55 protein-coding genes, 1 tRNA gene and 1 riboswitch (2 of these 57 cut by a window edge) are annotated in these 56,325 nt (G+C 70.7%); of the genes, 25 read left to right on the top strand and 31 right to left on the bottom strand.

Annotated features, from left to right (window positions below; all coding sequences use genetic code 11):
• On the bottom strand, positions 1–762 hold the 5' portion of the coding sequence (locus tag CFN78_RS08450) for a Ppx/GppA phosphatase family protein (RefSeq protein ID WP_094862074.1). Its footprint begins 195 nt before the window's first position; only the first 762 of its 957 coding nucleotides appear in the window; its start codon is at positions 760–762; its stop codon lies off the left edge, out of view.
• Positions 763–787: 25 nt separating this feature from the next.
• Entirely contained in the window at positions 788–1,978 is a 1,191-nt protein-coding gene (locus tag CFN78_RS08445) for a lytic transglycosylase domain-containing protein (RefSeq protein ID WP_420807863.1), read from the bottom strand.
• 231 nt (positions 1,979–2,209) lie between these two features.
• On the opposite strand from CFN78_RS08445, the gene CFN78_RS08440 reads away from it, so the two are divergent.
• The gene (locus CFN78_RS08440) at positions 2,210–3,877 is read left to right on the top strand and encodes an acyl-CoA dehydrogenase family protein (RefSeq protein ID WP_094862072.1); all 1,668 of its coding nucleotides are present in this window, start codon (positions 2,210–2,212) and stop codon (positions 3,875–3,877) included.
• A gap of 6 nt (positions 3,878–3,883) precedes the next feature.
• Here the strand turns inward: CFN78_RS08440 and CFN78_RS08435 are convergent, their stop codons facing one another.
• The 5 genes from CFN78_RS08435 to CFN78_RS08415 form a co-directional block, all read right to left on the bottom strand.
• A complete protein-coding gene (locus tag CFN78_RS08435; protein ID WP_094862071.1) occupies positions 3,884–4,399 on the bottom strand; it encodes a DUF501 domain-containing protein in 516 nt (171 codons plus the stop codon).
• Between the two features lie 29 nt (positions 4,400–4,428).
• Positions 4,429–5,019 (bottom strand): FtsB family cell division protein, encoded by a 591-nt coding sequence (locus tag CFN78_RS08430; protein WP_094862070.1) that lies wholly within the window; start codon positions 5,017–5,019, stop codon positions 4,429–4,431.
• A gap of 8 nt (positions 5,020–5,027) precedes the next feature.
• Positions 5,028–6,314, bottom strand: a complete 1,287-nt coding sequence (eno, locus tag CFN78_RS08425) for a phosphopyruvate hydratase (RefSeq protein WP_094862302.1) — start codon at positions 6,312–6,314, stop codon at positions 5,028–5,030.
• Positions 6,315–6,437: 123 nt separating this feature from the next.
• Positions 6,438–6,899, bottom strand: coding sequence for a VOC family protein (locus CFN78_RS08420; protein WP_094862069.1), 462 nt, complete (start codon positions 6,897–6,899; stop codon positions 6,438–6,440).
• A 60-nt stretch (positions 6,900–6,959) separates the two neighbouring features.
• On the bottom strand, positions 6,960–7,778 hold the full coding sequence (locus tag CFN78_RS08415) for a hypothetical protein (RefSeq protein WP_094862068.1): 819 nt from the start codon (positions 7,776–7,778) through the stop codon (positions 6,960–6,962).
• A 266-nt stretch (positions 7,779–8,044) separates the two neighbouring features.
• On the opposite strand from CFN78_RS08415, the gene CFN78_RS08410 reads away from it, so the two are divergent.
• Positions 8,045–8,437, top strand: a complete 393-nt coding sequence (locus CFN78_RS08410; protein ID WP_094862067.1) for a tetratricopeptide repeat protein — start codon at positions 8,045–8,047, stop codon at positions 8,435–8,437.
• Between the two features lie 35 nt (positions 8,438–8,472).
• On the opposite strand, the gene CFN78_RS08405 is transcribed toward CFN78_RS08410, so the two are convergent.
• Positions 8,473–9,057 (bottom strand): helix-turn-helix domain-containing protein, encoded by a 585-nt coding sequence (locus CFN78_RS08405; RefSeq protein WP_094862066.1) that lies wholly within the window; start codon positions 9,055–9,057, stop codon positions 8,473–8,475.
• Positions 9,058–9,136: 79 nt separating this feature from the next.
• Between CFN78_RS08405 and CFN78_RS08400 the strand changes: the two genes are divergently transcribed.
• The gene (locus tag CFN78_RS08400) at positions 9,137–10,060 is read left to right on the top strand and encodes an NAD(P)/FAD-dependent oxidoreductase (protein ID WP_094862301.1); all 924 of its coding nucleotides are present in this window, start codon (positions 9,137–9,139) and stop codon (positions 10,058–10,060) included.
• A 37-nt stretch (positions 10,061–10,097) separates the two neighbouring features.
• On the opposite strand, the gene CFN78_RS08395 is transcribed toward CFN78_RS08400, so the two are convergent.
• The 4 genes from CFN78_RS08395 to CFN78_RS08380 form a co-directional block, all read right to left on the bottom strand.
• Positions 10,098–10,952 (bottom strand): lysozyme family protein, encoded by an 855-nt coding sequence (locus CFN78_RS08395; protein ID WP_338065514.1) that lies wholly within the window; start codon positions 10,950–10,952, stop codon positions 10,098–10,100.
• Between the two features lie 235 nt (positions 10,953–11,187).
• Positions 11,188–12,144: a nucleoside triphosphate pyrophosphohydrolase gene (locus CFN78_RS08390; protein WP_094862065.1), complete on the bottom strand. Its 957-nt coding sequence runs from the start codon at positions 12,142–12,144 to the stop codon at positions 11,188–11,190.
• Positions 12,141–13,100, bottom strand: a complete 960-nt coding sequence (locus CFN78_RS08385) for a hypothetical protein (protein ID WP_094862064.1) — start codon at positions 13,098–13,100, stop codon at positions 12,141–12,143. The genes CFN78_RS08390 and CFN78_RS08385 overlap by 4 nt, the downstream gene beginning before the upstream one ends.
• Positions 13,101–13,204: 104 nt before the next feature.
• Positions 13,205–14,023 (bottom strand): helix-turn-helix domain-containing protein, encoded by an 819-nt coding sequence (locus CFN78_RS08380; RefSeq protein ID WP_094862063.1) that lies wholly within the window; start codon positions 14,021–14,023, stop codon positions 13,205–13,207.
• A gap of 127 nt (positions 14,024–14,150) precedes the next feature.
• Here CFN78_RS08380 and CFN78_RS08375 point away from each other — a divergent pair, with 127 nt between their 5' ends.
• Positions 14,151–14,558 (top strand): hypothetical protein, encoded by a 408-nt coding sequence (locus tag CFN78_RS08375; protein WP_094862062.1) that lies wholly within the window; start codon positions 14,151–14,153, stop codon positions 14,556–14,558.
• 63 nt (positions 14,559–14,621) lie between these two features.
• Here the strand turns inward: CFN78_RS08375 and CFN78_RS08370 are convergent, their stop codons facing one another.
• The 3 genes from CFN78_RS08370 to mfd form a co-directional block, all read right to left on the bottom strand.
• Positions 14,622–14,810: a DUF397 domain-containing protein gene (locus CFN78_RS08370; protein ID WP_094862061.1), complete on the bottom strand. Its 189-nt coding sequence runs from the start codon at positions 14,808–14,810 to the stop codon at positions 14,622–14,624.
• On the bottom strand, positions 14,773–15,681 hold the full coding sequence (locus CFN78_RS08365) for a helix-turn-helix domain-containing protein (protein WP_094862060.1): 909 nt from the start codon (positions 15,679–15,681) through the stop codon (positions 14,773–14,775). The genes CFN78_RS08370 and CFN78_RS08365 overlap by 38 nt, the downstream gene beginning before the upstream one ends.
• Positions 15,682–15,871: 190 nt before the next feature.
• Positions 15,872–19,540: a transcription-repair coupling factor gene (mfd, locus tag CFN78_RS08360; RefSeq protein ID WP_165777487.1), complete on the bottom strand. Its 3,669-nt coding sequence runs from the start codon at positions 19,538–19,540 to the stop codon at positions 15,872–15,874.
• A gap of 160 nt (positions 19,541–19,700) precedes the next feature.
• On the opposite strand from mfd, the gene CFN78_RS29090 reads away from it, so the two are divergent.
• The 5 genes from CFN78_RS29090 (at position 19,701) to CFN78_RS08335 (ending at position 23,086) form a co-directional block, all read left to right on the top strand.
• Positions 19,701–19,973 (top strand): YbaB/EbfC family nucleoid-associated protein, encoded by a 273-nt coding sequence (locus tag CFN78_RS29090; RefSeq protein WP_165777486.1) that lies wholly within the window; start codon positions 19,701–19,703, stop codon positions 19,971–19,973.
• A 21-nt stretch (positions 19,974–19,994) separates the two neighbouring features.
• Positions 19,995–21,113, top strand: a complete 1,119-nt coding sequence (locus CFN78_RS08350; RefSeq protein ID WP_094862058.1) for a WXG100-like domain-containing protein — start codon at positions 19,995–19,997, stop codon at positions 21,111–21,113.
• Complete coding sequence (locus CFN78_RS08345; RefSeq protein WP_094862057.1) at positions 21,110–21,448, top strand: hypothetical protein; 339 nt, start codon at positions 21,110–21,112, stop codon at positions 21,446–21,448. The genes CFN78_RS08350 and CFN78_RS08345 overlap by 4 nt, the downstream gene beginning before the upstream one ends.
• Positions 21,449–21,465: 17 nt before the next feature.
• Positions 21,466–21,810, top strand: coding sequence for a hypothetical protein (locus CFN78_RS08340; RefSeq protein ID WP_094862056.1), 345 nt, complete (start codon positions 21,466–21,468; stop codon positions 21,808–21,810).
• A 76-nt stretch (positions 21,811–21,886) separates the two neighbouring features.
• On the top strand, positions 21,887–23,086 hold the full coding sequence (locus tag CFN78_RS08335; protein WP_094862055.1) for a PQQ-dependent sugar dehydrogenase: 1,200 nt from the start codon (positions 21,887–21,889) through the stop codon (positions 23,084–23,086).
• Positions 23,087–23,089: 3 nt separating this feature from the next.
• Here CFN78_RS08335 and CFN78_RS08330 read toward each other — a convergent pair whose 3' ends face one another.
• Complete coding sequence (locus tag CFN78_RS08330; protein ID WP_094862054.1) at positions 23,090–23,821, bottom strand: SDR family NAD(P)-dependent oxidoreductase; 732 nt, start codon at positions 23,819–23,821, stop codon at positions 23,090–23,092.
• Positions 23,822–23,894: 73 nt separating this feature from the next.
• On the opposite strand from CFN78_RS08330, the gene CFN78_RS08325 reads away from it, so the two are divergent.
• Positions 23,895–24,434 (top strand): MarR family winged helix-turn-helix transcriptional regulator, encoded by a 540-nt coding sequence (locus CFN78_RS08325; RefSeq protein ID WP_094862053.1) that lies wholly within the window; start codon positions 23,895–23,897, stop codon positions 24,432–24,434.
• Positions 24,435–24,454: 20 nt separating this feature from the next.
• Positions 24,455–25,516: an endonuclease domain-containing protein gene (locus tag CFN78_RS08320; RefSeq protein ID WP_240519336.1), complete on the top strand. Its 1,062-nt coding sequence runs from the start codon at positions 24,455–24,457 to the stop codon at positions 25,514–25,516.
• Positions 25,517–25,643: 127 nt separating this feature from the next.
• Here CFN78_RS08320 and CFN78_RS08315 read toward each other — a convergent pair whose 3' ends face one another.
• On the bottom strand, positions 25,644–26,237 hold the full coding sequence (locus tag CFN78_RS08315; RefSeq protein ID WP_133116315.1) for a TetR/AcrR family transcriptional regulator: 594 nt from the start codon (positions 26,235–26,237) through the stop codon (positions 25,644–25,646).
• Between the two features lie 204 nt (positions 26,238–26,441).
• Positions 26,442–27,407, bottom strand: coding sequence for an acyl-CoA desaturase (locus CFN78_RS08310; protein WP_094862051.1), 966 nt, complete (start codon positions 27,405–27,407; stop codon positions 26,442–26,444).
• Between the two features lie 248 nt (positions 27,408–27,655).
• Here CFN78_RS08310 and CFN78_RS08305 point away from each other — a divergent pair.
• The 5 genes from CFN78_RS08305 (at position 27,656) to CFN78_RS08285 (ending at position 33,021) form a co-directional block, all read left to right on the top strand.
• Positions 27,656–27,727 (top strand) — tRNA-Gln (locus CFN78_RS08305).
• A gap of 49 nt (positions 27,728–27,776) precedes the next feature.
• The gene (locus tag CFN78_RS08300; RefSeq protein ID WP_240519335.1) at positions 27,777–29,519 is read left to right on the top strand and encodes a GGDEF domain-containing protein; all 1,743 of its coding nucleotides are present in this window, start codon (positions 27,777–27,779) and stop codon (positions 29,517–29,519) included.
• A 43-nt stretch (positions 29,520–29,562) separates the two neighbouring features.
• Positions 29,563–31,020, top strand: a complete 1,458-nt coding sequence (gene glmU / locus CFN78_RS08295; RefSeq protein ID WP_094862050.1) for a bifunctional UDP-N-acetylglucosamine diphosphorylase/glucosamine-1-phosphate N-acetyltransferase GlmU — start codon at positions 29,563–29,565, stop codon at positions 31,018–31,020.
• 3 nt (positions 31,021–31,023) lie between these two features.
• The gene (locus CFN78_RS08290; protein WP_094862049.1) at positions 31,024–32,004 is read left to right on the top strand and encodes a ribose-phosphate diphosphokinase; all 981 of its coding nucleotides are present in this window, start codon (positions 31,024–31,026) and stop codon (positions 32,002–32,004) included.
• 147 nt (positions 32,005–32,151) lie between these two features.
• On the top strand, positions 32,152–33,021 hold the full coding sequence (locus CFN78_RS08285; protein WP_094862296.1) for a TIGR03621 family F420-dependent LLM class oxidoreductase: 870 nt from the start codon (positions 32,152–32,154) through the stop codon (positions 33,019–33,021).
• A gap of 2 nt (positions 33,022–33,023) precedes the next feature.
• Here CFN78_RS08285 and CFN78_RS08280 read toward each other — a convergent pair whose 3' ends face one another.
• On the bottom strand, positions 33,024–33,671 hold the full coding sequence (locus CFN78_RS08280; protein WP_094862048.1) for an NAD(P)-dependent oxidoreductase: 648 nt from the start codon (positions 33,669–33,671) through the stop codon (positions 33,024–33,026).
• A 97-nt stretch (positions 33,672–33,768) separates the two neighbouring features.
• Here CFN78_RS08280 and CFN78_RS08275 point away from each other — a divergent pair, with 97 nt between their 5' ends.
• Entirely contained in the window at positions 33,769–34,155 is a 387-nt protein-coding gene (locus CFN78_RS08275; protein ID WP_094862047.1) for a winged helix-turn-helix transcriptional regulator, read from the top strand.
• Between the two features lie 9 nt (positions 34,156–34,164).
• Here the strand turns inward: CFN78_RS08275 and CFN78_RS08270 are convergent, their stop codons facing one another.
• Positions 34,165–35,241, bottom strand: coding sequence for a hypothetical protein (locus CFN78_RS08270; RefSeq protein WP_094862046.1), 1,077 nt, complete (start codon positions 35,239–35,241; stop codon positions 34,165–34,167).
• A 348-nt stretch (positions 35,242–35,589) separates the two neighbouring features.
• Between CFN78_RS08270 and CFN78_RS08265 the strand changes: the two genes are divergently transcribed.
• The 4 genes from CFN78_RS08265 (at position 35,590) to CFN78_RS08250 (ending at position 37,797) form a co-directional block, all read left to right on the top strand.
• Positions 35,590–36,255 (top strand): 50S ribosomal protein L25/general stress protein Ctc, encoded by a 666-nt coding sequence (locus CFN78_RS08265; RefSeq protein ID WP_094862045.1) that lies wholly within the window; start codon positions 35,590–35,592, stop codon positions 36,253–36,255.
• A 12-nt stretch (positions 36,256–36,267) separates the two neighbouring features.
• Positions 36,268–36,873 carry an aminoacyl-tRNA hydrolase gene (gene pth / locus CFN78_RS08260; protein WP_094862044.1) on the top strand — a complete coding sequence of 202 codons (606 nt, stop codon included), beginning with the start codon at positions 36,268–36,270 and terminating at the stop codon, positions 36,871–36,873.
• A 183-nt stretch (positions 36,874–37,056) separates the two neighbouring features.
• Entirely contained in the window at positions 37,057–37,425 is a 369-nt protein-coding gene (locus CFN78_RS08255; RefSeq protein ID WP_094862043.1) for a DivIVA domain-containing protein, read from the top strand.
• 30 nt (positions 37,426–37,455) lie between these two features.
• Positions 37,456–37,797: a DivIVA domain-containing protein gene (locus tag CFN78_RS08250; RefSeq protein ID WP_094862042.1), complete on the top strand. Its 342-nt coding sequence runs from the start codon at positions 37,456–37,458 to the stop codon at positions 37,795–37,797.
• Between the two features lie 98 nt (positions 37,798–37,895).
• Here CFN78_RS08250 and CFN78_RS08245 read toward each other — a convergent pair whose 3' ends face one another.
• From CFN78_RS08245 to metG, 10 genes are all read right to left on the bottom strand, one after another.
• Entirely contained in the window at positions 37,896–39,224 is a 1,329-nt protein-coding gene (locus tag CFN78_RS08245; RefSeq protein WP_094862041.1) for an FAD-binding protein, read from the bottom strand.
• Between the two features lie 130 nt (positions 39,225–39,354).
• Positions 39,355–41,043: a fatty acyl-AMP ligase gene (locus CFN78_RS08240; RefSeq protein WP_094862040.1), complete on the bottom strand. Its 1,689-nt coding sequence runs from the start codon at positions 41,041–41,043 to the stop codon at positions 39,355–39,357.
• 137 nt (positions 41,044–41,180) lie between these two features.
• A complete protein-coding gene (locus CFN78_RS08235; RefSeq protein ID WP_094862039.1) occupies positions 41,181–42,968 on the bottom strand; it encodes an ABC-F family ATP-binding cassette domain-containing protein in 1,788 nt (595 codons plus the stop codon).
• Positions 42,969–43,379 carry an ASCH domain-containing protein gene (locus tag CFN78_RS08230; protein ID WP_094862038.1) on the bottom strand — a complete coding sequence of 137 codons (411 nt, stop codon included), beginning with the start codon at positions 43,377–43,379 and terminating at the stop codon, positions 42,969–42,971.
• On the bottom strand, positions 43,376–44,335 hold the full coding sequence (locus tag CFN78_RS08225; RefSeq protein ID WP_094862037.1) for a 4-(cytidine 5'-diphospho)-2-C-methyl-D-erythritol kinase: 960 nt from the start codon (positions 44,333–44,335) through the stop codon (positions 43,376–43,378). The genes CFN78_RS08230 and CFN78_RS08225 overlap by 4 nt, the downstream gene beginning before the upstream one ends.
• Positions 44,336–44,484: 149 nt before the next feature.
• A complete protein-coding gene (locus CFN78_RS08220) occupies positions 44,485–45,495 on the bottom strand; it encodes a methionine ABC transporter ATP-binding protein (RefSeq protein WP_094862036.1) in 1,011 nt (336 codons plus the stop codon).
• A 217-nt stretch (positions 45,496–45,712) separates the two neighbouring features.
• Positions 45,713–45,801, bottom strand: a riboswitch (SAM riboswitch).
• Between the two features lie 59 nt (positions 45,802–45,860).
• A complete protein-coding gene (gene rsmA, locus CFN78_RS08215; RefSeq protein WP_240519334.1) occupies positions 45,861–46,760 on the bottom strand; it encodes a 16S rRNA (adenine(1518)-N(6)/adenine(1519)-N(6))-dimethyltransferase RsmA in 900 nt (299 codons plus the stop codon).
• A 44-nt stretch (positions 46,761–46,804) separates the two neighbouring features.
• Entirely contained in the window at positions 46,805–48,199 is a 1,395-nt protein-coding gene (locus CFN78_RS08210; protein ID WP_240519354.1) for a resuscitation-promoting factor, read from the bottom strand.
• Positions 48,200–48,596: 397 nt separating this feature from the next.
• Positions 48,597–49,433 carry a TatD family hydrolase gene (locus CFN78_RS08205; RefSeq protein ID WP_094862034.1) on the bottom strand — a complete coding sequence of 279 codons (837 nt, stop codon included), beginning with the start codon at positions 49,431–49,433 and terminating at the stop codon, positions 48,597–48,599.
• 66 nt (positions 49,434–49,499) lie between these two features.
• A complete protein-coding gene (metG, locus tag CFN78_RS08200) occupies positions 49,500–51,293 on the bottom strand; it encodes a methionine--tRNA ligase (RefSeq protein ID WP_205660461.1) in 1,794 nt (597 codons plus the stop codon).
• A 92-nt stretch (positions 51,294–51,385) separates the two neighbouring features.
• Between metG and CFN78_RS08195 the strand changes: the two genes are divergently transcribed.
• From CFN78_RS08195 to CFN78_RS08180, 4 genes are all read left to right on the top strand, one after another.
• Complete coding sequence (locus CFN78_RS08195) at positions 51,386–51,982, top strand: PadR family transcriptional regulator (protein WP_094862032.1); 597 nt, start codon at positions 51,386–51,388, stop codon at positions 51,980–51,982.
• A 434-nt stretch (positions 51,983–52,416) separates the two neighbouring features.
• Positions 52,417–53,400 carry an ATP-binding cassette domain-containing protein gene (locus CFN78_RS08190; RefSeq protein WP_094862031.1) on the top strand — a complete coding sequence of 328 codons (984 nt, stop codon included), beginning with the start codon at positions 52,417–52,419 and terminating at the stop codon, positions 53,398–53,400.
• Positions 53,390–54,157, top strand: coding sequence for an ABC transporter permease (locus tag CFN78_RS08185; RefSeq protein WP_094862030.1), 768 nt, complete (start codon positions 53,390–53,392; stop codon positions 54,155–54,157). Before CFN78_RS08190 ends, CFN78_RS08185 begins: the two co-directional genes overlap by 11 nt.
• Before the next feature lie 146 nt (positions 54,158–54,303).
• Positions 54,304–54,903 (top strand): GH25 family lysozyme, encoded by a 600-nt coding sequence (locus tag CFN78_RS08180; RefSeq protein ID WP_094862029.1) that lies wholly within the window; start codon positions 54,304–54,306, stop codon positions 54,901–54,903.
• An 85-nt stretch (positions 54,904–54,988) separates the two neighbouring features.
• Here the strand turns inward: CFN78_RS08180 and CFN78_RS08175 are convergent, their stop codons facing one another.
• Positions 54,989–56,325, bottom strand: the 3' portion of a protein-coding gene (locus CFN78_RS08175; protein WP_094862028.1) for a hypothetical protein. The gene runs 868 nt beyond the window's last position; the window shows 1,337 of its 2,205 coding nt (coding positions 869–2,205); its start codon lies beyond the right edge, outside the window; its stop codon occupies positions 54,989–54,991.

The following is a 56,325-nucleotide window of genomic DNA, read 5'->3' as shown; positions in this document are numbered from 1 at the left end:
CTCGGCCGTCCGGTCGATGTCGGCGCGGGTCAGCGTGGACAGGTGGGTGCGCTCGGCGTCGTACTCGGTCAGCTCCTGCGCGACAGCCGACAGTGTGGTGATCGTGCCCGCGACGCCGATCCAGCGGCGGGCGCGCGAGACGTCCACGGCCTCGAAGGCCTCGGCGAGCACGTCGGAGGCGAGGGCGTGGGCGGTGCTGATCTCACCGGGGGCGGGCGGGTCGGATCGCAGGGTGCGCTCGGTGATCCGCACGCAGCCGATGTCGACGGACTTCGCGGCCAGCACCTCGGCGCGCAGACCATCCCAGTTGCCCAGTACGAGTTCGGTGGAGCCGCCGCCGACATCGACCACCAGGAACGGCCCGTCGTCCGGATTCTGTTCGCCGACGGCACCGGTGAACGACAGCCGGGCCTCCTCGTCGCCGCTGATCACCTCGGCCTCGACACCAAGGGTCTCGCGGGTCATCGCGAAGAACTCGTCCCGGTTGCGCGCGTCGCGGGTCGCCGAGGTGGCCACCATCCGCACCTTCTCGACGCCCTTGCGGCGCGCGGCGGTCGTGTAGTCGGCGAGCGCGGCGCGGGTGCGTTCCAGCGCCTCGGGAGCCAGCTCACCGGTCGCGTCGACGCCCTGCCCGAGGCGCACCACCCGCATCTCCCGATGCAGGTCACGCAGGTCGGCGGTGCCGTCGTGGCGAAGCGTCAGCTCGGCCACCAGCAGGCGGATGGAGTTGGTCCCACAGTCGATCGCGGCTACACGAGGCATTCCCCGACCCTATCGGGACCCGCTGTCACGTCGTGGGATCGCCGGTCCGGGTGGCGGAGTTGGAGCTGGAACCGTCCGAGGACGGCGGCGTGGGCGACGGCGGTGAGGTGACCCCGTCGCACGGCGGGAGTTCGGAGGTCGACGTCGGCGGCGGCGTGGTGGTGGAGGTCTCCGTCGGATCCGGGTACTCGGAGACGCAGCTCTCCGTGGTGGTCGGCGAGGTGGTCGAACTGCTCCCGGGCAGCGTGGTGTCCGGTCCACTCGTCGGCGAACCGGGGCCGCCCGGCGCGGGGTCCTGCGAGGACGGCGGCGGGGTGGTGACCGGAGCCGGGGGCTGCGGGACAGCACCCGGTGCGGGCAGCGGTTCCGGCTGGGCGTTCGGCGCGCCCACGGGCACCTGGCTGTTCGGCAGCGGCAGGACGCCGGAACGGTACGCCTGCGCCCAGAGGATCACGGTGTTCACGTAGGTGTCGGAGTTGTTGTAGCGGAAGATCGCCGTGCGCAACTGGTCCGGGTTCGCCATGTCCATGCCACCCGAGCAGAGGTACCGGCCGGTGGCGAGGGTGGCGTCGAAGATGTTGTTCGGGTTGGACTCCCCGTCCCCGTTGCCGTCGGAGGCGTAGCCGTACCAGGTCGACGGGATGAACTGCGTCGGGCCGACGGCACGGTCCCAGACGGTGTCGCCGTCGAACCGGCCCTGGTCGGTGTCCGGGATCGCGGCCACCGGGCCCGCGCCGTCGAGCACCGGGCCGAGGATCGGCTCCCGGGTGTCGCCGTTCTCGTCGACGAACCCGCCGCGGGCGTGGTTCGACTCGATCCGGCCGATGCTGGCGATGAGCGCCCAGTCGATGCGGCAGGCGGGCTGCTCGGCGGCGAGGATGCCGGCGGCATTGTGGTAGGCGTCGAGGGCGGTGCCCGGAATGCCGAGCGTGCCCTCCGGGATCTCGTACGCGGGCAGCGCCTCCGGTTTCGCCGCCTGCGGCAGGCTTCCGTTGACGCCGATCTGCGTCAGCTTCGGGTCCACACCGCTCTGCAGCGCGGCGTTCGCCGAGTACTCGGTGCTCGCCGTCTCGGCCCAGCGGGCGGCACCGCCGCTCGCCGCGAACGCGGGCAGCACGGCGAGTAGCCCGGCGGCGCCGGCGACGAGCACGCGGTGATTGGTACCGAAACGCCGGACAGCGCTGCCTATGGCACTCGGTGACAGCGAAAAACGCACCCCTGCAGCCCTCCCGGAACCGGCCACGAACCCGTGGCGGTACCGATAATCGTCCAGCCTGTGTGAAACCTCTGTGCCCTGGCCGCTTTCGCCATCGCCGGGGCGTTTTCCGAGCATGACACCGTTGGTGTCCCGCAGACGACCGCCGTGTGCCGGTATCCGGCCGGATCGTCTCTGCCACCGTTATCCGTCACGCTCGCTGGATCGTTACCGATCTCCTACCGTGAACGCATGACGGCACTGCGCGACTCCAGCGACACCGACCCCGGCGAAGCGGCGTTCTCCCCGCGTACGCACGAGGTCCGCAACCAGCCGCCGGTCCTGTCCGGTCACGATCCGCTCGCCTGCGACCCGGCCGTCGGCATCGCCCTGCGGGCGGCGGGAGCGGAGACGACGCCGGACTTGCGGGCACTGGCGCTGGAATCGGCGACGGCCGCGACCCGCGAGCACGGCAGGCTGGCGAACGAGAACCCGCCGGTGCTGCGTACCCACGACCGGTTCGGCAACCGGGTGGACGAGGTGGACTTCCATCCGTCCTGGCACCGGCTGATGGAGCGCGCGGTCGGTCACGGCCTGCACGCCGCACCCTGGTCGCCGGACGCGGGCCCGCACGCCCACCTGCTGCGGGCGGCCGGGTTCTACCTCTGGTCACAGGCCGAGGCCGGCCACGGCTGCCCGATCTCGATGACCTACGCGGCGATCCCCGCACTGCGGCACGCGCCGGACGCCGCCGCCGCGTACGAACCGCTGCTGCGTTCGCGTGCCTACGACTTCGGCCTGCGCGCCCCGTCGGACAAGGCGGGTCTGCTCGCCGGGATGTCGATGACGGAGAAGCAGGGCGGTTCGGACGTCCGCGCGAACACGACCACCGCCACCCCGGCCGGCGACGGGACGTACCGGCTCGTCGGGCACAAGTGGTTCACCTCCGCGCCGATGAACGACATCTTCCTGACGCTCGCGCAGACCGCTGGCGGGCTGTCCTGTTTCGTGCTCCCCAGGGTGCTCCCCGACGGCACGCCCAACGAGATCCGGTTGCAGCGGCTGAAGGACAAGCTGGGCAACAAGTCCAACGCATCCGCCGAGATCGAGTACACCGGCGCGACCGGCTGGCTGGTCGGCGAGGAGGGCCGCGGCGTACGGACGATCATCGAGATGGTCACGATGACCCGGCTCGACTGCGTACTCGGTTCCTCGGCGAGTATCCGGGCCGCGTTGTCGGAGGCCGCCTGGCACACGGCGCACCGCTCGGCGTTCGGCGAGGTGCTGCACGACCAGCCCGCGATGCGGGCGGTGCTGGCGGACCTGGCGTGCGAGTCGGAGGCGGCCACCACACTCGCACTGCGGCTGGCGGCGGCCGTCGACGCACCGTCCGGCACCGACGCCGCCCTGTTGCGGCTGGCCCTGCCCGCGTCGAAGTACTACGTCTGCAAGCGGGCGCCGATGGTGGTCGGCGAGGCGCTGGAATGCCTTGGCGGCAACGGTTACGTCGAGGAGTCCGGGATGCCCCGGCTGTACCGGGAGGCGCCGCTGCTCTCGATCTGGGAGGGCTCGGGCAACGTCACCGCACTGGACGTGCTGCGTGCCCTGGGCCGCAGCCCGGACAGCGCCGACGCGCTGCTCGCCGAGGTGGACGCCACGGCGGGCGCCGACGCGGGCCTCGACTCGGCCGTGACGGCCCTGCGCGCGGAACTGCGCGCGCCGGAACAGTCCCGCGCGCGCAGGCTCGCCGAGCTGATCGCGCTCTGCCTGCAGGGTTCGCTGCTGCTACGGCACGCTCCGACGGCCGTGTCCGAGGCGTTCTGCGCGTCCCGTTTCGGCGACCCGGCCCGGCACACGCTGGGCACCCTGCCGCGCGGCATAGACCCGGTACCGCTGGTCGACCGGGTCACCCCGCGCTGAGGCCGCTCAGCGCGGCGCGGCCGCGCAGTCCCCGGACGGCCAGTCTCCCGCCAGCAGCGCCACGGTCTCGTCGCCGAAAGGATTCGCGCCCGGACCGCAGGCGAGGGTGTGCGCGAGGTGGACGTGCAGGCACTTCACCCTGCCCGGCATGCCCCCGGCGGTGACCTCGTGCCCGAGCGGGTCGATCGCGTCGCGGGCGGCGAGGTACTCGCGGTGGGCGCGCAGGTAGTGGGCGGCCAGGTCCTCGTCGACGGCGAGGCGGTCGGTCATCTCGCGCATCACGCCGTTCGCCTCCAGCGTGCCGACGAGGGCGGTCAGCCGAGGGCAGGTCAGGTAGTAGAGCGTCGGGAACGGCGTGCCGTTCTCCAGCCTCGGGCTGGTCTGGACCACCGAGGGGTGGCCGCCGGGGCACCGGGCGGCGACGGCCCGCAGAGCGCGCGGCGGGCGGCCGAGCTGTTCGGCGATCACCTGCCGGTCGGCCTCGGTGACGGGTTCGAGGTGGGGCAATTCCGTGCTGCTCACCCGGGAATTCTCGCAGGAGCCGGGCCGCGTCACTTGCGCAGGTTCTCCCAGAGCTGCTCGTACCAGGCGCCCTGCGGCGCGGGCGGCTGGGCCGGGCCGGGGTTCTGCGCCTGCTGCTTGTCCTCCGGGAGCTGCACCATGTACGGCGTCTCCCCCGGCATCACGTACCGCAGCCTGCGCCGCGCCTCGGCCTCGACCTGCGCCGGGTCGGCGAGCTCGGCCTTGCGTTCCTCGAGCTGCGCCACCTCGTCCTGCAGGCGTTCGCGTTTCTGTTCCTCGACCGAGACCTCGGACCGCTGGGTCACGTAGGTACGCAGCGGCACGGCGATGGTGAACGCCAGCGCGCACACCACGATGGCGAGCACGGCGGCCCTGCGGGTGTTGGAAAGGCCGAGCACCCGGGCGGCGCCGGAGGCACGGGTCGCGCTCAGGCCGCGCCGCAACCGCGCGCGCCTGCCCTCGGCCCTTGCCGCACGGCGCGCGATGTCGCGCCGGGGACCGTCCCGGCGTGAGCTGTCCCGGCGTGCGGCGGAATCCCGCCTGGCACGCTCGGGGCGGCGAGCGGACGAGCTCGGTGCCCGCCCGCCACGCCGTGTCCGTGCCCTGCCCCGCTCGGCCACGAGGTCGCTCAGCTCTCCGGGTCGAACCGGGGGAACGCCAGGTCACCCGCGTAGCGGGCGGCGTCGGCCAGCGTCTCCTCGATGCGCAGGAGCTGGTTGTACTTGGCGACCCGCTCGCTGCGGGCCGGTGCGCCGCTCTTGATCTGGCCGACGCCGGTGGCCACGGCCAGGTCGGCGATCGTGGTGTCCTCGGTCTCGCCGGAGCGGTGGCTCATCATCGACTTGTAGCCGCACGAGGTCGCGAGCGCGACGGCGTCCAGCGTCTCCGACAGCGTGCCGATCTGGTTGACCTTCACCAGCAGCGCGTTCGCGGCACGGCGGGTGATGCCTTCCTCGAGCCGGTCCGGGTTGGTGACGAACAGGTCGTCCCCGACGAGCTGCACGCGCTCGCCGAGTTCGGCGGTGAGCCGGATCCAGCCGTCCCAGTCGTCCTCGCCCAGCGGGTCCTCGATGGAGACCAGCGGGTAGTCGTCGACCAGCTTCGTGTAGTAGCCGATGAGCTGCTCGGCGCTCTTCTTGGCGCCCTCGAAGGTGTACGCGCCGTCGCCGTAGAACTCGGTGGCGGCCACGTCGAGCGCGAGGCCGATGTCGCGGCCCGGGACGTAACCGGCCTTCTCGATGGCCACCAGGATGATGTCGAGCGCCTCGCGGTTGTTCGACAGGCTCGGCGCGAAACCGCCCTCGTCACCGAGACCGGTGGACAGGCCGCGGCTCTTGAGCACCGACTTCAGCGAGTGGTAGACCTCGGTGCCCCAGCGCAGCGACTCGCGGAACGACTCGGCGCCGATCGGGGCGATCATGAACTCCTGGATGTCCACCTCGGTGTCGGCGTGCGCGCCACCGTTGAGGATGTTCAGCATCGGCACCGGCAGCACGTGCGCGTTCGGCCCGCCGAGGTAGCGGAACAGCTCCAGGTCCGCGGAGTCGGCGGCGGCCTTCGCCACGGCCAGCGAGACGCCGAGGATGGCGTTCGCGCCGAGCCGGGACTTGTCCGGCGTGCCGTCGAGGTCCACCAGCTTCTGGTCGACGATGCGCTGGTCGACGGCTTCGACGCCGGCCAGGTCGGGGCCGATCTCGTCGAGGACGGCGGCGACCGCGCGCTCCACGCCCTTGCCGTTGTAGCGCGTGGGATCGCCGTCCCGCAGCTCCACGGCCTCGTGTTCGCCGGTGGACGCACCCGACGGGACCGCGGCCCGCGCCAGCGTGCCGTCGTCGAGGGCCACCTCCACCTCGACCGTCGGGTTGCCACGAGAGTCCAGAATCTCGCGAGCGCCTACCTGCTCGATGACCGCCACGCCTAGCTCCTCACCCGGTTGTGCCAGCGACTCGAACCCAGCGTAGCTGCCGAGGTCGATCACCCGTTGGAGGCACGCAGGCGGGGGCGGTCCGGGCGCAAGTGCCGCCGAACGGCCCAGTGCCTAGTGACCCTCGCCGGGCAGCACCTTCTGCCAGCCGGAGGGCAGATCGAGGTCGTCGGACACCTGCTGCCAGAACGTCCAGTTGTTGCCACCGATGTCCTGCACGGTGAACAGCCGCGCCCCGTATGGCTGGTCCTGCGGCTGGGAGACCTCGACCTGGTCACCGAGCGCGGCGGAGATCCGGGCGTGCTGGGCGTCCGCGTCGTCGGTGTAGACCACGGTGAGCTGCCCCACCGGCCCGTCCACACCCTTGGCGTCCCAGTAGTCCGAACCGACGCCGGCGAGCTGGACCTCCGCCTCGCCTGCCAGCACCGACGCCTGGAAGACGGCACCCGCGGAATCCACGTAGCGGTACCGCTCGGTGAAGCCGAACACCCGGACCAACCACTCCAGCGCCTCACCGGCGTCCGCGTAGTACAGGTACGGGGCGAGGCCGAGCAGCCTGGGCTCTTCGTCGCTCATGGCGGGCAAGTCCACCACATCGGGCCGGGCCGGCGGTACACACCCCGTTCACACGCCGGTTCACGCACAGCCATCAGGGAAGTCCATCGGCGCCGCCGGGTCGAAGTAGTCCCGGGGCTCGCGGGGGTCCGGGGCGGTGCCGTAGCCGGGTTCGCTCCACGCGGGTGCCAGCATTCCGGCCTCGGCGGGCCCGCAGGCCATGGCGTAGAAACCGGTCTCGGACGCCTCGGGCCGGACACCGCGCGACACCGGCTCCCAGCTCTTGCCCTCCAGTACGGCGAAATCGACGTCGGCGCGGATCATCGCGACCGTGTCCAGCGTGCTGACCAGGCTGTCCGGGTCGTCGGTGTGGAAGGCGTAGGCGAACACGTAGTTGGTGCGCACCAGAAGGCTCCCGTCCGGGCCGGACTCAGCCCACATCCGTCCGCTGACCTTCGGTTCGGCGGCGGCGAGCCGGAACCCCGGAGCGATCCGAGTACCCAGCACGGACGTGCCGGAGCCGGGCGCGAACTCCGCGGCGACGCTCTCCCGCACGTCCTGGGCGAACAACGCGGCGAGCGCCTGCCCATCACCTCCCTCGATCACGGTGCGGTCCAGCCGGGCGGTCACCAGAATCCGGCGGACCTGTTCGTAGGCGGCGCCGACCCGTTCGGCCTCGTGCCCGTCGACCGCCCGCGGCTCCGGGACGACGATCCCGGCTGCACCGTCGGCCCAGTCCTGGGCCGGTGTGCCCGCGAACGGGATCGTCAGGTCGATCGTGTTCGGGACGGCCCGGTCGGCCAGGTCGCCTGCCGGTGGCGGCTCGCGGAGTACCTGCACCAGGTAGATGCCGCCGAGGGCCACCACGATGATCGCCAGGACGAGCGCGATCGGCGCCAAGGGGCGACGCGGCCGCGCGCGCCGTGCGGGGAGGAGTCGTCGCAGGGCGCTCCGACGGCTTCGCGCCGGGCCCCGGCCTCGGCCTGGCGGACCCACTCCTCATCGAGGTCGGGATGGTCGAACGGACTGCTCTTCATGCGAAGCCCCCAGCGGACCCGGGCCCCGTCCGGCGCGGGGTCGGCTGCTTGATCGCCGGATCGGGCCCCCGCGTTAGCGCGGTCGGCGGGTCGTGAAAGCGACCGCACGCAGGTAACCTCGTTACGGAGATGGCTGACGAGGAACATGCCGGTGAAGATCCGGTACAGGCGTTCCGCCGGGCCGAGGAGCTGGTCCGGCGGCGTCCGCTGGATGCCCTCAAGGCGCTCGAGCCCGTACTCGACGTCGAGGCCGACAAGACCAGCGTGCAGTTGCTCGCCGGGCGGGCCTACTTCCACTCCGCGCAGCTCGGCCGGGCCGAGGCGGCCCTGACCAGGGTGGTCGAGCTCGACCCCGCCGACCACTACGCCCGGTTCGTTCTCGGGCGCACCCTGCAACGGCTCGGCAGACTGGCCGAGGCGCTGGGCCAGCTCCGGATCGCGTGGGCGATGAACCCGGCGCCGGAGTACCAGGACGCGATCGGTTCGGTCCGCGCCCGGATCGCACTCGACCCGGGCAACTGAACGCCGCCCCCGGGCCGGACGCGCGGGGCGAGGGGTCAGCGGCGGTTGGTGCTGGCACGCAGGTGCGCGCGTTCGCCCTGTTTGCCGAACAGGGCCAGTACCTCGACCGGGCCGTCACCGTTGCTGCCCATCCAGTGCGGGAAGCGGGTGTCGAACTCGGCCGCCTCGCCGGGCCCGAGCGTCATGTCCCGGTCACCGAGCACCAGGCGCAGCCTGCCGCTGAGCACGTAGATCCACTCGTAGCCCTCGTGCGTCCGCGGATCCGGTTCGAGCCGCCTGGTCGGCAGGACGAGCTTGAAGGCCTGCGGCTGCCCCGGCTGCTTGGTGAGCGGGTAGGCGAGCGCGCCGTCGACCTCCCGCGGTTCGACGCGGACACGGGGGTCGGCGGCCCTGCGCGTACCGATCAGCTCGTCCACCGACACCTGGTACGCGCCCGCGATGGACAGCAGGAGTTCGAGGGTTGCCTTGCGCTGCCCCGATTCCAGCCGGGAGAGCGTGCTGGCGGAGATGCCGGTGGACTCCGCGAGCGCGGCGAGCGTGGTCCGGCGTTCGCGGCGAAGAGCACGCAGGCGGGGGCCCACGGCGAGAAGCATGCTTTCGATCTGCTGCGGATCCGTCATCCCGCCATATTGCCGTATCGGCAAGGTAGTTTGCCAACCCGGCGCCTGACCCGGAGTGTCGACGGCGGAGGTGGTCGAGATGACCGGGAAGACGTACGACGTGGTGATCGTGGGGGCCGGGCCCGCCGGGCTGAGCGCGGCGCTGCTGCTGGGAAGGGCGCGTCGGCGGGTGGCCGTGGTGGACGCGGGACGTCCGCGCAACGCCGCCGCCGCGCACGCCCAGGGCTACCTGAGCAGGGACGGGATCGTGCCCGCCGAACTGCTGCGGATCGGCCGCGCCGAGGTGGCCGGCTACGGGGTGACGCTGATCGACGACATCGCCCTGCGCATCCGCCCGGACCGCGCCGTCGAACTGGCGGGCGGCTCGGTGCTGACGGCAAGGCGGGTACTGGTGACCACCGGCCTGGCCGACGAACTGCCGGACATCCCCGGCGTCGCGGACCTGTGGGCGATCGACGTGCACCACTGCCCGTTCTGCCACGGCTGGGAGGTCCGCGATCAGGCGCTCGGCGTGCTGGGCACCTCGCCACACTCCCCGCACGTCGCGCATCTGCTCCGGCAGTGGAGCGCGGAGGTCACGTTGTTCACGCACACACTCGACCTCGGCGCGGACGAGCGGCGCACGCTCGAAGCCCGCGGGATCACCGTGGTGCCGGGCGCCGTGGAGCGGCTGACGACCGAGAACGGGCGGCTGCGCGGCGTACTGCCTGCGGGCGGGCCGGAGGTTCCCCGGGACGCCGTGTTCGTGACGCCGCGGTTCGTCGCCAAGGACTCGCTGCTGACGGCGACGGGCTGCCCGGCAGGCGAGAACGGCGACGTCCGCGTGGACGGCGACGGGCGCACCGGTGTGGCGTGGTTGTGGGCGGCCGGGAACGCGGTCGATCCGCGGGGCTCGCTGATCACCTCGGCCAGCGACGGCTCTCGCGCCGCCATGTCGATCACCGCGGACCTGCTCGGCGAGGAAATCGGCGCGGCACGTTCGAAGGCCGGCGTTCCCGCGTAGCGAGACGGAGCGAAACCCTTGCGGCGTAAGGGGTTTCCTAAGGGGCCGCGCTGGCGGCGGCGTAGGCGTCCGCGCCGGAGAACACGTCCTGGCCGTACTCGACCGACTGGTTGTACGTCAGCACCGCTTTCCACCAGCCGTCCGGGGTGGTCAGGTCGGCACCGCCCGAGCACAGGTACCGGGCGGTGCCGAGCGCCGCGTCGTCGATGTGCTGCGGGTCCGGGTCGGCGCCGTCACCGGTCGCGCGTTCGCCCCAGCGGTCCCAGGTCTGTGGCAGGAACTGCATCGGGCCGACGGCGCGGTCCCACTGGGTGTCGCCGTCGAGCCTGCCGCCCTCGGTGTCCGGGATGGCCTTCACGCCTTCCTGGCCGTCCAGTGGTGGTCCGATGATCGGTTTGGTGACGCGGCCGTCCAGTCCGATCTGCGCCCCGCCGAAGCTGCCGTGGCCGGACTCGGCACGGCCGATCCCCGCGATGGTCACCCAGTTGATCTTGCATCCCGGCTGCTGCGAGCGCATCCACATCTCCGCGCGCCCGTACGCCACCAGTACGCGGGCGGGTATGCGGGTGGACCGCGCCACCTGGTCGGCCCAGTCGTCCAGCGCGGCCTGGTCGGAGGCGTTCGGCCGGTCCTCCGGGGCGGGCAGGCCCGCGCGCGGGGCGGTCGCTCCGGGCGGCGGTTTCAGTTCCTGCACGGTGAACTGCCGAGGGGGCTGTTGCGCGGCGCGTTCCCGGGTCACGCCGATGGTCAGGATCAGCGCCAGCCCGCCACTGACGACCAGCAGGGCGAGCACGATGCGCCCCACCCGCAGCCGCACGTACGGCGGGTGCGGCGCCGGGGGTGCCGGCTCGGCACGCGGGTGCTCTTCCGGCGGAGGGCTGGGTTCGGCCACTCGTTCAGGTTACGTGGGGTGCGCGCCGGCCCGCCGGGGAACGCACATGATCCCGTAGACAGCACGTCGACCTGCGAAGATGCCCAGCAGCCTTACCGGTGACCGACCCCCTGGATCGCAATATGTCGACGTATTGCGATCCAGTAGCCCGCAATATGTCGACGTATTGCGATCCATCGCGCACAAGGTATCGCAATACGTCGACATATTGCGGTGAGTAGGTGGGCCGGGAGGATCAGGTGGGCCAGTAGTGGCGCCAGCCGTCGGCCTCCAGCATCGCGGGCTCGACGCCGTCCGCCCTGGCAGCGGCCTCGGCGGTACGTACGTCAAGCGCGAACCGCTTCGCCACGGCCCGCAGTTCCCCCTCGGGATCGGTACCGCCACGCCGTGCCGCCGCGGCGATCCGGAACAGCTTCTCCGCCTCGCTCGTACCACCGGGGAACAGGTCCAGCGGCACCCCGGCACGGCCGGTGCGGTGACCGAGCTTGCCCGCCAGCGCCGTCGCGGGCTGCCCGAGCGCCACACCATCCACAATGGACTCACGGCGCTTCTCCGACTGCTTCAGTTCCTCCCAGCGGACCTGCTGGTGCTCGGCGGTGTGCACGGTCTCGCCCGTACCGAAGACGTGCGGATGCCTGCTGACCAGCTTGTCCACCAGCTCCGCCGCGACGACGTCGATGCCGAACGGATCCGCCGGGTCCTCGGCGGCGACCCGCGCGTGGAAGAGAACCTGCAGCAGCACGTCGCCGAGTTCCTCGCGCATCGCCGCCCGGTCGCCCTCCTCGATGGCGTCCAGCAGTTCGTACGTCTCCTCGACAAGGTACTGACGCAGCGAGGAGTGCGTCTGCTCTGCGTCCCAGGGGCAGCCGCCGGGCGAACGCAGCCGGTCCATCACCTCGGCGGCGCGGACGAGCTCCGGCACCGGCGTGTCGATCACCCGGGCACCGGCGGTGATGAGCGCGGCGGCGGCCGGGTCGTCCGGGGTGGCGGCGACCAGCACGACGTTGCGCTGACGAACCAGTTCGGACGGCTCCGGCGCCGGTTTCGCATCCAGCGCGGCCCGGGCCGGACCGGGCAGGTCGGCGGCCGCGTAGACCACCTCGGCGGAGCGGAGAGCGGGCCAGGCCGCGGCCGGGAGCACGGCGGGAAGTGCGGACGGCGCCAGCACCACCGTCGCCGACGCCGGGATCACGGCTGCACGGTTCGCGGCATCAACTGGAAGCCGGTGATCTCGTTCTCGTTGGCGGCCAGCGACATCGCGGTCGCGTCCCACACGCCGTACCTCGGGTTGACGCGCACGCCGAGTTCGTCGGCGATCGGCTGCAGCATGCGCACGCCGATCGTGTAGAGCAGCCGGGGATCCGCCTGCTGACCGAAGCCGGGGTCGCCGCCGGGTACCTGCTCGGTGCTGCGGTCCTTGACCAGCGCGACCAGCCAGCCCGCCTGCTGCTGGCTGGGCTGGATCACCAGGACCGTGCCCTCCTTGGCGCCGAAGACGGCGCTGGACGCGATCTCCGAACCGTTCTGCGCCTCGGCCCCCAGGCTCAGCCGCTCCTTCTCGTCCACCAGCCGCTGACCACTCTGCTGCACGATCTCGGCGGCGCGGGCGGGTTCGGCGGCGATCTTGCGGCCGAGTTCGAGGGCCTGGTCCTTGGCGGTGTTGCCTGGCTGCTCCTCGGTGATGACGGTGCCGACGAGCGCGACCGACAAACGGTCGAGATACCGGCGACCGAGATCCTGCAGCAGAACCTGGTCGGACGCGACGTCGCGGACCCGGCCCGGCTCGACCTGCACGGCCTTCGCGGCCTGTTCGAGGCCACCGCTGCCGTCGATCAGCTCGGCCACCTGCCGCTCGTCGGTGCGCAGGCCCTCGCGCTGCGCGGCGACACTCACCAGCTCGTGGATCACCCGGCCCTGCACGATCTTGCGCGACTCCGCGTCGAGCTTGCGCTGGTCCTGCGCCTGCTTCGCCTCGGGCACGTTGTCGAGCAGCCACTGGATCTCGTGCTGCACCGCACCCAGTTCGACGGAACGGTCGCCGACGATGGCGGCCGAGGACATCTGGCTGGGGCCCGAGCCGCACGCGGTGAGCAGCGCGGCGCAGGCAACGACGGCGATGAACGCACGGGTTCGTCCGATGATCCGCATCACAGGACGTACCCTCTCACAGCCATCGTGACCCGCCGGCAAGACCGTGGACGTACGACGGGCGGTCACCGAGCCACTACGGCAAACGGACGACGGCTCGGCCGTCAGGGAACCGGTACGCGGGAGGCGAACGCCCGCAGGGCATCCGCGGTGAACTCGTCCAGCGGGTAGAAGAGTTCGATGGCCAGCTCCGACAGGGTCACGTCGGCCGGGGCGCCGAACGTCGCCATCGTGCCGAACATGGACAGCACACCCATCGGGGTGCGCACGCGCAGCGGCACCTGGATCGGCCCCGCCGGGCACCCGTCCCCGTCCTCCCCCGCGCCCTCGTCCGGTGCTACGGGAAAACCGCGCACCTCCTCGTACAGCGCCCGGAGTTCGGCGTCCCCGGTCGCGTTGACCTGGTGCAGCAGGCGTTCCAGGAAGTAGGAGCGGACCTGGCGCGGGTTGGCCAGCCGCGGGGCCAGCCCTTCGGGATGCAGGACGAGACGGAACACGTTCGGCCGGGGTGCGAACAGGTGGGGCGGGATACCGCCGGTCAGGAGCGGCATGGCGGCGTTGCCCGCGACCAGGTTCCAGTACCGGTCGACCACGACCGCCGGGTAGGGCTCGTGGGCCGCGAGCATCGTGTCGAGGGCCGAGCGGATCGACGCCATGCCCGCGTCGTCGAGGCTGCTCTCCCGATACTCCGGGGAGAACCCGGCGGCGAGCAGCAGCGTGTTGCGCTCGCGCAGCGGGATGTCCAGCGAGTTCGACAGCCGCAGCACCATTTCCCGGCTCGGCTGCGCGCGTCCGGTCTCGACGCGGGAGACGTGCCGCGCGGACGTGTCCGTCCGCAGCGCGAGGTCGAACTGGCTGAGCCTGCGCCGCTGCCGCCACTCCCGCAGTAGTTGCCCCACTCTGCTCTGCCCGGCCGCACTCATGGCCCTCAACGTATCGGGACGGTGGTCAGCGCGGCCATGACCTCGCAGGTCATTGAACCGCCGCGCCGCCTCGGCCACTGTCGTCGGGACCGGGCGGTTCGGCGTCCGGACCGGAGAAGGGGATGCCATGAGCACAGTGACCGCCGAGGTGGGGCGCAAGGGTGACCTGTTGCGGGTCAGCCTCCGGATCGACGGCTGGGGTACCGCCGCGTTCGGCGTGCTGATGCTGGTCGCCGGGCCATGGCTACCCGGGCCGCTCGGCCTGCCGGCGAGCTGGTTCGTGCCGATCGGGATCGCGATGCTGGGCGGTGCCATCGCGCTCGGCCTCATCTCCGGCTGCCCGGTGATCCCGGCGCGGTACGCCCGGGTGGCCGTCGCCGCCAACGCGGCGCTCGGTGTGGCGCTGCTGCCCGTCGCGTTCGCCGGGGTACTGCCGCTGACCGCCCTGGGCGTCGGCGTGGTCGTTCTCGGCGCGGCGTGGGTGCTGACGTTCGCCGCGCTGGAGTACACCGGCATCCGCCGCGCCACGGCGTGACGGCACAAGGACGTGGATGCGGCGTACCGCCGCCACTCGCCCGCGATACGTCGGCGAATCGGCTCAGGCGGTGACGACGGCCAGGAACGCTCGCCAGGACGCGTGCCCGACTTCGACCCCTGCGGCGGGGGCCTTCGAGTCACGGACGGCGACGTTCAGCGCGGCGACCGCGACCTCGACGCATTCGCCGGTACCGCCGTTGCTGTAGCTGCTCTTACGCCAGCGTCGTTCCGGGAGGACTCGGTGGCACATCGGACTGGCTCCTCGGTACGTCGTGTCGGCCTGCCAGGCGGGCAAGCCACGACCGGGATTGTCCCGCATCGAGGGCGACCCTGGCGAGCTTCGCGACGATCCGCCGGTAGACGTCGAGATGCTCGGCGCCGTCCAGGAACACGCTGGCCGTCACGTTCTGCACGTAGACGACCGGAGGGTGCTCCGCGCACTCGATGAACCAGAACGGGCCCTCGAAGGTGCCGGCCGCACCCGCCGCCCGTGGCACCACGCGGATCGTCGAGTTCGGCCAGGAACACGCCAGCAGCAGCTTCATGACCTGCTCGTGCATCACCTCGGGCCCGCCGACCATGGAACGCAGCGCGTTCTCGTGCAGGTAGAAGGTGAACGCCGCGGGCGTCCGGCGGTGCAGCAGGCTCTGCCGCGCCATCCTGGCGCGCACCAAGCGTTCTACCGCGTCCGGGGGGAACCGCTCGGCGAGCCGGAAGACCTCGCGGGCGTACTCCTCGGTCTGCAGCATCCCGGGCACCAACATGTGTTCGAAGGCGGTGATCGTGTGTGCGGTGCTCTCCAGCACGACCAGCGAACGCAGTTCGTCCGGCAGTCGCTCACCGTGTGAACGCAGCCAGTGCCCGCCGTCCGGTTCGCGGGCGAGGTCGAGGAGGCGTTCGAGTTCGTCGCGGACGACTCCGCAGTTCGCCAGGTAGAGCACGACGTCCATCTCCGCCACGCCGCGGAGACCGCACTCGATCCGCGAGGTCTTGCTCGGCGACCAGCCGAGCTGGCGCGACAGGTCGCGCATCGTCAGCTCGGCACGTTCCCGCGCCTGCCGGAGCTCGCCGCCCAGTTCGCGCGCCCGCGCCGTCGGTTCCCACCCGGGATTCCTGCCCATGCGAGCAACCTAGGGCGACGCCGCGCCGCACGGGTGAGCGACACAGCCGGTTCATCCATGCGGAGTCGCTGTTGCGCCGCCGCAACACCACTCCCGCGCAATACGTCGACGAATTGCGCTCACCGCCACCGCAATACGTCGACGAATTGCGATCCGAGCCGGCGCGACACGTCGACGAATCGCGGCGGGGTTACGCGACCGGGGCCGGAGCCTTCGTCACGTCCTTGAGGAACTTGCGCGCCCAGTCGAGCAGTTCCTCGTCGCGCAACTGCGGGGCTCCCATACGGCCACCGGCGGCCCCCTCGGTCGGCAGCGGCTGCGACACCGTGCTGGTGACCGCCTTGTACATCGCCTTGGGGTACAGGCGCTTCAGCCGGACGAGCTGCGAGTCGGCGAGGTCCATCGGCGCGAACCGGATCGTGTTGCCCTGCGCCGACACCTCGGTGACACCCGCCGCGCGGCACGCCTGCCGGAACGACGCGACGGCCAGCAGCCTGCGTACCGGAGCCGGCGGCTGGCCGTACCGGTCGACCAGTTCGTCCCGCACGGCGTCGAGCGCCTCGTCCCCGTGCGCGGAGGCGATCTTGCGGTACGCCTCCAGCCGCAGCCGTTCACCCGGGACGTAGTCGTGCGGAATGTGGGCGTCCACCGGAAGATCGACGCGCACGTCCGCCTGCTGCTCCTCCAGCGCGGGCCCAGCACCGGCCTCGCGGCGGAAGTCGTCCACGGCCTCACCGACGAGGCGCACGTACAGGTCGAACCCGACGCCGGCGATGTGCCCGGACTGCTCGGCGCCGAGGATGTTGCCCGCGCCGCGGATCTCCAGGTCCTTCATCGCCACGGCCATGCCCGCACCGAGTTCGGTGTTCTGCGCGATCGTCGCGAGCCGGTCGTGCGCGGTCTCGGTGAGCGGAACCTCCGAGGGGTACAGGAAATACGCGTAACCACGGTCGCGGCCACGGCCGACCCGGCCACGGAGCTGGTGCAGTTGCGCGAGCCCGAGCAGGTCGCCACGTTCGACGATGAGCGTGTTGGCGTTGGAGATGTCCAGTCCCGTCTCGACGATCGTGGTGCACACGAGTACGTCGAACTCGTTCTCCCAGAAGCCTTCGATGATCTTCTCGAGCTTGTCCTCGTTCATCTGGCCGTGCGCGGTCACCACCCGCGCCTCCGGCACCAGCTCGCGCAGCCGTTTGGCCGCCTTCTCGATCGAGGAGACCCGGTTGTGGACGTAGAACACCTGTCCGTCACGCAACAGCTCCCGGCGGATCGCGGCGCCCACCTGTTTGTCGTCGTAGCCGCCGACGTAGGTGAGGATCGGGTGCCGGTCCTCCGGCGGGGTGAGGATCGTGGACATCTCACGGATCCCGGCCAGCGACATCTCCAGTGTCCGCGGGATCGGGGTCGCCGACATGGTCAGCACGTCGACGTGCGTCCGCAGCGACTTGATGTGCTCCTTGTGCTCGACACCGAAGCGCTGCTCCTCGTCGACGATCACCAGACCGAGGTCCTTGTACCGGATTCCGGTCTGCAGCAGGCGATGCGTGCCGATGACGATGTCCACCTCGCCCTCGGCGAGACCGGTGAACGTGGCGTCCACTTCGGACTTGTCGGAGAAGCGGGACAGGCCCTTGATGGTCACCGGGAACGACTGCATCCGCTCGATGAACGTCGACAGGTGCTGCTGCGCGAGCAGGGTCGTCGGGACGAGGACCACGACCTGCTTGCCGTCCTGCACCGCCTTGAACGCCGCGCGCACCGCGATCTCGGTCTTGCCGTAACCGACATCGCCACAGATGACCCGGTCCATCGGCACGCCGCGCTGCATGTCGGTCTTGACCTCGTCGATCGCGGCGAGCTGGTCGTTGGTCTCGACGAAGGGGAACGCGTCCTCGAGTTCGTTCTGCCACGGCGTGTCCGCGCCGAAGGCGTACCCGGGCGCGGCCTGCCGGGCAGCGTACAACTGCACCAGTTCGGCGGCGATCTCCTTGACCGCCTTCTTGGCCTTCGCCTTGGTGTTCTTCCAGTCCGAACCGCCCAGCTTGTTCAGTGTGGGCAACTCGCCGCCGACGTACCGGGAGACCTCGTCGAGCTGGTCGGTGGGCACGAACAGCCGGTCGCCGGGGTGGCCGCGCTTGGAGGACGCGTACTCGAGCAGCAGGTACTCGCGGGTCGCGCCACCGACCGTGCGCTGCACCATCTCCACGAAGCGGCCGATGCCGTGCTGGTCGTGCACCACGTAGTCGCCGGACTTCAGCGCGATCGGGTCGACCGCGTTTCGCCGCCGGGACGGCATCTTGGTGTTCAGGTCCTTTGTGGACCGTCCGGTGTTCGCGCCACGGCCGGTGAGGTCCGATTCGGACAGTACGACCAGCGCCTGCGCGTCCTGATCAGCGTCGCCGCGCGACACCGTTGAGGGCGGTGGCGAAAGACGGGCGGACGAGACGAAACCGTCGGAGATGCCACCGCAGGTGACGGTGACCAGGCCGGCGACGGGCGGCTCGGTGAGTCCGTCGGCCGCCAGGGTCGCGGGTACGTCCGCGGCGGAGAGCTGCTCCACCGCGCGGGCGGCGGTGCCGTGCCCGGCGACGACGATCACGGCGGCGCCACCGGCGGCGGTGTGCGCGCGCAGCTCGGCGGTGGCGCGGTCGAACTCGCCGCGATAGCCGGGCGCGGCCTCCACGGCGATCGGCAGCACGTCCTCGCGGTCGGCGGTGAGCTGCGAGAGCGTCCACCAGGAACGGCCGCTGCCGCTCGCGTGGTCGGCGATCTCGGCCAGGCCCCGGTAGGCGGAGGCGCCGAGGTCGATCGGCGCGCTGCCACCGGTCGCCGCGACGGTCCAGGACGCTTCCAGGAACTCCTGTCCGGTCCGCACCAGGTCGGCCGCGCGGGCCCGGATCTTCTCCGGGTCGGCGAGCAGCACGCAGGCACCCTCGGGCATCGCGTCGGTGAGCAGTTCCAGCTCGCCCGCGCACAGCACCGGGATGAGCGCTTCCATTCCCTCGCAAGGGATTCCGTCGGAGAGCTTGGTGAGCATCTCGGCGAGCTGGGCGTCCGCCTCGTGCGCCTTGGCCAGCTCCGCGGCCCGCTGCCGGACGTCGGCGGTCAGCAACAGCTCCCGGCAGGGCGGCGCGGTGACGGCGTCGATCTCGCCGGGCAGGGACCGCTGGTCGGACACCGCGAAGGTGCGGATCTCGCTGACCTCGTCGCCCCAGAACTCGATCCGGTGCGGGTGTTCGTCGGTGGGACCGAAGACGTCCAGGATGCCGCCGCGGACGGCGAACTCGCCGCGCTTCTCCACCATGTCGACGCGGGTGTAGGCGAGTTCGACGAGGCGTTCCAGCACCGACTCGAACTGGTTCTCCACGCCCACGCGCAGCTCGACCGGCGCCAGCGCACCCAGTCCCGGTGCCATCGGCTGGATCAGGCTGCGCACCGTGGACACCACGACGCGCAGGCCGCCGAGGTCCGGGGTGTGCAGCCGGTGCAGCACCTGCATCCGCCTGCCGACCGTGTCGGCCCGTGGGGACAGCCGCTCGTGCGGAAGCGTCTCCCAGGACGGGAAGTCGGCGACCGCGTCCTCGCCGAGCAGGTCGCGCAGCGCGGCTGCCAGCTCGTCGGACTCGCGGCCGGTGGCCGTCACGGCCAGCACCGGACGTCCGGCGCCGCCCTCCGCGGCGAGCGTGGCCACGACGAGTTGCCGGGCGGCGCTCGGTCCCTGCAGGTCGAGCAGTGGTGCCCCGGCACGTTCACGCACCACGCTCAAGGCGGGATCGGTCAGGATCACGGACAGCAGTCCGGACAGCGGAGCCTTGCGGACACCTTCGGCGTCGGTCACCGGAATGTTCCCCTCACGCATGCGGGCACACCCCTGCCCGGGACGAGAACGGGCAGCGGGCTCTCCACCCCAGCGTACGTCCCGGCGCGCCTGCCCCGCCCGCCGACCAGCGCCGGACCCGGGTGACCGGAAGCGGACGCACGAGCCCGCCCGGCGGGTGCCGAACTCGACACTGGTTGCCGTGGACAGCACAGAGGATCTGGTGGTCGAGGAACTTCGAGCCGCGCACCGGAAGATCGAGGCGGTCCGGGGGAGCGGGGAGTGCCCCGACGGCCTGGTGACCGCGACCGTCGACGGTCGCGGCGAGTTGCTCGCGCTGGACCTGGATCCCCGCATCTACCGCGAGCACGACACGCGGGCCCTCGGTGCGCGCATCCTCGCCGCCGTCGGCGAAGCCAATGCCGACGCTCGCCGTCAGGTCGCCGCCGTGGCCGACCTGATCAGACCACGCTGAAGCCGTCCGGAGGTCACCACGATGCCGATCGCCGAACCAGAGGGTTACCTGTGGAGCATGGTCAAGCCGCGCAGTGGCTGGCCGGAGACCGATGAGGACGCAGCACGCCGGCTGGCCGGAGGTTGGCAGGCGGGCCAGGCGGCATTCACGGCCGCGAGCGAGTTCAATCCCGCCCCGCTCGCCGCCGCCTGGCCCGATGCCGCCGGTGAGGGCTACCGCACCCGAATAGGCGAGGTGCTGGCGGAGGCGGACGGGACCGCGTCCGGCATGACGGAGCTCGTCGGCCGGGCCACCCACCTGGCCGACGCCGTGACGCACGCGAAGACGTCGATCCGCACCCTGCTGACCACCGGTCAGGAGTTGTACGACACCACTTCCCTGTTGCCGCTGCGGATCGCGATCGTTCACCGGCTGGCCGACGAGGTGAACGACGTTCTCGCCCGGACCGCGGCCCAGGTCGCCGCGCGGAGCGATCTGCCCGGCCCGCTACCGCATCCTCCTCACGACTACGGATCGGGCCCGTTCGCCTCCGATCCGTTCACGATCGACCAGAAACTGCAGGAGTTGCTCTACGACGAGCTCGCCGCGGCGGCACACCCGTTTGCGCCGGACGGGGCCGAACACCTCGCGCACTACTTCGACGGCACCGGCACCCCGATGGACGTCAACCCGGACGACATCATCCATGACGTCCCGGAACTGGGTACCGCGATCGAAGGGCAGCTCGACCAGCAGCTTCGGGAGGTCGCCGCACAGGCCGCCACCGACAACGACTACGGCAGGCCGATCCCCTTCACCTCGCAATGGACGCAGGAGCCGTTCAACATCACCCCGCAGCACGACCGGAACTGGCACCTGGCGATCGGCAACGTCCATCACTCGGTGACCGGGGTGGCCACCGTGCATCCGCCCATCACTCCAGGCGCCGCACCGCAGGTCGAGGTGACCTACCAGACCCACGTCTACGACCGGTACAACTGGGACGCCTCCGACCCCGGCAAAATCGTCGAACTGGGCGGCATCGGTGTCCCCGGCACCGGGGACACCACCCTGGCCCAGTTCCACCGCGCGGGAACGGCCCAGGAATACGACACCGTCGGTTCCTCGGCGCCCCGCACCGAGACGAGGGAGATCCGATGACAGCCGGCGGATTCGCCGAAATCGACCCCGACGCCGCCGAACCGGTGTTCGCGGCGCTGGAGACCACCGGGACCACACTGGCGAACGACTGGCAGAACGCCCGGGCCGGCATCGCGGCCGACGAAGGCGGGATCGGCGGCGACGAGATCGCCCGGTCGTTCCGAACCCACTACGCCCCGGCACGCGAGGCCTCGTACCGGACGGCCGACGAAATGCCCCGGGCCTTCCAGAGCCTGGTCGATGCCGGCCGGGCGAGCGCGCGGGACTACATCACGGCCGACGCACGCGGGACGGACGCGCTCCGGCACATGCCGCCGGGCCGGGGCCCAAGGTAGGGGCCGGAGGTATTTCGATGACGAGGAACCGTCCCGACTACAACTTCCTGGCGATCGCGTTCGGCGGGATCGTGTTCGTACTCGGCCTGACGCTGGTGTCCGGGGCGGCTCCGGAAGCTGATCGCGAGGGGCCGGTGTACTGCGGCGACAGGGAAATGCGGCCCGGCGGCGTCTGTACGACCTTCGGCCGCGGTGTCGAGACCTCGTCCAGGGACTACGGAACGATGGCCGTGGAGCAGCTCCAGGGGCACGGCTGGGTGGTGTGGCTGCTGTGTCTCGGCGTCCTGACAAGCCTTGGCGCGGCGCTCGTCACCGGGCTCTACATCCACTACGTACGGTCGCTCGCGGGCAGGAACTCGTAGCCGCCGAAGCGGCGGGACGAACGTCCCGAGAGCGTTTCGTACGGCGAGCGCACACCGATACGGACACACTGGACACATGCGCGTGTTCGGAATCGCCCTCGCCGCTCTGACCCTGCTGACGGTCGCCTGCACTCCCGCCGAGGGGGGTGCCAACCCCGCGACCGGCGCGAAGACCACCTCCGCGGCCCCGGCCGGGGCCGCGCTGAAGGTCGAGGAGGTGGCGGGCGGGCTGGAACACGGCTGGGACATGGGCTTCCTGCCGGACGGCCAGGTGCTGGTCACCCAGCGCCCCGGCAGGCTGGCGCTGATCGGCGGCACCGCGCCCGGCTCCCCGGTCACCGAGGTCGCCGCCGACTTCTCCGACGTGCTCGCCGACGGCGAGGGCGGCCTGATGGGCATGGTGCTGCACCCCGACTTCGAGCAGTCGCGAAAGTTCGTCACCTGTCAGACGCACCAGCAGAACGACGAGGCGGTGGACGTTCGGCTGGTCACCTGGACGCTCGCCGCCGACGGCCGCAGCGCCACCCGGGCGGGCGACCTGCTCACCGGGTTGCCGATCAACTCCAGCGGCAGGCACTCCGGCTGCCGCCCGACGATCGCCCCCGACGGCGCGCTGCTCGTCGGCACCGGGGACACCGCGTCCGATCCGACGATCTCGCAGGACCGCAACAGCCTCGGCGGCAAGCTGCTGCGGATCGACCTGAACACCGGCGAGGGGCTGCCGGACAACCCGTTCGCGTCCTCGCCGAACCCGGTGGAGCGCCGCGTCTACACCTACGGCAACCGCAACATCCAGGGTGTCGCGATCCGGCCCGGGTCCGATCAGGTCTTCCTCGCCGAGCACGGGCCGACCGTAAACGACGAGGTCAACCTGGTCCGGCCCGGCGGGAACTACGGCTGGGATCCCTCCCGGGGCGGTACCGAGGACTCCTACGACGAGAGCGTCCCGATGACGGACCTGGAACGCTTCCCCAACGCGGTGCCGGCGCAGTGGACCTCCGGGGACATCACCGAGGCGATCTGCGGCGCGGCGTTCCTCTCCGGGCCGCAGTGGGGCGCCCTCGACGGCAAGCTGGCCGTCGTCGCGCTGAAGGGCCAGAAGATGCTGTTGTTCAGCCTCGACGAGGCGGGCGCGGTCGTCGAGGTCGTGTTGCCGCCGGAGTTCGACGACACCTACGGCAGGCTGCGCACCGCCCGGACCGGGCCGGACGGTGCGCTGTACGTGACCACGTCCGAGGGCGACGACGACAAGCTGCTGCGCTTCACCCAGGGCTGAGCCTCAGAGGCCGCGGTGGGCACCGCCGTTGACGTGCAGCACCTGCCCGGTGACGTGGCCGGCGCCCTGACTCGCCAGAAACGCGACGGTGGCGGCGATGTCGTCCGGGGTCCCCGCACGCCCGGTCAGGGCCGCCGCCTCCAGCAGCCGCCTCCGCTCGGCGGATAGCTGCCCACGGAAGAACTCGGTGTCCACGACGAGGCCCGGCGATACGACGTTCGCGGTGATTCCGCGTGGTCCGAGGTCGCTCGCCAGCTGCGTGTTCCACGCCTCCATGGCCGCCTTCGCCGCACCGTAGGAACCGGCGCCGGCGCGGGCGGCGATGGAGCCGATGTTCACCACACGCGCATCGTCGGTCAGCCGATCGCGCAGCGCGGCCGTGACCAGGACGGCGCTGAGCAGGTTGGCGTCGAGGTTGGCCCGCCAGCCGGCCGCGAGGGCGTCCAGGTCGCCGTCGGCGGGGGCGTCGGCGCCGATGTCGGTGTTCCCGCCCGCGTTGTTCACCAGCACGTCCACCCGCTCCGGCAGTGAGGGCAGCGCGGCGCGGACGGCCGCGGGATCGGCCGCGTCGAACGGCACCGGGATCGCGCCGAGAAGGGTGCCCGCTTCGGCGAGCACGTCCTCGCGGCGTCCGGTGATCGTCACCGTGTCGCCGTCCCGCGCGAACCTGGCCGCGACCGCGTAACCGATGCCGGTGCCGCCGCCGGTCACGACGACGTTTCTCCCGTTGCCCATCACTTCGTCCTTTACCGTTGACCTTCTCCCGAGCGTTCTTCTCCCGGCAGTCTTTTACTGCTAAAGTACCTCTGTGGCCGAGCGTACTCACGAATCCGAAACAGCGTCAACCGACGTCGTCGACGCCATTCAGGACGCCTGGATACGGGAGCGTCCCGGCACACCGGTGTCGTCGATCGGTGTCATCACGCGCATCTGGCGCATCGCGAAACTGCTCGATGAGGACCGGCGCGAGACGATGCTGCGGCTCGGCATGGACGCGGCGACCCGCGACCTGCTGAGCACCCTGCGCCGGGCGGGCCCGCCCTACCGGGTGCCCGCCGGCGAGCTGGCCAGGCGCGGCCTGGTCAGCCCCGGCGCGATCTCGCAGCGCGTCGCCCGAGCGGAGCGGGACGGCCTGGTGCGGCGGGCCCGTTCCGCCGACGACGGGCGGGGCGTGCTCGTCGAGCTCACCGACACGGGGCACGCACTGATCGAACGGACCGTGGACGAGCTGCTCACGCACGAGGAGACGCTGCTGGCGAGCCTGGCCCCCGAGCAGAGCGAGCAGCTGTCCGATCTCCTGCGCATCCTGCTCGCCGACCTCTCCGCCCGAGCCGACCACACGCCCTGACCCCGCAATACGTCGACATATTGCGAAGCCCCGGATCGCAATATGTCGACGTATTGCGGGCTGCCCAAGCGCAATTCGTCGACGTATTGCGGCGACCTGTGGACAACCGGGGGGATGTGGACAACCTGGGGGCACGTACCGGCGGGACGCGGTGTTCTGTCGGCCGCGAAGCACACCGTTGCGGGATGACCACAGACACGCTTTCGTCATTCACGTCGACCCACGGCACTTTCCGCGGCTCGCACGCGCTCGGAGAAGGCTTCCTGACCAGACATCGGCTACGGTCGCCGCTCTACACCCAGCTTTTCCACGACGTGTACGTCGAGTCATGGCGCACACTCACACACAAGATTCGCTGCGCGGGCGCGGCCTGGCTGGCACCGGAAACGGCGACGCTGACCGGTGCCTCCGCCGCGGCCGTCTACGGCTTCGACTTCGCCGCCACCCACGACCCGGTCGAGTTCGTCGTACCCGAGGACAGCAGGTTCACCGCGAAACGCGGCATGCACATCACCCGGACCACGCTCGGTCCGGCGGACGGCGTGCCGTGGCATGAAATACAACTGGCCACGCCCCTGCGGATGACCCTCGATCTGCTGTGCAACCGAAAGCTACGGCGATCATTGCCACGCACGGTGGGACAACTCGACACGCTGCTGGGTCACGAGTTCGTCCGTGTCGAGGACGTCGACTCGGTCCTGCGTCATCGCCGCGATCGCGGCATCGTCCGCGCCCGTGTAGCGCTGTCGCACGCCGATCAGCGGGCGGAGTCGATCCGCGAATCGGAGCTGCGTGTGTGGCTTCGGTTGCACGACCTGCATCCCGAGGTCCAGTGGAACGTCTACGACCGGAACCACAACTTCCTCGGGCGCCTCGACCTTGCGTTTCCCAAGCACAAGCTGGCCGTGGAGTACGACGGCAGATGGCACGAGTCACCGGAGCAGACGGCGAAGGATCAGTACCGGCGCCGGCGTATGCGAGCAGCGGGGTGGCGCTTCGTCGTCGTCACCAACGATGAGCTGTCCGGCGACCCGGGCGCGATCGTGGCGGCTGTGCGAGCGGCGCTCGCGTCCAGCACCTGACCGCAATATGTCGACGAATTGCGGAGATCGGGACCGCAATATGTCGACGTATTGCGGTCGGCTGCAGCGCAATACGTCGACATATTGCGGTCTGGGGGTGCCGCCGTGCGGGCCGACGGGCGTGGGATCAGGTCGGGGTGAGGCGGGGCTTGTGGTCGAGGTGGGAAAGGCCGTTCCAGGCGAGGTTGACCAGGTGCGCGGCGACCTCGTCGCGCTTGGGCTTGCGGGCGTCCAGCCACCACTGACCGGTCAGCGCGACCATGCCGACGAGCGCCTGGGCGTAGAGCGCCGACAGCTTCTCGTCGTAACCGCGGGCGGCGAACTGCTGGCCGAGGATGTGCTCGACCTGACTGGCGATGTCGTTGAGCAAGGTGGAGAAGGTGCCGGTCGAACTGGCGACCGGCGAGTCGCGGACGAGGATGCGGAACCCGTCGTGCGACTCCTCGACGTAGCTGAGCAGCGCGACGGCGGCCTGTTCGAGCATCACCCTGGGGTGCCCGCCGTGCAGCGTGGAGACCATGTGGTCGAGCAGCAACTGGGTCTCCCGGTCGACCACGACCGCGTAGATCCCTTCCTTGCCACCGAAATGCTCGTAGACGACCGGCTTCGACACCTTCGCCCGGTGCGCGATCTCCTCGACCGACGCGCCCTCGAAACCCTTCTCCGCGAACAACTCCCGCGCCACGTCCAGCAGTTGCTGCCTGCGCTCCGTGCCGGTCATCCGCACGCGGGGCACGGCGGCGGCGGGCCGGGCGCCGACGGTGCCTGCCGCCGGGTCGCGCTTCGCTCGCCTTCTCGCCGCCACGTCCGCAGCCTAGCCGCTCCCCCTCCCGGGGGTACCGGGCAACGCCGCCGGACGGACCCGAACGGACGCGGGGGCGTGGCGGAAATTCCGCCACGCCCCCGCGAAAGACCGTTGGAGGTGCTACTTCGACTCGACTGCCAGTCGGTCGAGCCGCTGCGGTGTCGGCCAGCGGACGCTGTGCGCCCAGCCGAACTTCTCGAACATCCAGATCATCCGCGCGGAAATGTCGATCTGACCGCGCTGCACGCCGTGCCGCGCCGACGTGGGGTCGGCGTGGTGCAGGTTGTGCCAGGACTCGCCGAAGGAGAAGATCGCCAGCGGCCAGAAGTTCGCCGACTTGTCGCGGGCCGCGAACGGGCGCTCGCCGATCATGTGGCAGATCGAGTTGACCGACCAGGTGACGTGGTGCAGCACGCAGACGCGCACCAGACCTGCCCAGAAGAACGCCGTCACCGCGCCCCAGAGCGACCAGGAGATCAGGCCGCCGAGGATCGCGGGCAGCAGGAGCGTGGCAAGGGTGAGCCAGCCGAAGTTCTTGTTGACGCTGACGATCGCCTTGTCGCGCAACAGATCCGGGGCGAACCGCTCGGCGTTGCTCTGGTCGCGTTCGAACAGCCAGCCCATGTGCGAGTGCCAGAATCCCTTGGCGACCGCCAGTGGGGTGTTGCCGAACGCCCACGGCGAGTGCGGGTCGCCCTCGCGGTCGGAGAAGGCGTGGTGCCTGCGGTGGTCGGCGACCCAGGTGATCACCGGCCCCTGCACGGCCATGCTGCCCGCGATCGCCAGTAGCACCCGCAGCCACGGCTTCGCCTTGAACGAGCCGTGCGTGAAGTAGCGGTGGAAGGCGACGGTGATGCCGAGCCCGGAGAAGGCGTAGAACGCCACGAACAGGCCGACGTCGATCCAGGTGAGCCCCCATCCCCAGGCGAACGGGACGGCCACCAGCAGGGCCAGCAGCGGAGCGATGACGCCCGCGTACACGGAGATCTGGATCCCCATCGAGCGCTTCCCGACGAGGACGGGCTTGGGGCCCTTCGCGGACGGCGGCTCTCCGGAGGCCGGGGAACGGTCGAGTGTTGCGGTCACGGGCGTTCACTTCTTCCGTACGGGACCTACGAAGGGTCGCCTTACCTACGTTGCCGTAAGTTACGGTACAGGAGGTTTCGCGGCGTGTGGAGGTCCATCAGGGAGGGATTCGTCGCACCCGAGGGCCCGGCTTGGTCGTGCCGGGACCGCTCCACGCCAGGTCACACCGGCGTGGCAGGATCGACGAGCGCACGATCCGGGTAGCCGCGCTGCCGATCCTCGGGTGTGGCTATCCTGACCAGGCACGATCCGCCGTAGTGTAATTGGCAGCACTTCAGATTTTGGTTCTGACAGTTCAGGTTCGAACCCTGGCGGCGGAGCGCGTGCGACCAGGGCCGAGAGGACGGAAAGCCACTGCGCGACGAGGTGATGGAGCCGAGGGAGCCCAGCAGGCCGATGCTCGTGGAGATGTCGGACACCTGGCTGATGGGGCGCGCGCGCGAGCTGATGGCCGCGATCCAGCGGACGTCCCGGGCGGAACAGCTCGACCTCCTGGACCGCGTCGACGAACTGCTCACCGAGTCCCAGCGCCGCGGCGAACCCTTCCTGGTTGCCCAGCTCCTGCGCTACGCCGGGCTGGCCAAACTGGTCGTCAGCGGATACGCGGCCGAGGCCGAACCCCTGCTCGACGAGCTCCTCGCGCACACCCGCAGGCACGGCCTGCTCATCCTGCGCGCGGACGCGCACGCGCTGCGCGGCCGGCGGATGGTGCTGGCGGGCCAGGAGGACGCGGCCCTCACCGAGATCGCCGGGGCGCTGGCCATCCTGGACGACGCGGCCTCGGCGCCGGACACGCAGATGGGCGGACTGCGCAACCGCAGCAAGCTGCTCTCGGCGACGCTGGTCGACTGCTGGGTGGTGCTGCACCAGCTCGGCCTCTACGAGGCGGCCGAGGAGGTCATCACCCGAGCGCACCAGGCGATCCGGGACAGCGCCGGGCCGCACGAGATCACCCTGCAGCTACTCAACCGGATCAAGATGATGCTCGCCTGGGGCCTGCGCCTGGAACGGGCCGGGGAGTACGAGACCGCGGCGGAGAAGTTCCGCACCGCCGCCTCGATGGCCATCGCCGTCGAGGCCCCCTTCACCGAATCGCTGTTCCCGCGCCGGGCCGGGGTGCCCGCCGTCGACCAGGTGGGCCTGCTGGCGGCCGCGCTCGCGCTCGCCGCTCCGGGTGGCGTGCACATCGAACGGCTGGTGCCCCTGCAGGACGAGCCGGGTTTCCCGCCGAGCCAGATCCTGGTCGCCATCGCGCTCGCCCGGTGCCTGAGCCGGGAGGGACGCGACGACGAGGCGATCGACGTGCTGCTGCGGATCCAGCAGACCCGGCCCGAGGAACACGCCCAGCCCGCGATGCGGCTGATCCTGGTGCGCGAGCTCGCCCGGCTGGCCAACGGCGCCGGCATGCCGCCCGACCCGCCACCGAAGTGCCCGAACGGCCTGCTCGCCAGTTACGCGAGCACGCTGGAGAACGAGCTGTGGGCATTGCGCGAGTCGCAGATCGCCTCGCTGCACACCCGGCGCGAGCACGCCCGGCTCTCCGCCGAGCACGGCGCGATCACCAAACAAGCCCTGCACGATCCACTCACCGGCCTGCCGAACCGGCGCGCCCTGGACGAGCGGCTGCGCACCCTGGCCACCTCGACGGGCGCCCAGCCGCTGGCGGTCGCGCTGATCGACCTCGACGGCTTCAAGGGCGTCAACGACCTGCACTCGCACGCGGACGGGGACGACGTGCTGCGCGTGGTCGCCAGCACGCTGCGCGACACGCTGCGCGGGGACGACATCGTCGCCCGGTACGGCGGCGACGAGTTCGTGGTGCTGCTGCCGGGAGCGCCGGTGTCCGCGGCCACCCAGGCGCTCGGCCGGTCGGTCAGTGCGGTGGCCGCGCTGCCGCACCACCTCTCGCACGGTGTGACCTTGTCGGTGGGCCTCGTCTCGCTCCGCCCGCAGGAACGTGCCGACGAGGTGCTCTCCCGCGCCGACGCCGCCATGTACCAGGCCAAACGCCGAGGTGGGAACCAGGTTTCACCGGTCGGTGGCGCTCCGCAGGCCGCCGGCGAGGAGCCGGCCACAACCGACCCCACGTGGGGCATCGGCGACCACACGTAGCATCCTGGCCCGGTACCAGCCGCATGGAGAATTTTGGAGTGCCGTGACCGGCCAGTTGAGTACGTTGATCCTCGCCGCGGGCGAGGGCACCCGGATGCGCTCGAAGCTGCCGAAGGTGCTGCATCCGATCGCGGGCAGGCCGTTGGTGGAACACGCGGTGCGGGCCGCCGCGGGCCTGGATCCGGCGAACCTGGTGGTGGTGGTCGGCCACGGCCGCGAGGCCGTCGAGGAGCACCTGCTGCACCTCGGCAAGGCGCTGGACCGGCCCGTCTCGACGGCCGTGCAGGAAACGCAGAACGGAACCGGGCACGCGGTCGGCTGCGCGCTCGGCGCACTGGAGGCGGATGTCTCCGGCACGGTGCTGGTCAGCTACGGCGACGTCCCGATGCTGGACACGGACACCCTGGCCGCGCTGCTCGCCGAGCACGAGCGCGGCGGTAACGCGGCGACGGTGCTGACCTCCGTCGTCGAGGACTCCACCGGTTACGGCCGCATCCTGCGCGACGAGGCGGGCGAGGTGCTCGGCATCGTCGAACAGAAGGACGCCGACGCGGAGCAGCTCGCGATCCGTGAGATCAACTCCGGGGTGTACGCCTTCGACGCCGCCGTCCTCACCGACGGCCTTTCCCGGCTCTCCACCGACAACGCCCAGGGCGAGCTGTACCTGACCGACGTGCTGGGCATCGCCCGCGGCGACGGCAGGCGGGTCGGCGCCCTCGTGGTCGACGACCCGTGGCTGACCGAGGGCATCAACGACCGGGTGCAGCTCGCCACGGTCGGCGCGGAACTGAACCGGCGGATCGTCCGGCGCTGGCAGCGCGAGGGTGTGACGGTGACGGATCCGGCGAGCACCTGGATCGACGCGGGCGTCACGCTCGCGCGGGACGTGGTGCTGGAGCCGGGCGTGCAGCTCCGCGGTGAGACCTCCGTCGCAGAGGACGTCACGATCGGACCGGACTCCACTCTCACCGACGTGACGATCGAAACGGGGGCCAGCGTCGTGCGCACGCACGGCTCCGGCTCGGTGATCGGCGCGAACGCGACCATCGGCCCCTTCTCCTACCTGCGCCCGGGCACGAAGCTGGGCGCGGGCGGCAAGATCGGCACCTTCGTCGAGACGAAGAAGGCGGACATCGGCGCGGGAACCAAGGTCCCGCACCTGACCTACGTCGGCGACGCGACGATCGGCGAGCAGAGCAACATCGGCGCCTCCAGTGTCTTCGTGAACTACGACGGGATCACCAAGCACCACACCACGATCGGTTCCCACGTGCGCACCGGCTCGGACAACATGTTCGTCGCGCCGGTGACCATCGGCGACGGCGCCTACACCGGCGCCGGAACCGTGGTACGACGGAACGTGCCGCCGGGCGCCCTTGGCGTTTCCGGTGGGCCACAACGGAATATCGAGGACTGGGTCACCAAGCGCAGGCCAGGTACCCCCGCGGCTGAGGCAGCCCTCGCCGCGCAGCAGCAGGACGAACCGACTCAGGAGTCGTGACCAATGAGCCCCAAGTCAGGCACGCCGAAGAAGAACCTGATGCTCTTCTCCGGCCGCGCGCACCCGGAGCTGGCTGACGAGGTCGCCAAGAACCTCAACGTGACGGTCACCCCGCAGACCGCGCACAACTTCGCCAACGGCGAGATCTTCGTGCGGTTCCAGGAGTCCGTACGCGGTTGCGACGCCTTCGTGATCCAGAGCCACCCCGCTCCGATCAACGAGTGGATCATGGAGCAGCTCATCATGGTGGACGCGCTCAAGCGCGCCAGCGCGAAGCGCATCACCGTGGTCGTGCCGTTCTATCCGTACGCGCGGCAGGACAAGAAGCACAAGGGCCGCGAGCCGATCTCGGCCCGGCTGATCGCCGACATGTTCAAGACCGCGGGTGCCGACCGGATCATGACCGTCGACCTGCACACCGCGCAGATCCAGGGCTTCTTCGACGGCCCGGTGGACCACCTGCTCGCGCAGAACGTGCTCGCCGACCACATCCGGGACAACTACTCCACGGACAACATTACCGTCGTCTCCCCCGACTCGGGCCGCGTCCGCCTGGCGGAGAAGTGGGCCCAGCGCCTCGGTGACCGGCCGATCGCGTTCATCCACAAGACGCGCGACCCGGACAAGCCCAACCAGGCTGTCGCCAACCGCGTCGTCGGCAAGGTCAACGGCCAGCTCTGTGTGCTGATCGACGACATGATCGACACCGGCGGCACCATCGTGAAGGCCACCGAGGCGCTTCTCGAGGAGGGGGCGTCCGACGTGGTCATCGCCTCCACCCACGGCATCCTGTCCGACCCGGCCACCGAGCGACTGTCGGCGTGCAAGGCGCGTGAGGTCATCTTCACCAACACGCTGCCGATCCCGGAGGAGAAGCGGTTCCCGAACATGACCGTGCTGTCGATCGCGCCGCTGCTGGCCCGCGCGATCCAGGCGGTGTTCGAGGACGGCTCGGTCACCAGCCTGTTCGACGGCAACGCCTGAGCGTTCCGGCGACCCCCGCGAGGCGGGCTCCCGTTGTCGGGGCCCGCCTCGCGGTCGTCCCGGGGGCGCACGCCGAGAGCGAACTCCGCTGACGCGGCAACCGTTGCCCGGATAGCGTCACCGGCAGACGAGACGGCGGAGGTGCGTGTGCGGGAGTTCCGGTTCGGCGTCAGCATGCGAGCGATCGGCGAGCGCGCCGAGTGGGTGGCGAAGTGCCGCCGGGCGGAGGAACTCGGCTACGACGTGATCACCGTGCCGGACCATCTGGGCGGGCCCGCACCGCTGCCCGCACTCGCGGTGGCGGCGGCCGTCACCGAGCACGTGCGGGTCGGTTCACTGGTGCTCAACGTGCCGTTCTACAACCCGGCGCTGCTCGCCCGCGACATCGTCAGCACCGCGCGGCTCACCGGCGACCGGCTGGATCTGGGGCTGGGCGCGGGCCACATGAAGGCGGAGTTCGACGAGGCGGGGCTGCCGTGGCTGCCCGCCGCCGGGCGGGTGCGCAGGCTGGAGGCCACGCTCGGCGAACTCCGCGACCGGATCGGCGCGGAGACCGCCATGCCACCGATCCTGCTCGCCGGGCACGGCGACGGAACACTCGGACTGGCCGCGGACCACGCCGACATCGCCGGGTTCTCCGGCCTGCGGCACGCGCCCGGCCACTCGCCGGGCACGTTCCTGCTGGCCGGCGCCGAGGAGATGGACGAGCGGGTGGCCTTCTTCCGCGAGCGCGCGGGTGCCCGGGCCCAGCACGTCGAACTGAACATGCTCGTCCAGCACGTGGCCGTCACCGGTGATCGGCGCGAAGCCGCGGCACGCTGGAAAGCCCTTCTGCCGCAACGGATCCTGGACGTCGACGAGCTGCTGGAAGCGCCCCAGCTCCTGCTCGGCGAACGCGCACTGCTGGCCGAGCAGCTGCTCGCCAGGCGGGAGCGGTACGGCTTCTCCTACGTCACGGTCTTCGAGCCGTATCTGGAGGAGTTCGCTCCCGTCCTGGCGGAGCTGAAGGGCCGCTGACCTCAGTACGCGACGGTGAACCGCTGCCGGTGGTGCGCCGGCCGCTCGATCTCGTCCACGAAGGCGGTGGCGAAGTCCTCGCCGCCGATCGCGGAGACGCCCTCCTCGTCGCTCAGCAACACCTCGCCGCCGACCCGGTAAGTTCCGCGGCGTCGGCCCGGCGTGTGCGCACCGAACCCCGCCGCCGGGCTGAGATAGAACCAGTCTGCCGCGGAACCGTTGGCACGCAAGGCATCCAGCACCTCGGAGTGACTTCCGGCCTCCAGCTTGAACGCTTCGGGGAACTCCGGCGTGTCGATCAGCTTCGGCCCGTCCGCACTCGTGCGCAGGCTGCCCGCCCCGCCGACGACACCGAGGCGCGCGTCCTGCGCGGCCGCCGCGGCGACCAGAACGGGCACCGCGTCGAGCAGTGTCGCACCGTCCAGCGGCCTGCCCGGGATCGCGCAGACGAGCACGTCCGCTCCTACGGCCGTCTCGCGCACGAACGCCTCGTCGTGCAGGGAACCCTGGCGGACCGTCACCCCCGGCCCGCCGGCGAGCGCCGTGGTGTCCCTGGCGACGGCCACCACCTCGTGCCCGCGCCGCAGCGCCTCCTCCCGGATCCGGGTCCCGGCGTACCCCGTCGCCCCGAACAGCACCAGTCTCGCCATCGTCGTCGCTCCCTGCTCCCGGCCGCGTGGGTCGCGGTCCCGTGAAGCCGACGGTAACCATTGGTAATCAAGCACTTCAACGTGCTATAGATACCTTGTGGTTACCGAACAGGTCAGCGAATGGTTTCGTGGTGACATCACCGATCCGAACTGTCCGACCCGGCTCGTCCTGGATCGCATCGGCGACAAGTGGACGGTGCTCGTGGTGCACCTGCTGCGGGACGGGCCGCTGCGGTTCGGCGAGCTGCGCGAGGGTGTCGGCGGCGTCGCGGCCAAGGTGCTCACCCAGACCCTGCGCGCGCTGGAACGCGACGGGCTGCTGGTGCGCACCGTGTACCCGCAGATTCCGCCGAAGGTCACCTACGAACTGACCACGCTCGGCCACTCCCTGCGCGAACCGATCCAGGCCGTGCGCGACTGGGCCGAGAGCCACGTGCACGAGATCGTCACCGCCCGCGGCGAGCACGCCACCCGCACCGGGTAACCGTCACCGTCAGCCCGCGAGGTCGGCCAGCACCGAACGGCGCAACTCCTCCACGTCGCCACCGGAGATGCCCTGCCCGGTCACCGTCGGAACGGAGAGCACCTGGTACCGCGCCGTGCGCGCGGGTACCTGGAACCGGACCTCGCAGGACACCGGGACCACGGCGTTCGGCGCGGCCATCGCCTCCGCCGTGCAGGTCTGCTCGCCGAGTCCGTCGGCCGACACCTTGGCCCGCAGCACGATCCGTACCGATCCGGTGCTGTCCGAGCCGACGGTGTTGCCCGCCTGCACCGTCGTCGTACAGGAACCGTTCGGTGCGCACTCGACCTTGTTGTCATTGGGAAACGCCGAGACCGACGCCGCCGAGTCGACGGACTGGACCAGAGCGGGCAGCTCGGCCTCGAACTCCGCGCGCACGGCCGTCAGTGTGTCGGCGGCCGGGGTCTCCAGCCGCAGTTCGCCCGCACCGGAGGCGCCCAGCAGCGCGCCGGACACCCGGGTGAGGGTGCTCGGGGCGGCCGCGGTGACGGCGAAGCCGCCGCCGGGAGTGTCGACGGCGAACACCTCGGTGCCGTTCTCGACCCCGCGCACCGGCTCGGCGAGAACGTCCCGGCGTCCGGCCGCCGCGCGCAGCGTCCGCTCCAGTTCCGGCGGGGCCAGCGCGGACGGCGGCAACGGCAGCTCCGCGGGATCAGCCCCGGTCCAGTGCCCGCCGTAGGCGGCCGGATCGCCGGAACCGTTGGCGGCCCAGAACTCCACCGGCGCCGACACGAACGTCCGTCCACTCGCGACAGCCAGCCGCACGGTGTGGCCCGCCATCGGCAGCGCACCGAACAGCGTCCCGTTCTTCCCCGCGGTAAGCGCGAGCGCGGCCCCGTCCTGACCGGTGCCGCGGTAGGTGAGCGCACCGGCGGCACCGAGCGTCCGCAGGGCCTCGTCGATCGCCCGCCGCTCGTCCGCCTGGGCGTTCGCCCGCCGCAGCCCGTCCTCGCTCGGTCCGCTCTCCCCGTCCACCAGCACCTGACAGCCACTGAGCAGTGCGCAGCCGATGACCACGATCGCCGCGACACCCCTCGGCCCGCCCATGCGCCACCCCGCTCGACCGGCTCACTCGACCCGGCCGGGCGAGCGCCGTTGTGACGTGGCGTACGCACACCCGGTTCCCGGTTCGGCGCACCCGCCTCGGTCGCATTCGCCGCGCCTGCTCTACACTGTTCAGGTTGTCTCGGCGAGGCGGGCTCCACGCGCACATGGTGCCCGGCGTGATCGACGCGGCGGCTTGAGCAGCCACCCCGTCGTGCACGTTTTGTGGAACTCGCCGCCGAGAGGCCGGAAGCCCGAGAACTTCGGGCCGGCACACAGCATCGGAACGCACAGCACCATCGAAGCCACAGCACCATTGCCTGAGATCCCCACCGCAAGGAGAGCAGCACCGTGTCCGAGGTACGTCTGTCCGTCGAGCCGCGCACCGAGTTCGGCAAGGGCGCAGCGCGCCGCACCCGTCGCTCCGGCAAGATCCCCGCGGTGCTCTACGGCCATGGCTCGGACCCGCGTCACCTGGCGCTGCCCGCCCTGGAGTTCGCCCGCGTCGTCCGGGAGAACGGCCAGAACGCCGTCCTCACCCTGGACGTCGAGGCCGGTGGCAACAAGGGCACCGAGCTGGCCCTGACCAAGACCATCACCGTGCACCCGCTGCGCAACTACATCGAGCACGTCGACCTGCTCGTGGTGAAGAAGGGCGAGAAGGTCACCGTCGACGTGCCCCTCGTCCTCACCGGCGACCCGGCCCCCGGCACCCTGGTCACCCAGGACCTGGACACCGTCTCCATCGAGGTCGAGGCGCTGCACATTCCGGAGCAGTTCGAGGTCTCGATCGCCGACGCACAGCCCGGTACGCAGGTCTTCGCCTCGCAGGTGCAGATCCCCGCGGGCGCCGAGCTGCTGACCGACCCCGAGTACCTGGTCGTCGCCGTCAACGAGGCGCCGTCCGAGGCCTCGATGGAGGCCGACGTCGACGCCGAGGGTGCCGGTGTCGTCGAGGACGCGCCGGAGACCGAGGACGCCGCTGCCACCGAGCAGCCCGCCGAGGACTCCGAGTAGGAGAAACCTCCGGTGGAAGACTCCTCTTCCCCCGATGTCCCCGGAGCCGGCGAGCAGATTCTGCTCGCCGGCCTCGGCAATCCCGGGCCCCGGTACGAGGGCAACCGGCACAACATCGGGTTCCTCGTGCTCGACGAACTCGCCGCCCGGATCGGCGGCCGGTTCAAGTCGCACAAGGGCGGCGCGGACGTGCTGGAGGGCAGGCTCGCCGGCCGCAAGGTCGCGCTGACCAAGCCCCGGTCGTTCATGAACCTCTCCGGCAGCGCCGTCGTCGGCACAGCCAGGTTCTACAAGATCCCGCACTCCGGGGTCGTCGTCGTCCACGACGAACTCGATCTTCCTTACGGCGCACTGAAACTGAAGCTCGGCGGTGGCGACAACGGCCACAACGGGCTGCGCTCGATCACCAAGTCGCTGGGCACCAAGGAGTACTACCGGGTGCGCTTCGGCGTGGGCAGGCCGCCCGGCCGGATGGACCCCGCCGACTACGTCCTCAAGGACTTCTCCACGACCGAACGCAAGGAACTGGCGTTCGAGATCGACCGTTGCGCCGACGCCGTGGAGTCGCTCGTCGCGCACGGTCTGGCCGCCGCTCAGAACGCCTTCCACGCCGGCTGACCGTCCCCGGTGGTGCCCGTGCGTCCGCTCGTGCGCGAACGCGATCGGTGACCGGCCACTCACCCATTGGCGTTGACATCACGCCCCTGTTCGAGTCGATCCACGTCCCAGCTCTTGGCGGCGACGCTCGCGACCGCGTAGGACGGAATGCGGACCGGGCCCGGAGACCAGGGAGAACGTGTGATGTCGCTGTCCGCCGAAGACGTCTACGACGTCGAGTTCCGTAACGCGCCGATCGGCAGGCGCGGGTATGCCCGTGATCAGGTCGACGAATTCCTCGACCGGATCGCCGGAACGCTCCGGGGCGAGGACGACCTGACGCCCGCGGAGGTGCACCACGTCATCTTCGGCAGGCCGATGATCGGCAAGCGCGGTTACGACGAGCGCGAGGTCGACGAGTTCCTCGATCGCGTCGAGGACGAACTGGTGCACCTCACCGGCGCCGTCGCCCCGGGTGTGCCCTGCGCCCGCGAACACGACCAGGCCACCACGGCCGCCACCCGGCAGGACGCCACCGGCCGCTCGACCGCCACATCGTCATATCCCCGCTGATCCACCCCGACGGAGATTGCGAGGCCGGCCATGGCCGTGACCGCTGAGGACGTACTGGAAATCCGCTTCACCCCCGCCTCGCTCGGCGCGAAGGGATACCACGAGATCGAGGTCGACGCGTTCCTGCACCGGGTGGCGCAGACCCTCGAAGGGGAGGACCGGCTGACCGCGGACGACGTGCACCGCGTCGCCTTCGGCAGGGCGCCACTGGGCAAGCGCGGCTACGACCGTGCGGCGGTGGACGCCTTCCTGCGCCAGGTGGAAAGCACGCTGGCCGCACGGGCGGATTTCGCCCGTGCGTACATCGCACCGGCGCTGGAGGACTCGCACGGCCGCAAGTCCATCTGGCGACGCCTGCGCAGCAACGCCTGAGCCTGTCCGGAGACATCCCCGGGACGTACGCCGGCCGTCGACAGCGTTGACCGAGTACTCCCGGATCGGTTGTGCCGTAAGCGATTCGCTGGTGTCGGTCAGTTCCACATGCCGGTGCCGGGGGTCAGGATCCGGTCCGGGTCGGTGCGATCCTTGACGGCGGCAAGGGTGTCCCAGTGCGTGCCGTAGTGCTCGCGCCACTCGGCCGCGGTGAAGGTCGGCGGGCTGATCGGGTACTGGGTGGCGCCGCTGCGGCGGAGCCGGTCGTAGATGTCGCGGTTGCGGCGTTCCCAGGTGGCGAGCCCGTCGGTCTGCTTGTCGACGTCGGAGTGCAGGACGGCGATCAGCCACGCGGTGCCGGCCTCGGGCAGCCGGATACCGGGAGTGGTGACCTTGCCGGTGGGGATGGGGTAGGTGAGCAGGGCGCCGGTGCTGCCCATGTTCTGCGGGGTCAGCTCGGCGAGGACGGCGGGCAGTTCGGCGTCGACGATCGCGTCGGGCAGGTACAGGTTGAGCCAGGGATGCGGGGCCCAGTAGTCCCCGCTCTGGTGGCGCAGCTCCATCACGGGCGCGACCCGGTCGGCGAAAGCGCTGTAGGGCAGGGTGTCGCTGGTGATCTCGGTGGCGTGGACGTCGCCGAGGATGTCCGGGGTGACGTCCTCGGGGACGTCGGTGAAGAAGACCGCGTCGATGCTCCAGATGAAGGTGCCGGTGTCGTCGAAGGCGCCGAGGGCTTGCAGGAACGAGGGTGTGCCCGCGGCCAGCAGTGTGCGCTGGCCGGCGATCATGGCGGCGGTGTCGGTGTAGGCGAGGTGGAACCACTTCGCGTGGTTGAAGGCGGGCACCAGGCGCACGGTGGCGCGCACGATGATCCCGACCTGTCCGATCCCGGCACGCGCCGTGTCGAACAGCTCCCGGTCCCGCGTCGGAGAACAGGTCACCAGTTCGCCGGTGCCGGTGACGACCTCGAGGGCCAGCACGTTGTCGGTCTGCATGCCGTGGTGCAGCGCCATGCCTCCGACGCCACCGACGGAGAGGGTGCCACCGACGGAGGTGTGCAGGTAGTCGGTGAGCGCGGGCGGGGTGAGTCCGTGCGCGGTGGTCGCGGCGAGCACCTGGTGCCAGGTGGCGCCGGCACCGACCCGCACCCGGTCCGGTTCCACGGCGCCGATGTCGTCGAGATCGCCGAGGTCGATCAGCAGGCCGTCCTCGACCAGTCCGTGCCCGTTCATGCCGTGCCCGCGCCCACGCGCGGCGACACCGATGCCCTCGCCGCGCGCGCCGCGTACGAGCTCGGCGACCTCCTCGACGGTGGACGGGCGGGCTACCCGGCGGGGCATGCGGTGGACCGTGCGACCGAAGTCGTGGCTTTCCCAGGGGCGGGTCAGGGCGCCATCCGCCGCGGATCCGCTGTCGTGCGCTGCCATGCGATTCGCTGCTCCTCGGTGCTGGATCCGTTGCCCGTGCACGTTTCCCACCGCCGGATCTCGTCGGCGCGCGGGGCGTTCAGGTCGTCGAGGTCGTTCGGGTCGCTCGGACGTACCCGCGAGCCGGGGCCTAACCGGCGGCCGCGCCGTTGATCCGCTCGGCGAACTGCGTGGCCGTGGCCGCGCGCTTCACCTTGCCCGACGGCGTCTTCGGCAGCGTTCCCGCGGGGAGCACGACGACGGCGTAGGGGCGGGCGTCCACGGCGTCCCGGACGCGGGCGGACACCTCCTTCACCAGCCTGCGCTCCTCGCCCGCGTCGCCCGCCGCCTTGGACTCCAGCACCACGGCGAAGCGTTCGCGCCTGCTGCCCGCGTCGATGCGGACGGCCACGGCGTTGCCGGGACGCACCCCGTCCACCGAGGTCGCCGCCCGCTCGATGTCGGTCGGGTACAGGTTGCGGCCGCCCATGATGATGACGTCCTTGCTGCGACCGCAGATCACGAGCTGCCCGTCGACGAGGTAGCCGAGGTCGCCGGTGGCCAGCCAGCCCTCGGCGTCCTGGGTCGCCAGCGGGCCGTCCATCGTCAGGTAGCCGGGCGTGACGGCCTCGCCGCGCAACCGGATCTCGCCGACCTGCCGCTCACCGAGCCGGTCACCACGCGCGTCCACGATCTCGGCTTCCAGACCGGGCAGCGGGTGCCCGAGCAGCGCGAAGGAGCGCACCTCGTCGGTGCCTCGCCGCGGATCGCCCTCGGGCACCGGGACGGCCCGGTTCTCCGACTCCAGCGGATCGGCCTCGATGACGTCCAGGGTCAGGCCGGTGAACAGCGGCGCGAAGGAGACGGCCAGCGTCGCCTCCGCCATGCCGTACGCCGGGAACACGCACTCCGGTGGCATCTTGAAGCGGGCACCGGCGTCGGTGAAGGCCTGGACGGCGGACTCGTCGATGGGCTCGGCGCCGTTCAGCGCGATGCGCAGGCTGGACAGGTCGTAGTCGTCGTCGGAGTCGACGCGGGCAAGCCTGCGCCCGACGATGGCGTAGGCAAAGTTGGGGGCTGCCGTCGCCGTGCCGCCGTACTTGGTGATCAGCTTCGGCCAGATCAGCGGGCCGGTGAGAAACTCGACGGGGGTGATCTTGACGAGTTCGACGCCGAAGATCATCGGCACGGTGAGGAAGCCGACCATGCCCATGTCGTGGAAGGTCGGCAGCCAGGACACCATCACGTCGGTGTCGAAGTCGAACTCGGCCTGCTCCACCATCGCCGTGACGTTGGCGAACAGGTTGCGGTGGGTGATCCGCACGGCTTTGGGGTCGGCGGTGGAACCACTGGTGAGCTGGAGCAACGCGGGCGCGTCCTCCTCGGACGGCACCGGCGCGGCGATCGGCTCGGCGCCGAGCAGCTCGGAGATCAACAGGTAGCCGATGCCGTGCTCGGTGAGCACCGGTGCGAGCGCGTCGAACGGCTCGCCCAGCACGACGAGTTCGGAACCGATCATCCGCAGCACCCGCACGGTGTCCTCGGCCCATTCGGCGAGGTCGGTCCGCTGCGTCGGCTGGTGCAGCATGGTGACGCTGCCGCCGGCGAGCCAGACGCCCTGCACGGTCGGCGCGATCAGGGCGGGAGCCGCCGCGAGCACCGAGACCGCGCCCCCGGCCTCGAATCCGCCACCGGCCAGGCCGCCCGCGATCCGGCGGGCCTGTTCGTGCACCTCGGCCCAGGTGCGGCGGACGGGTTCGCCCGGCTCGCCCGTGACCATCCCACGCTGCCGACCGTCTGCCGTCGCCGAAGCGACCATCGTGTCCACGAACCGACTCATGCGGCAACTGTAAAGGGTGCGGCGAACCGGCCCGCCGCTCGTCACCACCTGGCCCGCACCCGGTGCCCGGCCACTGCCGTCGAGGCGATCACGCCGACGAGGTTCCGCCCGCCCGGCGGACGGTCGCGGTCAGCCGGTCACTCGGCGGCTTCGGAGACTTCCAGCCAGCGCAGTTCGATCTCGTCCTTCTCCGCCACCACGGCCTTGAGCTCGGCGTTGAGCTCCATCAACCGACCAGGGTCGGTGGCCGCCAGTGCGAGCGCGTCGTGCAGCTTCGACTCCTTGGTGTGCAAGGTGTCCAGCTTCCGCTCCAGCCTGGCGAGTTCCTTCGACGCGGCCCGCTTCTCCGCCGCCCCTGCCCTGCGTCCGTCCTGTTCGGACGGACGCGCCGATGGCCGCTCCGAACGCTGGGAACGGCCGGGAGCCTGGACCGCCGCCGCACGGCGGCTCAGATACTCCTCGATTCCCCCTGGCAGGTGCGTGATCTTGCCGTCGCCGAGCAGCGCGACCACGTTGTCGCAGACGCGCTCGGTGAGGTACCGGTCGTGCGAGACCACCACCAGCGTTCCCGGCCAGGAGTCGAGCAGGTCCTCGAGCTGCTGCAGGGTGTCGATGTCCAGGTCGTTCGTCGGCTCGTCGAGCAGCAGCACGTTCGGTTCGGCCATCAGCAGCCGGACGAGCTGCAACCGCCTGCGCTCACCGCCGGAGAGGTCGGCCACCGGCGTCCACTGTCGCGCGGGCGGGAACCCGAGCTTCTCCGCGAGCTGGGAGGCGGACAGTTCCTGCTTGCCGAGCACCACCCGTCCGGCGATCGCCTCGACGGCCTGCAACACGCGCAGGTCACCAGGCAGATCGTCGAGTTCCTGCCGAAGATGCGCCAGGCTGACGGTCTTGCCCTGGATCCGCCTGCCCGCCACCGGTTCGGCCTCACCGGCGAGCAGGCGCAGCAGGGTCGTCTTGCCGGAACCGTTCACACCGACCAGGCCGATCCGGTCGCCGGGGCCGACCCGCCAGGTGACGTCGTCGACCAGCGTCCGATCGCCCGCAGCCAGCGACACGTCCTCCAGCTCCAGCACCGTCTTGCCGAGCCTGCGCCGGGCGAAGCTGAGCAGTTCCACCGAATCACGGGGCGGCGGGACGTCGGAGATCAGCGCCTCGGCGGCCTCGATCCGGTAGCGCGGCTTGGAGGTCCGCGCCTTCGCCCCGCGCTGCAACCAGGCCAGTTCCTTACGTGCCAGGTTCTGCCGCTTCTCCTCGACGGTCGCCGCGAGCCGGGCACGTTCCGCGCGGGCGAACACCCAGTCCGCGTAGCCGCCCTCGTACTGCTCGACGCGCCCGCCGACGACCTCCCAGGTACGTCCGCAGACGGTGTCCAGGAACCACCTGTCGTGCGTGACGACCACGACCGCGATCCGGCGGTTCAGCAGGTGCTCGGCCAGCCAGTGCACACCCTCGACGTCGAGGTGGTTGGTCGGCTCGTCCAGGACGACCAGGTCCAGCTCGGCCACCAGCGCGGCGGCCAGCGCGACGCGCCTGCGTTCCCCACCGGAGAGCGTGGACGTCGTCGAGTCGAGGCCCAGCGCCGAGATACCCAGACCGTCCACAATGGAACGAACGCGGGCGTCGGCCGCCCACTCGTGCTCCATGTCGTACCCGGCCAGCACGACTTCGCCGACCGTGCTGCCGGCCGGGAGTTCGGTGCGCTGGGTGACCACGGCCATCCGCAGGCCGCCGACCCTGCTGACCCTGCCGGAGTCGGGTGCGCTGACCCCGGCGAGCACCTCCAGCAAGGTGGTCTTACCGCCACCGTTGAGGCCGACGACGCCGATGCGGTCGCCCGCGGCCACGCCGAGGGAGACACCGTCGAGCAGCGGTCGCACCCCGTAGGACTTGTCGACCGATTCCAGGTTGACCAGGTTCACCATCTACGGGCCGACTCTTTCCACCACTCGAAAACGTTGCAACACAACGACTGTGTCGTCATCCACGGTGAAATCCGGGTCGCCGAGCGCGGCCCGCATCTGCTCTCCGTGCCAGTACCGCTCGTGCCCGGCCCGCCACTGCGCGACCGTCTCGAACCCCTCGCCCTCGTCCCGCGCGTGCGCCAGGTCCACTTCGGACAGTGCGACGACCCGTGCCGCGGTGGTCTCGATGACGGCGACACCACGGCCCGTCGAGTCGACCACCCGCTCCCGTTCGCCCGCCACCGGCAGCTTCTCGCCGTACCGCTCGTACTCGGCGACCAGACCACTCGTGGACGTCTTGGCGCCGGCGAGGATCGCCGCGACGAGCTGGTCACGCAACGGCCCCGGGAAGGCGAACTCGGCGTCGTTCACGCGTGCACCTGCGGTGGAGCGGACCGCGGCGACTCCTCGCCGCCCACCACCCTGGCACCGGGCACCGGACCGTGCGCAACCCGCACCGTGCGGCAGACCCCGGCGCCCGCGAGCGAGGCGGCCACCTCGACGGCCGACTGCGCCCCGTCGCAGAGGAAGGCGCAGGTCGGGCCGGAACCCGACACCGTCCCGGCCAGCGCCCCGGCGTCCACCCCCGCGCGCAGGGTACGGCGGAGACCGGGCCGCAGGGACACGGCGGCGGCCTGCAGGTCGTTGCCCAGCAGCAGGGCGAGCTGACGCGGATCGCCCGAGGCGAGCGCCTCGACGACGGGCGTGTGCGAACCGATCCGCGGCGGATCGCCCGCCTCGCGCAGGCGGTCGAGTTCGCGGAACACCGAGGGCGTCGACAGGCCCTTCTGGTCGAGGGCGAGCACCCAGTGGAACGGGTGCCGGGAGAGCACCTGGACGAGCCGTTCGCCCCGGCCGGTCCCGAGTGCCGTGCCGCCGTACAGCGCGAACGGCACGTCGCTGCCGAGCTTGGCGGCGATCCCGGCGAGTTCGTCCCGGCCGATCTCCAACCGCCACAGTGCGGCGAGCCCGACCAGGGTGGCGGCGGCGTCGGCACTGCCGCCCGCCATTCCGCCGGCGACCGGGATTCCCTTGCGCAGGGCCACCCGGATCTTCGGCTCGGGCCGTCCGACGTGCGCGGCCAGTGCCTGCACCGCCCGCCAGGCGAGGTTGTTCGCCCCCGTTGGCACCACGCCCTCGCCCTCGCCGTAGACCTCCACGCCGGGGTCGTCGCTCGTGGCGACCGTGACCTCGTCGGTCAGCGAGAGCGCGTGGAAGACCGTGGCCAGCTCGTGGTAGCCGTCATCGCGCAGGTCACCGACGGCGAGATGCAGATTGATCTTCGACGGCACCCGGACGGTGACTGGTGGCGGGACTACGGCGAGCACCCGACCAGCCTACGTTGCCCACCGGCGGCACGTGCGCGAGGCGCGAACCTCGTCACCTGCACGGATCGCGTCCGGCACGGCCCCGCCCCGACGATCCGGGCGGGGCCGTGGGCAACCGGTGTACGGGCAGCTCAGGCGGACCAGGAGGCTCAGGCGGCGACGCCCTGCGGGCCGCGGGCGGTGTGCGTGACGTGGCCGCCACGCTCGGAGATCCAGGCCAGCGCCACGTCCGAACGCTCGCCGCGCAGGCCGAGGCGGAAGTGCGCGACGGGGGTCTCGCCGACCCTGGTCACGCCGCCGCCGATGGTCGCCACCTCGACGCCGAAGCGGCTGCCCGCCTCCGGCAGCAGCGAACCGATCGCGGCGAAGCCGACCAGGACCACGTCGACCGAACGCTCGTACCGCGCGGACTGGGCGCGGGTGGTCTCGATTGCGGGCAGCAGGGCCTGCGCGGTGCGGCTGGTGGGATCGGACAGCAGGCCGAGCAGGGAACCACTCTCCACCAGGGCGCCGCGCTCCAGCACGGCGAGATCGTCGCAGACGCGGCGAGCGATGCCCGCCTCCTGCGTCGTCAGCAGCACCGTCACTCCCAACTCGGCACGGGCACGGTCCAGCGCCTGCAGCACACCGCCGGTCTCCTCCTCGGCGATCGCGCCGGTCGCGTCGTCGGCCAGCAGTACCGGCGCGCCCGTCGCCAGCGCCCTGGCCACGGCGATGCGCCTGCGCTGCCCCTCGGTCAACTCGCTCGGGCGCAAGGCGGCGCCACGGGCGAGGCCGACCAGGTCGAGCAGGGTGCCGACGCGCTCGCGTCGCTGCGGGGCGTCCAGGCCGAGCTGTTCCAGTGGGACCGCCACATTGCCGGCCACGGTGCGCTCGTTGTGCAGTTCCGGACGTGCGGTGACCACGCCGACCTGCCTGCGTGCCTCGCGCAGCCTGCGCCCCTGGAGCGTGGCGGTGTCCAGGCCGTCCAGCCGGACGGTTCCCCGGTCGGGACGCTCGTCCAGAGCGACGCACCGGGCGAGGGTCGACTTGCCGGAACCCGCGGGGCCCACCACGCCGTACATGGCGCCCGCCGGGATCCGGAGGCTCACGTCCCGCAGGGCGGTGACGGCTGAGCCCTTGCCTGCGAAGGATTTGCTGACGTTCTCTACTGTGATCACGGGTACTCCTGGGAAGGGCGCGGCCAGATCGTGGGCGCGCCGACCGTCACCGGGTGACCGTCCTATGTGGACTCGAAGACCACGGACGATTCGGCTGAGAAGGGGACTACTGCTCGAAACTCAGGTGCGGGCGTTGTGACGTCGACACGCACTGACGGTGCGGCGACCCTCGTCGACGACTCGGCGCCTGGTGAGCATTCGGGACCGGTACACAGTTCCTCCATCGGTCCTGGCGGTAGCACCTGCCCCGAAGGGTGGTTGCTGCGGCGTCGTCGAGCCAGGTCTCTCGGCCGCTCAGGATGGCCTCATGAGTACAGCGCAACGGCGAGCCGTATGCAAGTCCCGGGCCGCGAGCTTGGCCGAGATCACACGGTCGGCGGCGTCTCCCGGGCACCCTGCGGGCACGGCGCCTCGCGGGCGGCGGCGATCCGGGTGAAGTCCTCGACGGTGAGCCGCTCCCCCCGCGCCCGAGGGTCGACCCCGGCGGCGACCAGAATCTCGCCCGCCCGGTCGGCCGAACCCGCCCAGCCGGCCAGCGCGGCACGCAGGGTCTTGCGCCGCTGGGAGAAGGCGGCGTCAACGGCGGCGAACACGGCGACTCGCTCGCTCTCGGCACGCTGCCCGGCGCGCTCGAACGCGACCAGGGCGGAGTCGACGTTGGGCACCGGCCAGAACACCGCGCGCGGCACCGGCGCGACCTTGCGGGCGTTGCCGTACCAGGCGAGCTTGACGCTCGGCACGCCGTAGACCCGGCCGCCCGGTCCCGCGGCCATCCGGTCGGCCACCTCGGTCTGCACCATCACCATGCCGGTGCGCAGCGAGGGCAGCTCGGCGAGCAGGTGCAGCACGACGGGCACCGCGACGTTGTACGGCAGGTTCGCCACGATCGCCGTCGGGGCTCGCGGCAGGTCGGCGGCGGCGAGCCGGAGCGCGTCCGCGGTCAGCACGGTGAGCCGGCCGGCCGCGGACCCGCCGCGCTCGGCGACGGTCTCCGAAAGCCTGCCCGCCAGCACCGGATCGATCTCGACGGCCACCACGTCCGCACTGGAGCCGAGCAGCCCGAGCGTCAGTGAGCCGAGGCCGGGGCCGACTTCCAGCACCACGTCACCGGCACCGACCCCGGCCAGGTCCACGATGCGCCGGACGGTGTTCGGATCGTGCACGAAGTTCTGCCCGAGCTTCTTCGTGGGCCGGACGTCGAGCTCCCCGGCCAGCGCGCGGATCTCCGCGGGGCCGAGCAGCCGGACGTCGGGGGCAGCGGTCACCGGCAGAGCCTAGCGAGCCGTCACCGGGACGCCGGGGGCGGTCGTCAGCGCGGCAGGCCGAGCTTGCTGGAGCAACCGGGCCACGCGCCGTAGCCACCGCGGTCGTCACGGACCTTGGTCGCGATCGCGATCTGCTGCTCACGGGAGGCCTGGTGCGGCATCGCGGCGTAGGCGTCACCGCCGTAGGAGTTCCAGGTCTGCTTGTCGAACTGCAGGCCGCCGTAGAAACCGTTGCCGGTGTTGATCGCCCAGTTGCCGGTCGCCTCGCACTGCGCGAGTCGGTCCCAGACGCCCTCGTCGGAGATCTGCGGCTGCTCCGGCTCCTTGGTGCCGACGCGCACGACCTTCTTCGTCGGCTCCTTGACGACCTTGGTCTCGATCTCCTCGCGCCCGACCTCTTCGTCGTTCTTCTTCGTGACGCGGAAGGTGACGATCTTCTCGCCGGGAAGGCCCTCCTCCTCGACCTTCTCCTCGCCCTGCTCCATCTCCGGGTCCTCGATCTCCTCGACCGGGGACTCGATGGGCTGGGTCTCGTTGATCACCGAGACGCCGGTGCGGCTGACCCGCACCTCGGCACCGTCGGTCAGCTTGGCGTCCAGGCCGCTCTCGGCCTTGTCCTCGGCGCCGAGCTGCAGGTTGAGCTCGCCCAGGAGCTCCTGCGTGGTGAGCGCGTTGGTGGACAGCTCACGCGGGGCCTGACCGCCGTCGTAGAGCGTGATGGTCTTGAGGGTCTTGATCTCCAGCGTCATGCCCTCGAGGGGCACGGCGCCGTTCTGCGGGGCGGAGAACCAGGTGCCCTGCTTGGTCAGCAGGTCCTGCATGCCGAGCTGGGTCAGCGCCTCGTCGACGCTGGTGGCCCGCACCCACGACTCGCGGGGGGCACCGTCGACGATCACGTTGAGCTGGCGGCCGCGCTCGAGCTTGATGACGCCGCCGTCGCCGACCTCGGCCTGCGGGGACGGGGAGAGCGAGTCGTGCGCGCCGACCGTCAGGCCGGCGTCCTCCAGCACCTCGCCGACGGTGTCGCCGTAGCTGTTGACGCTCTGCTCGGTGCCGTCCACGTTGACCGTGACGGACTTGTTCATCGCCATCGCCGCGGCACCGCCGCCGGTGAGGGTGATCAGCACGGCCAGCGCCGCACCCTTGAGGAAACGCTTCTTCCACGTTTTCGTGGCGGTGACGAGCTCGTCCTCGGGCTCGACGTCGGCCAGCGCGGCGCGCTCGGCACGGACGGAGTCCGGAACGCGGATCGCGGGCATCACGGTGGTCTCGGCGTTGATCAGCCGGATCAACTCGTCGACGTCGACGTCGGCCTCGGCCATCAGGGCGTCCGCGTCGGAGCCCAGCGCGGTCATCACGTCGTGCCCGGTGATGCGCGGGTCGGCGGAGTACTCGTTGTAGCCCGAGTAGTCGTAGTCGTCGAAGTTCGGCCGCTCCATCGTGGCCAGCGAACCGGAACGGTACGAGGAACCGAACATGTCGAACGAAGAGTCATGGCGCGCGTCGGTGCGCCACTGCCTATCAGTCACCGGGTAGATCCCTTTCGCACAGGCACGAATGCCTTCACGTCAACACGCACGTTCCGCACATGTCTTTCGAGACCCGCAGCCAGCGCCATCCCCGCGACCCGGGCCGACTACTCCCGGTACCGCTTTCCCCGACGCGCACTGACGTGACTGTGGGCGTACCGGTCTGGTCTGCGTGATCCGCGGATCAACCGGCACGGTCACGGGACCGTAACGGACCCTTAGGGGTTGCGCAAACACGACCCGCGATCTCGTGACCTTCATCACTTCACGGCCGGCCGATCGGTGTAGACCAATCGTCGCAATGCGTTCAAGGCGAGGTGACAACGGGCAACCGGAATACGCGTTCGGCGTTCACCCTTGCCGCTTCCGCGACCTCTTCCGCGGACTGTCCCCGCAGCTCAGCGATGCCCCGCACGGTATAGGCGGCGCAGTACGGCTCGTTCGGCCTGCCCCGGTGCGGGTGCGGCGTCAGGAAAGGCGCGTCGGTTTCCACCAGGAACTGGCCGGACGGCACGAAACGGGCCGCGTCGTGCAGCCCGGACGCCTTACGGAACGTCACCGTGCCGGCGAACGACAGCACGAAACCCCTGTCCACGCATCGTCGCGCGAAATCCTCGTCGCCGGAGAAGCAGTGGAAGACGACGTCCTCCGGCGCGCCCTCCTCGTCGAGTACACGCAGGATGTCCTCGTGCGCCTCGCGGTCGTGGATCATCAGCGGCTTGCGCAACCGCTTCGCCAGGTCGATGTGCCAGCGGAACGCCTCCCGCTGCGCGTCCGGCGGCGAGTAGTCCCAGTAGTAGTCCAGGCCCGTCTCGCCGATCGCCACGATCCGCTCACCGGCGGCCAGACGCTCCACTTCGGACTGTTCGGCCGGGCCGAAATCCTTGGTGCGCGTGGGATGTATGGCGACGGCCGCCCAGACGCGATCGTCCCAAGTGGACGCCTGCGCGGCCCAGCGGGCGGCGTCGAGGTCATCGGCGATGGTCACCACCCGGGTCACGCCGACCGACTCGGCGCGATCGACGATCTCGGCGACGTCGGCGGCCGTCTCGGCCCCGCACGCCTCCAGGTGGGTGTGCGAGTCGACCGTCGGCACACCCAGCGGCTCGGGCAGCGGCGGACGGCCGCGCTCCTGCTTGCTCATGTCGGAAGTCCTCACCGGACGCGCGGGGCGGCACCGGTGAACCGGTACCGCCCCGCGATCCTGCTGCTATCGCTCGATCGGGGCCCACTCCGGGCCGGTCTCGCCCAGCTTCGCGTCCAGCTTGGCGAACAACGGGGTCGGCTTGTCCAGCTTGCGGCCCACCTCCACCGGCGTGGACTCCCAGCGCGCCTGCTCGCTCGCGTAGTCCCCGGTGATGATCGGGTTGACCCGCCCGGGGATGTCCAGGTCGTCCACTTCCCGCAGTTCCGGCTGTGCCGCCCAGATCCCGCTCGCACCCAGCGCCTCGTGCACCTTCTGCGCCGAATGCGGGAGGAACGGGGTGAGCAGCGTGTTCGCGTCGGACACGACCTGCAGCGCCGTGTGCAGCACGCTGTCGCGGCGTTCGGTGTCCTCCTTGAGCTTCCACGGTTCCTGGTCCGAGAGGTACCGGTTCGCCGCCGTCACCACGCGCATCGCCTCGTTCGCGGCGGCCTTGAACCGGGACCGCTGCAGGTGCCCGCCGACGGTGCCGAAAGCCTTGCGCGACAAGGCCTTGAGCTCCTCGTCGGCCTGCTTCGGCGCGGCCGGACGGGGAATCTCGCCGTTGTTTTTGAACGCCATCGACACCGAGCGGTTGACCAGGTTGCCCCACTCGTTGGCGAGCTCGGAGTTGGTGCGGCGGACGAACTCGTCCCAGGTGAAGTCGCTGTCCTGCGTCTCCGGCCCGGCGGCGGCGATGAAGTACCGCAGGGTGTCCGGCCCGAACTCACGCAGGAAGTCGTTGACGTAGATGACGGTGCCGCGCGAAGTGGAGAACTTCGAACCGCTCATCGTCAGGAACTCGCTGGAGACGATCTCGTCCGGCAGATTCAGCGCGCCGTACGGTCCCGGCTCGCCACCGCGGTCGCCCGCACCGTTGTGACCGAGCAGGAACGTCGGCCACAACTGGGCGTGGAAGGTGATGTTGTCCTTGCCCATGAAGTAGTACGAGCGGGCGTCCTCGTTGTTCCACCACTGCTTCCAGGCGTCCGGGTCACCGGAACGGCGGGCCCACTCGACGCTGGCGGAGAAGTAGCCGATCACCGCGTCGAACCAGACGTAGAACTTCTTCAGCGGCTGGTTGCTCCAGCCGTCCAGCGGGATGGTCACACCCCAGTCCAGGTCCCGGGTGATCGGGCGGGGACGCATGTCGTCCACCAGATTCCTGGTGAAGTTCAGAACGTTCGGCCGCCAGTCGGTCTTGGTGGACAGCCACTTGCCGAGCGTCTCGGTGAACGCGGGCAGGTCGAGGAACAGGTGCTCGGTCTCGACGAAGGTGGGCGTCTCGCCGTTGATCCGCGACTTCGGGTTGATCAGGTCCGAGGGGTCGAGCTGGTTGCCGCAGTTGTCGCACTGGTCGCCGCGCGCGCCGTCGTAGGAGCAGATCGGGCAGGTGCCCTCGATGTAGCGGTCGGGCAGAGTGCGCCCCGTCGACGGGCTGACCGCGCCGCGCGTCGTCTTCGGCACCACGTAGCCGTTCCGGTGCAGGGCAAGGAATATCTCCTGCACGACGGCCGAGTGGTTGCCCGTCGTGGTGCGGGTGAACAGGTCGTAGGACAGACCGAGGCCCTGCAGGTCCTGGCCGATCTGGCGGGTGTACTTGTCGGCGGTCTGCTGCGCCGTCAGGCCCTCCTTGTCCGCCTGGACCATCATCGGCGTGCCGTGCTCGTCCGTCCCGGAGACCATGAGCACGTTGTTGCCGGCCATTCGCTGGTAGCGCGAGAAGACGTCGGAGGGAACCCCGAACCCGGATACGTGGCCGATGTGGCGGGGGCCGTTGGCATAGGGCCAGGCCACCGCGGTCAACACATTAGTGCTCATGCCTGTTTAGCCTACGGAAGCCGTCTCGTGCATTGTTACCAGGGAGAGTTCCACCCGACCCGCGTGACGAACCCCGGTGCGAGGAGGCCAAGGTGTCGGCGACGAGACTGATGGTGCTGGGCGTCGTGCGGATGGTCGGGCGGACCCACGGTTACCAGGTCCGCCGCGAGCTGCTGTCGTGGAACGCCGACAAGTGGGGCAACATCAAGCCGGGCTCGATCTACCACGCGCTACGGAAGCTGACCGCCGACGGCCTGCTGCGCGAGGTCGACATCGAAGCGGGCTCGGGCCCGGAGCGGACCGCGTACGAACTCACCGAGGACGGTGAGCGCGAGTTCTTCGACCTGCTCACCACGATGCTCTCGGACGCGCGTAACGACGTCCACAGCGCGCCGGAACTGCAGGCGGCGCTGGTGTTCATCACGACGCTGCCGCGGAAGATGGCCGTCAGCCTGCTCGCCCACCGGCTGACCAAGCTCAGCGGTTACCGCCTCAACGTGCTGGACACGATGGAGCGCAGCACGGAATGGGGGCATCCCGAGCACGTGCTCTCGCTGTACCGCCTCTGGCTCGGCCAGCTCGACGCCGCGATGACGTGGACCTCGGACCAGGTCGAACGTCTGGAGAACGGCGAGCTGACGATGGCCGACGACACGGCCCAGCCCTTCGGCTCCCCCTCCCCCACCTGACCCAGCCACCCCGTGTCGGGCCCTACGGCACCCCGTGTCGGGCGGTGGGGCACCCCGTGTCGGGCCCTACGGCACCCCGTGTCGGGCTCTACGGCACCCCGTGTCGGGCGGTGGGGCACCCCGTGTCGGGCGATACGGCACCCCTGTGGGAAACGAGACTTCGAGGGGCTTTGCTGAGCGCTCGCGGACGAAGCCGTGCGCGCACCACTGCGCCCAGACGCACGACACGGCATGCCAGAACGCACGACACAGGGTGCCGAAGAGCACGACACGACATGCCAGAACGCACGACACGGGGTGCTGGGGCGCGCGACACGGGACTGGGCATGGGTCAGCTTGACCGAAAAGGGCTGGTAATCAAGTTTGACTAGCCGGCGGCGTTGGGGCATTCTTCGACCCGACGGCTAGTCAAACTTGAACCCATTGGAGTTTCCATGATCAAGGCACGCGGTCTCGCGCGGAGCTTCTCCGCCCGTGGCCGCACCGTCGACGCCGTGCGCGGCGTGGACCTCGACGTCGGCGCCGGCGAACTCGTCGGCTTCCTGGGCCCGAACGGTGCGGGCAAGACGACGACCCTGCGAATGCTGACCACCCTGTTGCGCCCGACCTCGGGCGAGGCGACGGTCGCGGGCCGTGACCTGCTCGCCGACCCGTCCGGGGTACGCGCCCGGATCGGATACGTTGCCCAGGGCGGCGGCACCGGAGCCGACTGCAAGGTCGCCGAGGAGATCGAACTCCAGGGCAGGCTGTACGGGCTGTCCAAGGCCGAAGCGCTGCGCCGGGGCGGCGAGCTGAGCGAACGGCTCGACCTCACCGGGCTGGGCGATCGGCTCACCAAGACCCTCTCCGGCGGGCAGCGCCGCAGGCTGGACATCGCCCTCGGCCTGATCCACTCCCCCGGACTGATCTTCTTCGACGAACCCACCACCGGCCTCGACCCGCAGAGCCGGGCCAACCTGTGGGAGCACATCCACCGACTGCACGCCGATCACGGCGTGACCGTCTTCCTGACGACGCATTACCTCGACGAGGCGGACGCGCTGTGCGACCGGATCCTGGTGATCGACAACGGCGAACTGGTGGCCGAGGGCAGCCCGGACTCGCTGAAGGCACGGGTCTCGGGCGACGCCGTGGAAGTAGGCACGCAGCCGGATCAGGTCGCCGCGGCGGCGGCCATCGCCCGGGACCTGCCCGGCGCGCACGAGGTCACCGAGCTCCCGGGCCGGGTGCGTTTCCGTGTGCCTCGCGGGAACACCGCGACGCCGACGCTGTTGCGGGCGTTCGACACGGCGGGAATCGCCGCGACGTCGATGGAGGTCCGGCGGCCGACTCTGGACGACGTCTTCCTGACGCTGACCGGCCGCAGCCTGCGCGACGCCGAGACCGCACCGAACGAGGAGACCGCCGATGTTGCGTGACGCCTGGCTGATCTTCCGGCGGGACATCACGCTCTCGCTGCGCAATCCCGCGTGGATCGCGATCGGGCTGTTGCAGCCGATCCTCTACCTGTTCCTGTTCGGCCCGCTGCTGGAACCGATCATCGAAAGCACGCCGGGGTTCCCGGCCGGCAACGCCTGGGCGATCCTGACTCCGGCGCTGATCGTGCAGCTCGCACTGTTCGGCAGCATGTTCGTCGGCTACGCACTGCTGGCCGATCTGCGCAGTGGCGTGGTCGAACGGCTCAGAGTCACCCCGGCGAACCGGTTGTCGCTGCTGCTCGGCAAGGTCGTGGCGAACGCCCTGCAGACCGTGTTCCAGTCGGTGCTCATCATCGCGCTCACCCTGGTCGTGTTCGACCTGCAGGCGCCGCCGGGCGGGATCGTGCTGTGCCTGGTGATCGCGACACTGCTGGCGATCGCGCTGACCTCGGCCTCGTACGCGCTCGCCCTGCGGATGAAGAGTGAGGAGGCGTTCTCCGGAACTCTGCAGACCGTGCTGATGCCGGTGCTGCTGCTGTCCGGGATCTTTCTGCCGATCACCACCGGACTGGCACCCGACTGGCTGTACACGATCTCGCGGATCAACCCGTTCACCCACATCGTGGACGCGGGCCGCGCCACGTTCCGCGGGGACCTCGGCAGCGACGCCCTGTTCACCGGAGGCGTGGTCCTGCTGGTGCTGACCGCGATCTGCCTGTGGTGGGGCGCGCGGACGTTCCAGCGCGACAACGCCTGACCGCGCCCGGGGTGTCCGGTTCCCCTGACGCCGCGGAACCGGACACTCCGCTACCGGAAACACTTCGTGATCGCCTATTCGCCCGTATGGTGGCTTGCACGAACTGATCGCAATTCCTGCACTGACTGCAAGCCGAGGGCGGATGATTGACCGAGCCGGACCCCGAACAGGGCATCAACCTCTCCCACCATGAGACCGTTCCCGACTGGAAGGCGATGCGCGCCGGCGGCGTGCTCTTCGCCAGTGTGACCGTGTCCGAGGGAATGAACTGGAGTGATCCGGCGGCGAGCAGGCAGGCCGTCGAGGCCCGGCGCGCCGGGATACACACGGGGGCCCGGCACTGCGCACGCCCCAGCGCCGTGCACGAGCAGGCGACGCACTTCGTGCGGACGGGGGAGCAACTGGACGCGTTCGCGCCGGGATCGCTGGCACCGGCGCTGGACGTCCGCTTCGAGGGCGTGGACGACCGGTTCATCCGGGGCTGGATCAAGGCGGTCCGTCGCGCGGCGAAAGTCCAGCGCGTGCTCATCTACGCGGACTTCGAGCAGTGGGCCCATCGCCTGCACCCGGACAAGTGGGCTGACAGCGAAGTCGTGCTGTGGCTGACCAGGCACAACGGCATTCCGGGACGGCCCGGATGGTTTCATTCGCGGCTCGGTATCCACCAGCACGACGCGGGGCCGGGCGGTGCCGTCGGCCACGACTCGATCGTCTACCCGTTCACGCTCGCCGACATGCTGCTGTGAACGTCCGGTGCCCCTCGCTGGTAAAAGGGGGCACCGGACGGCGCGGCCGGGCGCCGCGCCGTTCGGGTTCGGTCGAGCGGCAAGGTCACCAGCCGCCGCCACCACCGCCGCCGCCACCGCCACCGGAGCTACCGCCCGAGCCGGAGCCGCCATCGGAATCCGAACCGCTGTCCGAGTCGCTGCCGCTGCCGGAGTCGCTGTCGCTGTCGCTGCTTGAGTCGGAACCGGAACCGCTGTCACTGCTCGAACCGGAGCCGCTGCCCGAACCGGAGCCGCTGCCCGAATCGGAGTCGCTGCCCGCGCCCGAATCGGAGTCACTGCCGGAGTCGGAACCGGAGTCCGAGCCCGAGTCGCTGCCGGAGCCGGAGCCGGAACTGCTGTCACTGCTCGAACCGGAGTCGCTGTCCGAGCCGGAATCACTGTCCGAACCCGAACCCGAGTCGCTGGCCGAACCCGAGTCGCTGTCATTCGAACCGCCATAGCCACCGGAGTCCGCGTCGCTGCCCGAGTCCGTGTCGCTGCCCGAGTCCGTGTCGCTGCCGCCATAGCCACCGGAGTCCGAGTCCGTGCCGGAGTCGGACTCGGTGTCACTGCCGCCGTAACCGCCCGAGTCCGTATCCGAGTCGGGGCCGGAGGAGTCGGAGGAGCCGTAGGAGCCGGAATCGGTACCGCTGCCCGAGTATCCGGCGTTGCCCTCCGGACCGTCACCGACGTCCGTGCTCGACGGATCCGTGTCGTTCTGGTTCGGCGTCGAATCCGACGAGTCCGAGATCCCGTCACCATCCCGATCCGACTCCCCGCCGGACGCCCCACCCAGCGAACCACTGAACGAACCCGAGTCGGAGCCGTGGGAGTCGGAGCCGTAGGAACCGGAATCGGTACCGCTGCCCGAGTATCCGGCGTTGCCCTCCGGACCGTCACCGACGTCCGTGCTCGACGGATCCGTGTCATTCTGGTTCGGCGTCGAATCCGACGAGTCCGAGATCCCGTCACCATCCCGATCCGACTCCGCACCGGACGCCCCACCCAGCGAACCACTGAACGAGCCGGCGTCCGAGTAACCGGGGTTGCCCTCCGGACCGTCACCGAGGTCGGTGCTCGACGGATCGGTGTCGTTCTGGTTCGGGGTCGCGTCGTCCTTGTCGGCGATACCGTCGCGGTCCTTGTCGGGATGCGCCGACCAGCCGCCGGACGCGTATCCGGGGTTGCCCTCGGGGCCGTCACCGAGGTCGGTGCTCGACGGATCCGTGTCGTTCTGGTTCGGCGTCGCGTCGCGGGAGTCGGAGATCCCGTCGCCGTCCGCGTCCATGAAGCCGCCGTCGACCTCGTCCGGATCGACCGGCCCTCGCTCGGCGGCCGCCGCGTCCGCCGCCGCCTGCTCGTCGGCCTCCCGCTGCACGGCCTCGGGACGGTTCTGCTCCA

Origin of the sequence: Amycolatopsis antarctica, from assembly GCF_002262875.1 — a bacterium.
Classification (GTDB): Bacteria; Actinomycetota; Actinomycetes; order Mycobacteriales; family Pseudonocardiaceae; genus Amycolatopsis; species Amycolatopsis antarctica.
The sequence above is the reverse complement of the archived record's forward strand: the minus strand, read 5'-3'. Positions and strand labels throughout refer to the sequence as shown.

Excerpts from the sequence above, each read along its gene's own strand:
- CFN78_RS08440 (WP_094862072.1), top strand. The coding sequence starts at position 2,210 with ATGACGGCACTGCGCGACTCCAGCGACACCGACCCCGGCGAAGCGGCG.
- CFN78_RS08420 (WP_094862069.1), bottom strand. The coding sequence starts at position 6,899 with ATGAGCGACGAAGAGCCCAGGCTGCTCGGCCTCGCCCCGTACCTGTAC.
- CFN78_RS08410 (WP_094862067.1), top strand. The coding sequence starts at position 8,045 with ATGGCTGACGAGGAACATGCCGGTGAAGATCCGGTACAGGCGTTCCGC.
- CFN78_RS08405 (WP_094862066.1), bottom strand. The coding sequence starts at position 9,057 with ATGACGGATCCGCAGCAGATCGAAAGCATGCTTCTCGCCGTGGGCCCC.
- CFN78_RS08400 (WP_094862301.1), top strand. The coding sequence starts at position 9,137 with ATGACCGGGAAGACGTACGACGTGGTGATCGTGGGGGCCGGGCCCGCC.
- CFN78_RS08385 (WP_094862064.1), bottom strand. The coding sequence starts at position 13,100 with ATGCGGATCATCGGACGAACCCGTGCGTTCATCGCCGTCGTTGCCTGC.
- CFN78_RS08380 (WP_094862063.1), bottom strand. The coding sequence starts at position 14,023 with ATGAGTGCGGCCGGGCAGAGCAGAGTGGGGCAACTACTGCGGGAGTGG.
- CFN78_RS08375 (WP_094862062.1), top strand. The coding sequence starts at position 14,151 with ATGAGCACAGTGACCGCCGAGGTGGGGCGCAAGGGTGACCTGTTGCGG.
- CFN78_RS08370 (WP_094862061.1), bottom strand. The coding sequence starts at position 14,810 with ATGTGCCACCGAGTCCTCCCGGAACGACGCTGGCGTAAGAGCAGCTAC.
- CFN78_RS08365 (WP_094862060.1), bottom strand. The coding sequence starts at position 15,681 with ATGGGCAGGAATCCCGGGTGGGAACCGACGGCGCGGGCGCGCGAACTG.
- mfd (WP_165777487.1), bottom strand. The coding sequence starts at position 19,540 with ATGCGTGAGGGGAACATTCCGGTGACCGACGCCGAAGGTGTCCGCAAG.
- CFN78_RS08350 (WP_094862058.1), top strand. The coding sequence starts at position 19,995 with ATGCCGATCGCCGAACCAGAGGGTTACCTGTGGAGCATGGTCAAGCCG.
- CFN78_RS08345 (WP_094862057.1), top strand. The coding sequence starts at position 21,110 with ATGACAGCCGGCGGATTCGCCGAAATCGACCCCGACGCCGCCGAACCG.
- CFN78_RS08340 (WP_094862056.1), top strand. The coding sequence starts at position 21,466 with ATGACGAGGAACCGTCCCGACTACAACTTCCTGGCGATCGCGTTCGGC.
- CFN78_RS08335 (WP_094862055.1), top strand. The coding sequence starts at position 21,887 with ATGCGCGTGTTCGGAATCGCCCTCGCCGCTCTGACCCTGCTGACGGTC.
- CFN78_RS08330 (WP_094862054.1), bottom strand. The coding sequence starts at position 23,821 with ATGGGCAACGGGAGAAACGTCGTCGTGACCGGCGGCGGCACCGGCATC.
- CFN78_RS08315 (WP_133116315.1), bottom strand. The coding sequence starts at position 26,237 with ATGACCGGCACGGAGCGCAGGCAGCAACTGCTGGACGTGGCGCGGGAG.
- CFN78_RS08300 (WP_240519335.1), top strand. The coding sequence starts at position 27,777 with ATGGAGCCGAGGGAGCCCAGCAGGCCGATGCTCGTGGAGATGTCGGAC.
- CFN78_RS08290 (WP_094862049.1), top strand. The coding sequence starts at position 31,024 with ATGAGCCCCAAGTCAGGCACGCCGAAGAAGAACCTGATGCTCTTCTCC.
- CFN78_RS08280 (WP_094862048.1), bottom strand. The coding sequence starts at position 33,671 with ATGGCGAGACTGGTGCTGTTCGGGGCGACGGGGTACGCCGGGACCCGG.
- CFN78_RS08270 (WP_094862046.1), bottom strand. The coding sequence starts at position 35,241 with ATGGGCGGGCCGAGGGGTGTCGCGGCGATCGTGGTCATCGGCTGCGCA.
- CFN78_RS08255 (WP_094862043.1), top strand. The coding sequence starts at position 37,057 with ATGTCGCTGTCCGCCGAAGACGTCTACGACGTCGAGTTCCGTAACGCG.
- CFN78_RS08250 (WP_094862042.1), top strand. The coding sequence starts at position 37,456 with ATGGCCGTGACCGCTGAGGACGTACTGGAAATCCGCTTCACCCCCGCC.
- CFN78_RS08245 (WP_094862041.1), bottom strand. The coding sequence starts at position 39,224 with ATGGCAGCGCACGACAGCGGATCCGCGGCGGATGGCGCCCTGACCCGC.
- CFN78_RS08240 (WP_094862040.1), bottom strand. The coding sequence starts at position 41,043 with ATGAGTCGGTTCGTGGACACGATGGTCGCTTCGGCGACGGCAGACGGT.
- CFN78_RS08235 (WP_094862039.1), bottom strand. The coding sequence starts at position 42,968 with ATGGTGAACCTGGTCAACCTGGAATCGGTCGACAAGTCCTACGGGGTG.
- CFN78_RS08210 (WP_240519354.1), bottom strand. The coding sequence starts at position 48,199 with ATGGAGCGGCCGAACTTCGACGACTACGACTACTCGGGCTACAACGAG.
- CFN78_RS08205 (WP_094862034.1), bottom strand. The coding sequence starts at position 49,433 with ATGAGCAAGCAGGAGCGCGGCCGTCCGCCGCTGCCCGAGCCGCTGGGT.
- metG (WP_205660461.1), bottom strand. The coding sequence starts at position 51,293 with ATGAGCACTAATGTGTTGACCGCGGTGGCCTGGCCCTATGCCAACGGC.
- CFN78_RS08190 (WP_094862031.1), top strand. The coding sequence starts at position 52,417 with ATGATCAAGGCACGCGGTCTCGCGCGGAGCTTCTCCGCCCGTGGCCGC.
- CFN78_RS08185 (WP_094862030.1), top strand. The coding sequence starts at position 53,390 with ATGTTGCGTGACGCCTGGCTGATCTTCCGGCGGGACATCACGCTCTCG.